The following is a 43,206-nucleotide window of genomic DNA, read 5'->3' as shown; positions in this document are numbered from 1 at the left end:
CTGCTCGGCGCGCCGCGCCTGGCCGCGCTGAGCGCCGGTCTGCGCCGGCTGTCCGGCGAGCGCCTGCCGCAGTGGACGGCCGCCATGCCGCAGCCGGTGCGCCTGCAGTTGCCGGCCGCGCCGCAACAGACGGAAAAGCCGCGGGTGGTGTATCTGGCCGCCTGCGTGTCGCGCGCCATGGGCCCGGCGGCCGGCGACGCCGAGCAGACGCCGCTGCTCGACAAGACCCGCGCCCTGCTGGAGAAGGCCGGCTTCGCCGTGGTGTTCCCGGACAACCTGGACAACCTGTGCTGCGGCCAGCCGTTCGCCTCCAAGGGCTATCCCGAGCAGGCCGAGGCCAAGCGCCGCGAGCTGCTCGACGCGCTGCTCGAGGCCAGTCGCGGCGGCCTCGACCCGATCTACTGCGACACCAGCCCGTGCACCCTGCGCCTGGTGCAGGATCTTGCCGACGAGCGCCTGCAGATCTTCGATCCGGTGAAGTTCATCCGCGAGCAGCTGCTCGACCGCCTGGAGTTCGTCCCGCAGGCCGAGCCGGTGGCGGTGCACGTCACCTGCAGCACCCAGCATCTGGGCGAGGCGCAGGGGCTGATCGACATCGTCGGCCGCTGCACCCGCCAGGTGGTGGTGCCGGAAGGCATCCACTGCTGCGGCTTCGCCGGCGACAAGGGCTTCAACCGGCCGGAGCTCAATGCCCACGCACTGCGCTCGCTGAAGGACGCCGTGCAGCAGTGCGGCGAAGGGGTGTCCACCAGCCGCACCTGCGAGATCGGCCTGTCGCAGCATTCCGGCATCGACTACCACGGCCTGGTCTATCTGGTGGACCGGGTCACCCGGGCCAGAGTCCCCGGACAGGCGGTCTGAGCCCGACACGCTTCAAGCTCGTACCATGGCACGTTCGACCCCGCTTCGGCGGGGTCTTTTTTTACCCTGCCTGCGACACCGGGTCGCATTATTGCCAGCCCCGCAAGAGACCCTTCCAAGGGATGAATTTACTTGTCCGGATAACCGGCATAGAATTGCAAAAATTTATTGCAAGCTGCGACACAGTGCCGCATTCTTCGCGCGCTTGTGGCGCGCCAGAGCGTCCCGCAGCCCGCCCAAAGCCCTCGAAGAGTCTCCGGCATGACCGAATCGACCGCTCTGCTCGCCCACAACTGGAGTTTCGCCGTCTTCCTGCTCGGCGTCTTCGGCCTGATCGCCTTCATGCTCGGCGTCTCCAGCCTGCTCGGCAGCCGCGCCTGGGGGCGCAGCAAGAACGAACCGTTCGAAGCCGGCGTGGTGCCCACCGGCAGCGCGCGCCTGCGCCTCTCCGCCAAATTCTATCTGGTCGCGATGCTGTTCGTGATCTTCGACGTCGAAGCCCTCTTCCTCTTTGCCTGGGCCGTCTCGGTGCGCGAAAGCGGCTGGGCGGGCCTCATCGAAGCTACCGTTTTCATAGCAATTCTGTTGGCGGGTCTTGTCTACCTTTGGCGTATCGGCGCGCTCGACTGGGCGCCCGAAGCACGCCGCAAGCGGCAGGCGAAGCTGAAACAATGAGGCTTTGGCAATGCGATATGAACTTACCCGGATCGATCCGGATGCGGTCAATGACCAGTATCCGATCGGCCAGCGGGAAACCGTTTCCGACTCCCAGCTAGAAGACCAGGTGCACAAGAGCGTCTTCATGGGCAAGCTGGAAGACGTCCTGCACAAGGCGGTCAACTGGGGGCGCAAGAACTCCCTGTGGCCGTACAACTTCGGCCTGTCCTGCTGCTACGTGGAGATGACCACGGCGTTCACCGCACCGCACGACATCGCCCGCTTCGGCGCCGAAGTGATCCGCGCCTCACCGCGCCAGGCCGACTTCATGGTCGTCGCCGGCACCTGCTTCGTGAAGATGGCGCCGGTCATCCAGCGCCTGTACGAACAGATGCTGGAGCCCAAGTGGGTCATCTCCATGGGTGCATGCGCCAACTCCGGCGGCATGTACGACATCTACTCGGTCGTCCAGGGGGTGGACAAGTTCCTCCCCGTCGACGTCTACGTTCCCGGCTGTCCGCCCCGCCCCGAGGCGTTCCTGCAGGCGCTGATGCTGCTGCAGGACTCCATCGGCGAGGAGCGCCGTCCGCTGTCCTGGGTGGTTGGCGACCAGGGCATCTACCGCGCCGAAATGCCGGCGCAGCGCGACGTGCGCCGTGAACAACGCATCCAGGTAACCAACCTGCGCAGCCCCGACGAAGTATGAGCCCCCGCCCGCCAGGTGCGGGCGTGCCCATCCGTTGACCGAGCGATCGAGAACCATGACAGCAGACACCCTGCTGGCCGTCCCGCCGTACAAGGCCGACGACCAGGATATCGTAATCGAACTGCAGGCGCGTTTCGGCGCCGACACCTTCACCCTCCAGCCCACCCGCACCGGCATGCCGGTACTCTGGGTGCCGCGCGCGCGCCTGATCGAGGTGCTGCGCTTCCTGCGTGACGTGAGCAAGCCCTACGTCATGCTCTACGACCTGCACGGCGTCGACGAGCGCCTGCGCACCCAGCGCCGCGGCCTGCCCGCCGCCGACTTCAGCGTGTTCTACCACCTGATCTCGATGGAGCGGAACAGCGACGTGATGATCAAGGTCGCCCTGAGCGAGGGCGACCTCAACGTGCCGACCGCCACCGGCATCTGGCCCAACGCCAACTGGTACGAGCGCGAGGTCTGGGACCTCTACGGCATCACCTTCAGCGGCCACCCGCACCTGACCCGCCTGCTGATGCCGCCGACCTGGGAAGGTCACCCGCTGCGCAAGGACTACCCGGCGCGCGCCACCGAGTTCGACCCGTTCAGCCTGTCCGCCGCCAAGCAGGACCTGGAGCAGGAAGCCCTGCGCTTCAGGCCCGAGGACTGGGGCATGAAGCGCGGCGGCGAGCACACCGACTTCATGTTCCTCAACCTGGGCCCCAACCACCCCTCGGCCCACGGCGCCTTCCGCATCATCCTGCAGCTGGACGGCGAGGAGATCGTCGACTGCGTGCCGGAGATCGGCTATCACCACCGCGGCGCCGAGAAGATGGCCGAGCGGCAGAGCTGGCACAGCTTCATCCCCTACACCGACCGCATCGACTACCTCGGCGGGGTGATGAACAACCTGCCCTACGTGCTGGCGGTGGAGAAGCTCGCCGGCATCAAGGTGCCGCAGCGCGTCGACGTGATCCGCATCATGATGGCGGAGTTCTTCCGCATCCTGAACCACCTGCTGTACCTGGGCACCTACATCCAGGACGTCGGTGCGATGACGCCGGTGTTCTTCACCTTCACCGACCGCCAGCGCGCCTACAAGGTGGTCGAGGCCATCACCGGCTTCCGCCTGCACCCGGCCTGGTACCGCATCGGCGGTGTCGCCCACGACCTGCCGCGCGGCTGGGATCGCCTGGTGCGCGAATTCCTCGACTGGATGCCCAAGCGCCTGGTCGAGTACGAGAAGGCCGCGCTGAAGAACAGCATCCTGATCGGCCGCACCAGGGGCGTCGCCCAGTACAACACCAAGGAAGCGCTGGAGTGGGGCGTCACCGGCGCCGGTCTGCGCGCCACCGGCTTCGACTTCGACCTGCGCAAGGCGCGCCCGTACTCCGGCTACGAGAACTTCGAATTCGAGGTGCCGCTGGCCCACGAAGGCGACGCCTATGCCCGTTGCATGGTCAAGATGGGCGAGATGCGCGAGAGCCTGCGGATCATCGAGCAGTGCCTGAACAACATGCCGGAAGGCCCGTACAAGGCGGACCACCCGCTGACCACGCCGCCGCCGAAGGAACGCACGCTGCAGCACATCGAGACCCTGATCACCCACTTCCTGCAGGTTTCCTGGGGTCCGGTGATGCCCGCCAACGAGGCCTTCCAGATGATCGAGGCGACCAAGGGCATCAACAGCTACTACCTGACCAGCGACGGCAGCACCATGAGCTACCGCACGCGGATCCGCACTCCCAGCTTCGCCCACCTGCAGCAGATCCCCGCGGTGATCCGCGGCAGCATGGTGCCGGACCTGATCGCCTATCTGGGCAGTATCGACTTCGTGATGGCTGACGTGGACCGCTGACAATGAGCCAGACCCCTGTTTCTTCGCAGAACCTGATCCAGACCGACCGTTTCGCCCTCAGCGAGACCGAGCGCTCGGCCATCGAGCACGAGATGCACCACTACGAGGACCCGCGCGCGGCGTCCATCGAGGCGCTGAAGATCGTCCAGAAGCAGCGCGGCTGGGTGCCGGACGGCGCCATCCACGCCATCGCCGCGGTGCTGGGCATCCCGGCCAGCGACGTCGAGGGCGTGGCCACCTTCTACAGCCAGATCTTCCGCCAGCCGGTCGGCCGCCACATCATCCGCGTGTGCGACAGCATGACCTGCTTCATCGGCGGGCATGAATCGGTGCTCGGCGCGATCCAGCAGCAGCTGGGCATCGCCCCCGGCCAGACCAGCGGCGACGGCCGCTTCACCCTGCTGCCGGTGTGCTGCCTGGGCAACTGCGACAAGGCCCCGGCGCTGATGATCGACGACGACACCTTCGGCAACGTGACTGCCGACAACGTCGCCAAGCTGCTGGAGGACTACGCATGAAGACCCTGACGTCCATCGGTCCGCTCAACACCGTCGCGCGCAGCCCGGAAACCCACCCGCTGACCTGGCGCCTGCGCGACGACGCCCAGCCGGTGTGGCTCGACGAGTACCAGCGCAAGGACGGCTACACGGCCGCGCGCAAGGCGCTCAGGGACATGGCCGAGGCGGACATCGTCAACGAGGTCAAGGAATCCGGCCTCAAGGGCCGCGGCGGCGCCGGCTTCCCCACCGGGGTGAAGTGGAGCCTGATGCCAGCCGACGAGTCCATCAAGACCCGCTACCTGCTGTGCAACGCGGACGAGATGGAGCCCAACACCTGGAAGGACCGTCTGCTGATGGAGCAACTGCCCCATCTGCTGATCGAGGGCATGCTGATCAGCGCGCGCGCGCTCAAGGCCTACCGTGGCTACATCTTCCTGCGCGGCGAATACGTCGACGCCGCCGCCAACCTCAACCGCGCCATCGAGGAAGCCAAGGCCGCCGGCCTGCTCGGCAGCAACATCCTCGGCTCAGGCTTCGACTTCGAGCTGTTCGTGCACACCGGCGCCGGCCGCTACATCTGCGGCGAGGAAACCGCGCTGATCAACTCGCTGGAAGGCCGCCGCGCCAACCCGCGCGCCAAGCCGCCGTTCCCCGCCGCGGTCGGCGTGTGGGGCAAGCCGACCTGCGTCAACAACGTCGAGTCGCTGTGCAACGTGCCGGCGATCATCGGCAACGGCGTCAAGTGGTACCACTCGCTGGCCAGGGCGGGCAGCACCGACCACGGCACCAAGCTGATGGGCTTCTCCGGCAAGGTGAAGAACCCCGGCATCTGGGAGCTGCCGTTCGGCATCACCGCCCAGGAGCTGTTCGAGGACTACGCCGGCGGCATGCGCGACGGCTACCGCCTGAAATGCTGGCAGCCCGGCGGCGCCGGTACCGGCTTCCTGCTGCCCGAGCACCTGTCCGCGCAGATGCACAGCGCCGGCATCGGCCAGGTCGGTACCCGCATGGGTACCGGCCTCGCCCTGGCCGTCGACCACACCGTCAGCATGGTGTCGCTGCTGCGCAACATGGAGGAGTTCTTCGCCCGCGAGTCGTGCGGCTGGTGCACTCCGTGCCGCGACGGCCTGCCGTGGAGCGTGAAGACCCTGCGCGCCCTGGAGCGCGGCCAGGGCAGCGCCGAGGACATCGAGATCCTCCTCGGCCTGGTCAACTTCCTCGGCCCGGGCAAGACCTTCTGCGCCCACGCACCCGGTGCGGTGGAGCCGCTGGGCAGCGCGATCAAGTACTTCCGCGAGGAGTTCGAGGCCGGCGTGGCCAAGGGCAGCGCGGCACGCGGCGAAGCGGTACAGATCGCCGGCGCCTGAAGCGTCGGCACAAGAGGATGCAAGCCGGGTGGCGGGACGTTGCGCATGGCGCATTTCCCCGCCCCCGGCGCTGCGTGCCCAGAGGGCGTGCGGCACCACGGAATTCCATTAGCCAGTCCGCGCGAGCGGGCAAAGAAGAAACCTGAACCATGGCCACCATCCACGTAGACGGCAATTCGTACGACGTCGACGGCGCAGACAACCTGTTGCAGGCCTGTCTGTCCCTCGGTCTCGACATTCCCTACTTCTGCTGGCACCCGGCGCTGGGCAGCGTCGGCGCCTGCCGCCAGTGCGCGGTGAAGCAGTACAACGACGAGAACGACAAGCGCGGGCGCATCGTCATGTCCTGCATGACCCCCGCCAGCGACAAGACCTGGATCTCCATCGACGACGAGGAAGCCAAGCGCTTCCGCGAAAGCGTCGTCGAATGGCTGATGACCAACCACCCGCACGACTGCCCGGTGTGCGAGGAAGGCGGTCACTGTCACCTGCAGGACATGACGGTGATGACCGGCCACAACAAGCGCCGCTACCGCTTCACCAAGCGCACCCACCAGAACCAGGACCTCGGCCCGTTCATCGCCCACGAGATGAACCGCTGCATCGCCTGCTACCGCTGCGTGCGCTACTACAAGGACTACGCCGGCGGCGAGGACCTGGGCGTCTACGGCGCCCACGACAACGTCTACTTCGGCCGCGTCGAGGACGGCGTGCTGGAGAGCGAGTTCTCCGGCAACCTGGTCGAGGTCTGCCCGACCGGGGTGTTCACCGACAAGACCCACTCCGAGCGCTACAACCGCAAGTGGGACATGCAGTTCGCGCCGAGCATCTGCCAGCAGTGCAGCGTCGGCTGCAACACCAGCCCCGGCGAGCGCTACGGCGAGATCCGTCGCATCGAGAACCGCTTCAACGGCTCGGTGAACCACTACTTCCTCTGCGACCGCGGCCGCTTCGGCTACGGCTACGTCAACCGCGAGGACCGTCCGCGCCAGCCCCTGTTGCAGAATGAAAAGCTGGGCAGCCAGAAGCTCGGCATCGACGCCGCGCTGGATAAGGCCGCCGAACTGCTCAAGGGCCGCAAGGTGATCGGCATCGGTTCGCCGCGCGCCAGCCTGGAAAGCAACTTCGCCCTGCGCGAGCTGGTCGGCGCCGGCAACTTCTACAGCGGCATCGCCGCCGCCGAGCTGGCCAACCTGCGCCTGATCCGCGAGCTGCTGGACAACGGCCCGCTGCCGACGCCGTCGCTGCGCGAGCTGGAAGAGTTCGACGCCGTGTTCGTGCTCGGCGAGGACCTCACCCAGACCGCGCCGCGCATCGCCCTGGCCCTGCGCCAGGCCGCCCGCGGCAAGGCCACCGAGATCGCCGCCGCGGCGAAGATCCCCGAGTGGCACCAGCTGGCGGTGCAGAACGTCGCCCAGCACGCGCTGAACCCGCTGTTTATCGCCAGCGTGACGAGCACGCGTCTGGACGACGTCGCCGAGGAGTGCGTGCACGCCGCGCCGGACGACCTGGCCCGCCTCGGCTTCGCCGTGGCCCACGCCATCGACCCGAGCGCCCCGGCCGTGACCGGCCTGGATGCCGAGGCCGCCGCCCTGGCCGCGCGCATCGCTGCCGCCCTGCTGGCCGGCCAGCGCCCGCTGATCGTCGCCGGCGCCTCGCTGGGCTCGACGGCGCTGCTCGAGGCCGCCGGCAACATCGCCCGGGCACTGAAGAACCGCGAGAAGCACGCCGGCATCAGCCTGGTCGCCGCCGAAGCCAACAGCCTGGGCGTCACCCTGCTGGGTGGCGAGTCGGTGGACGCCGCGCTGGACGCCCTGACCTGCGGCCAGGCCGACGCTGTGGTGGTGCTGGAGAACGACCTGTACCGCCGCGCCGCCGCCGACAAGGTGGACGCCGCGCTGGCCAAGGCCCGCGTGCTGATCGTCGCCGACCACCAGCACACCGCCACCGCCGCCCGCGCCGACCTGGTGCTGCCGGTAGCCAGCTTCGCCGAGGGCGACGGCACCCTGGTCAGCCAGGAAGGCCGCGCCCAGCGCTTCTTCCAGGTGTTCGAGCCGAGCTACTACGACAGCGCGATCCTGGTGCGCGAGGGCTGGCGCTGGCTGCACGCGCTGCACAGCACCGTGCAGGGCAAGGCCGTCGACTGGACCCAGCTGGACCAGGTCACCGCTGCCTGCGCCGCCGTGCAGCCGCAGCTGGCCGGCATCGTCGCTGCCGCGCCCAAGGCCGCGTTCCGCATCAAGGGCCTCAAGCTGGCCCGCGAGCCGCACCGCTACAGCGGCCGCACCTCGATGCGCGCCAATATCAGCGTGCACGAGCCGCGCCAGCCGCAGGATGCCGATTCGCCGTTCGCCTTCTCCATGGAAGGCTACGCCGGCAGCGCCGAGGCCCGCCAGCAGATCCCCTTCGCCTGGTCGCCGGGCTGGAACTCGCCGCAGGCCTGGAACAAGTTCCAGGACGAGGTCGGCGGCCACCTGCGCGCCGGTGATCCGGGCGTGCGCCTGTTCGACGCCCCGGCCAACCGTGTCGAGTGGTTCAGCGCGCCGGCCGCGCCGCTCAGCGCCGCCGGCCGCTGGCAGGTGGTCGCCCTGCACCACCTGTTCGGCAGCGACGAGACCTCCTCGCGCGCCGCGCCGGTGCAGGAACGCATCCAGGCCGCCTACGCCGCCCTCGGCAGCGACGCCGCCGCGCGTCTCGGCCTCAAGGACGGCGCCCTGCTCAGCCTGAAGGTCTCCGGCCGCGAGCTGCGCCTGCCGCTCAGGGTGATCGACGAGCTGGCCGACGGCCTGCTCGGCCTGCCCGCCGGCTTCGACGGCATCCCGCCGCTGGCCGGCACGCTGTTCGCCGAAGCCCTGCAGGAGGTGGCGCAATGAGCTGGCTCACTCCGGAAGTGCTCGCCGTGATCGTCGGCGTGCTCAAGGCCATCGTCATCCTGCTCGCCGTGGTGGTCTGCGGCGCCTTCCTCAGCTTCGTCGAGCGCCGCCTGCTCGGCCTCTGGCAGGACCGCCACGGTCCCAACCGGGTCGGCCCGTTCGGCCTGTTCCAGCTGGCCGCCGACATGCTGAAGATGTTCTTCAAGGAAGACTGGACGCCGCCGTTCGCCGACAAGCTGATCTTCACCCTGGCGCCGATCGTCGCCATGAGTGCGCTGCTGATCGCCTTCGCGGTGATCCCGGTGACCGCGACCTGGGGCGTGGCCGATCTGAACATCGGCCTGCTGTTCTTCTTCGCCATGGCCGGCCTGACCGTCTACGCGGTGCTGTTCGCCGGTTGGTCGAGCAACAACAAGTTCGCCCTGCTCGGCGCCCTGCGCGCCTCGGCGCAGACGCTGTCCTACGAGGTGTTCCTCGGCCTGTCGCTGATGGGCATCGTCGCCCAGGTCGGCTCGTTCAACATGCGCGACATCGTCGACTACCAGGCGCAGAACCTGTGGTTCGTCATCCCGCAGTTCCTCGGCTTCTGCACCTTCTTCATCGCCGGCGTGGCGGTGACCCACCGTCACCCGTTCGACCAGCCGGAGGCCGAGCAGGAACTGGCCGACGGCTACCACATCGAGTACGCGGGGATGAAGTGGGGCATGTTCTTCGTCGGCGAGTACATCGGCATCGTGCTGGTGTCGGCGCTCCTGGTGACCCTGTTCTTCGGCGGCTGGCACGGCCCGTTCGGCATCCTGCCGCAGCTGTCGTTCCTCTGGTTCGCCCTGAAGACCTGCTTCTTCATCATGCTGTTCATCCTGCTGCGCGCCTCCATCCCGCGCCCGCGCTATGACCAGATGATGGCCTTCGGCTGGAAGTTCTGCCTGCCGCTGACCCTGCTCAACCTGCTGGTGACCGGCGCCCTGGTGCTGGCTGCCCAGTAAGGAGAAACACGCATGTTCAAATACATCGGCGAGGTGCTGCACGGCACCTGGACCCAACTGCGCAGCCTGGTGATGGTGTTCTCCCACGCCTTCCGCAAGCGCGACACCCTGCAGTACCCCGAGGAGCCGGTGTACCTGCCGCCGCGCTACCGCGGGCGCATCGTGCTGACCCGCGACCCCGACGGCGACGAGCGCTGCGTGGCCTGCAACCTGTGCGCGGTGGCCTGCCCGGTGGGCTGCATCAGCCTGCAGAAGGCCGAGCGCGAGGACGGCCGCTGGTACCCCGAGTTCTTCCGCATCAACTTCTCACGCTGCATCTTCTGCGGCCTGTGCGAGGAGGCCTGCCCGACCACCGCGATCCAGCTCACCCCGGATTTCGAGATGGCCGAGTACAAGCGCCAGGACCTCGTCTACGAGAAGGAAGACCTGCTGATCTCGGGTCCGGGCAAGAACCCGGACTACAACTTCTACCGCGTCTCCGGCATGGCCACCGCGGGCAAGCCGAAAGGCTCGCACCAGAACGAGGCCGAGCCGATCAACGTGAAAGGCCTGCTGCCTTAAAGGACGGAAGAACGATGGAATTCGCCTTCTACTTCGCCGCCGGGGTGGCCGTGGCGGCCACCCTGCGGGTGATCACCCACACCAACCCGGTGCACGCGCTGCTCTACCTGGTGGTTTCGCTGCTCGCCGTGTCGATGACCTTCTTCGCCCTCGGCGCGCCCTTCGCCGGCGTGCTGGAGATCATCGTCTACGCCGGCGCCATCATGGTGCTGTTCGTCTTCGTGGTGATGATGCTCAACCTCGGCCCGGCCACCGCCGAGCAGGAGCGCGCGTGGCTGACGCCCGGCGCCTGGGTCGGCCCCGGCCTGCTCTCCGGCGCCCTGCTCGCCCTGCTGCTGTACGTGCTGCTGGGCGATGCCGGCGGCGCCGCCATCGGCACCGCGACCGTCGACGCCAAGGCGGTCGGCGTCCACCTGTACGGCCCCTACCTGCTGGCGGTAGAGCTGGCCTCCATGCTGCTGCTGGCAGCGCTGGTCGCCGCCTACCACCTCGGCCGCCCCGAAGCCAAGGAGCCCACCGCATGAATGCGATTCCCATGGAGCACGGCCTGGCCCTGGCCGCCGTGCTGTTCAGCCTGGGCCTGGTCGGCCTGATGGTGCGGCGCAACATCCTGTTCGTGCTGATGAGCCTGGAAGTGATGATGAACGCCTGCGCGCTGGCCTTCGTGGTCGCCGGCAGCCGCTGGATCCAGCCCGACGGGCAGATCCTGTTCATTCTGGTGATCACCCTGGCAGCCGCCGAGGCCAGCATCGGCCTGGCGATCCTGCTGCAGCTGCATCGCCGCTTCCATACCCTCGATATCGACGCTGCCAGCGAGATGCGCGGATGAACCTACTATTCCTCACCTGTCTGTTCCCGCTGCTCGGCTGGCTGCTGCTGGCCTTCTCCCGCGGCCGTCTGTCCGAGAACCTGGCCGCGCTGATCGGCGTCGGCTCGGTGGGCCTCTCGGCACTCACCGCCGCCTGGGTCATCTGGCAGTTCAACGTCGCGCCACCGGAAGGTGGCGTGTACACCCAGCTGCTGTGGCAGTGGATGAACGTCGCCGGCTTCGCGCCGAACTTCACCCTGTATCTGGACGGCCTGTCGGTGACCATGCTCGGCGTGGTCACCGGCGTCGGCTTCCTGATCCACCTGTTCGCCAGTTGGTACATGCGCGGCGAGGAGGGCTACTCGCGCTTCTTCGCCTACACCAACCTGTTCATCGCCAGCATGCTGTTCCTGGTGCTCGGCGACAACCTGCTGTTCCTCTACTTCGGCTGGGAAGGCGTGGGCCTGTGCTCGTACCTGCTGATCGGCTTCTACTTCAAGGAAGTGAAGAACGGCAACGCGGCGCTCAAGGCGTTCATCGTCACCCGCATCGGCGACGTGTTCATGGCCATCGGCCTGTTCATCCTGCTGCTCAACCTCGGCACCCTGAACATCCAGGAGCTGCTGGTGCTGGCGCCGCAGAAGTACGCGGCCGGTGACACCTGGCTGTGGCTGGCCACCCTGATGCTGCTCGGCGGCGCGGTCGGCAAGTCCGCCCAGCTGCCGCTGCAGACCTGGCTGGCCGACGCCATGGCCGGCCCGACCCCGGTCTCGGCGCTGATCCACGCGGCGACCATGGTCACCGCCGGCGTCTACCTGATCGCGCGCACCCACGGCCTGTTCCTGCTCACCCCGGAGATCCTCGAGCTGGTCGGCATCGTCGGCGGCGTGACCCTGGTGCTGGCCGGCTTCGCCGCCCTGGTGCAGACCGACATCAAGCGCATCCTCGCCTACTCGACCATGAGCCAGATCGGCTACATGTTCCTCGCCCTCGGCGTCGGCGCCTGGGACGCGGCGATCTTCCACCTGATGACCCACGCGTTCTTCAAGGCCCTGCTGTTCCTCGCCTCCGGTGCGGTGATCCACGCCTGCCACCACGAGCAGAACATCTTCCGGATGGGCGGCCTGTGGAAGAAGCTGCCGCTGGCCTATGCCAGCTTCATCGTCGGCGGCGCGGCGCTGGCCGCCCTGCCGCTCTTGACCGCCGGCTTCTACTCCAAGGACGAGATCCTCTGGGAAGCCTTCGCCAGCGGCCACAGCGGCCTGCTCTACGCGGGTCTCGCCGGTGCCTTCCTGACCTCGATCTACACCTTCCGCCTGATCTTCATCGCCTTCCACGGCGAGGCGAAGACCGAGGCGCACGCCGGCCATGGCATCGCCCACAACCTGCCGCTGGCGGCGCTGATCGTGCTGTCGACCTTCGTCGGCGCGTTGATCACCCCGCCGCTGGCCGGCGTGCTGCCGCAGAGCGTCGGCCATGCCGGCGGCGAGGCCAAGCACGGTCTGGAGCTGCTGTCCGGCGCCATCGCGGTGCTCGGCATCGGCATCGCCGCGCTGCTGTTCCTCGGCCAGCGCCGCCTGGTGACCAGCGTCGCGCAGAGCGCGCCGGGCCGCCTGCTCGGCGCCTGGTGGTATGCGGCCTGGGGCTTCGACTGGCTGTACGACAAGCTGTTCGTGCAGCCCTACCTGCTGCTCTGCCGCCTGCTCAATCGCGACCCGGTCGACCTCAGCATCGGCCTGCTGCCGCTGCTCGCCCGCGGCGGCCACTTCGCCCTGCGCCAGAGCCAGACCGGCAACCTGCGCTGGTACGCCACCTCCATCGTCGGCGGGGCCGTGTTCGTGCTCGCTGCCCTTCTGCTTCTGAATTAAGGAAAACGGCCCGTCATGATTCTGCCCTGGCTAATCCTGATTCCCTTCATCGGCGGCCTGCTGTGCTGGCAGGCCGAGCGCTTCGGCGCCGTCCTGCCGCGCTGGATCGCGCTGCTGAGCATGACCCTGCTGCTGGTCCTCGGCCTGTGGCTGTGGGGCAGCGCCGACTTCAGCCTGGCCCCGGCGCCCGGCGGCGAGCTGGCCTGGGCCAGCGAGTTCCAGATCCCGTGGATCGAGCGCTTCGGCATCTCCATCCACCTGGCGCTGGACGGCCTGTCGGTGCTGATGATCGTCCTCACCGGCCTGCTCGGCGTGCTCTCGGTACTCTGCTCGTGGAAGGAGATCACCAAGCGCGTCGGCTTCTTCCACCTCAACCTGCTGTGGATCCTCGGCGCGGTGGTCGGCGTGTTCCTCGCCATCGACCTGTTCCTGTTCTTCTTCTTCTGGGAAATGATGCTGGTGCCGATGTACTTCCTCATCGCGCTCTGGGGTCATAGCGGCAGCAGCGGCAAGAGCCGCATCACCGCCGCCACCAAGTTCTTCATCTACACCCAGGCCAGCGGCCTGATCATGCTGGTGGCGATCCTCGCCCTGGCCTTCGTCCACTACAGCCAGAGCGGCGTGCTGACCTTCAGCTACGGCGAACTGCTGCAGACCGAGCTGGCCCCGGGCACCGAGTACCTGCTGATGCTCGGCTTCTTCGCCGCCTTCGCGGTGAAGTTCCCGGTGGTGCCGGTGCACTCCTGGCTGCCGGACGCCCACGCCCAGGCGCCGACCGCAGGCTCCGTGGATCTGGCCGGCATCCTGCTGAAGACCGCCGCCTACGGCCTGATCCGCTTCTGCCTGCCGCTGTTCCCCAACGCCTCGGCGGAGTTCGCGCCGATCGCCATGGGCCTCGGCGTGTTCGCCATCGGCTACGGTGCGCTGCTGGCCTTCGGCCAGAGCGACATCAAGCGCCTGGTGGCCTACTCCAGCGTGTCGCACATGGGCTTCGTGCTGATCGCCATCTACTCCGGCAGCCAGCTGGCGCTGCAGGGCGCGGTGGTGCAGATGATCGCCCACGGCCTGTCCGCCGCGGCGCTGTTCATCCTCTGCGGCCAACTCTACGAGCGCCTGCACACCCGCGACTTCCGCGCCATGGGCGGCCTGTGGGGGCGCATGCCCTGGCTGCCGGCGATCAGCCTGTTCTTCGCCGCCGCGGCGCTGGGCCTGCCCGGCACCGGCAACTTCGTCGGCGAGATACTGATCCTGCTCGGCACCTTCCAGGTCCAGCCGTGGATCGCCGTGCTGGCCGCCACCGGCCTGGTGTTCGGCTCGGTCTACTCGCTGTGCATGATCCACCGCGCCTACTTCGGCCCGGCCAAGGCCGAGAGCGCCCTGCCCGGCCTGAACCTGCGCGAACTGGTCATGGTGCTGGGCCTGGCGGTGCTGCTGATCCTGCTCGGCGTCTACCCGCAGCCGGTGCTCGATACCTCGGCCGCCAGCATGCAGGGCGTGCAGCACTGGCTGGGCGCCGCCTCTTCCCAACTCGAATCGGCCCGGTAAGTCACGTCATGGAATTCACCACTCAACACCTGACCGCCCTGCTGCCGCTGCTGGTCACCGGCGCCACCGCCGTCATCGTCATGCTGGCGATCGCCTGGAAGCGCCACCACGGGCAGACCTTCCTGCTCTCGGTGGCCGGCCTCAACCTGGCCCTGCTGGCGATCCTCCCCGCCCTCGGCGTGACGCCGCTGGAAGTCACTCCGCTGCTGCGCATCGACAGCTTCGCCCTCTACTACAGCGCGCTGATCATCGCCGCCACCCTGGCCTGCCTGACCCTGACCCACGCCTACCTCGGCGGCGCGTCGGGCAAGGGCTACCCGGGCAACCGCGAGGAGCTGTACCTGCTGATGCTGCTGGCCTGCGCCGGCGGCATCGTGCTGGTCAGCTCTCAGCACCTGGCCGGCCTGTTCATCGGCCTGGAGCTGCTGTCGGTGCCGACCTACGGCCTGATCGCCTACGCCTTCTTCAACCGCCGCTCGCTGGAAGCCGGCATCAAGTACATGGTGCTGTCGGCCGCGGGCTCGGCCTTCCTGCTGTTCGGCATGGCCCTGCTGTACGCCGAGTCCGGCAGCCTGAGCTTCGCCGGCATCGGCGCCTCGCTGGCCGCCGACGGCCTCGGCCAGCTGGTGCAGATCGGCGTGGGCATGATGCTGATCGGCCTGGCGTTCAAGCTGTCGCTGGCACCCTTCCACCTGTGGACTCCGGACGTCTACGAGGGCGCCCCGGCGCCGGTGTCGGCATTCCTCGCCACCGCCAGCAAGGTCGCCGTGTTCGCCGTGCTGCTGCGCCTGTACCAGGTGTCGCCGGCCTTCGCCGACGGCTGGCTGGGCCAGCTGCTGAGCCTGCTGGCGATCGCCTCGATCCTGGTCGGCAACCTGCTGGCGCTGCTGCAGAGCAACCTCAAGCGCCTGCTCGGCTACTCGTCGATCGCCCACTTCGGCTACCTGCTGATCGCCCTGATCGCCAGCAAGGGCATCGCCAGCGAGGCCATCGGCGTCTACCTGCTCACCTACGTGCTGACCAGCCTGGGCGCCTTCGGGGTGATCACCCTGATGTCCACCCCCTACCAGGGCCGCGACACCGACGCGCTGTTCGAGTACCGCGGCCTGTTCTGGCGCCGCCCGTACCTGACCGCGGTGCTGGCGGTGATGATGCTGTCGCTGGCCGGCATCCCGCTGACCGCCGGCTTCATCGGCAAGTTCTACGTGGTCGCCGCCGGCGTCGAGAACCAGCTGTGGTGGCTGCTCGGCGCGCTGGTCCTCGGCAGCGCCATCGCCGTGTACTACTACCTGCGGGTGATGGTCAGCCTGTTCCTGGTCGAGCCCAGCCTGCAGCGCCGCGACGCGCCGCAGCACTGGGCCCAGCAGACCGGCGGCGTCATGCTGCTGGCGGTGGCCGGCCTGACCCTGCTGCTCGGCGTCTACCCGCAGCCGCTGCTGGCGCTGGTGCAGAACGTCGGCTTCTGACGGGAAACGCGCACGCGAAAAAGCCGGTCGGGGCAACCCGACCGGCTTTTTTGTTTCTGCGGCCTGCGTAGGGTGGGTTAGCCGCGCAGCGGCGTAACCCACCATCGATGCCGCCAGGCATCGCCATGGCCGGCCTCGCGACCGGCTCGGTGGGTTACGGCCTTCGGCCTAACCCACCCTACGCCAGCGCAATCAGTTCGCCGCCTTCGCCCACGGCAGGATCGGAATGGCGGTCACCGAGTTCTGCGGGCTGCCCTCGATCACCCGGTCGCTGTAGACCATGTACACCAGCGTGTTGCGCTTCTCGTCGAAGAAGCGCACCACCTGCATGGTCTTGAACACCAGCGAGGTGCGTTCCTGGAACACCTCCTCGCCCTCCTCCAGCGTGTCGCGGAAGCGGATCGGTCCGACCTGGCGGCAGGCGATCGACGCCTCGGCGCGGTCCTCGGCCAGGCCCAGGCCGCCCTTGATGCCGCCGGTCTTGGCCCGCGACAGGTAGCAGGTCACCCCCTCCACCTTGGGATCGTCGAACGCCTCGACGACGATCTTGTGGTTGGGGCCGAGCAGCTTGAACACCGTCGACACTTCACCGATGGTCTCGGCCTGCGCGCCAGCGGCGAGCAGTGCCAGCGCGGCGGCCAGCGGCCTGAGCAGCTTGCTAGCGGTCATCATCGTCCTCACACCAGTACCAGGTTGTCGCGGTGCACCAGCTCGGGCTCGTCGATGTAGCCGAGCGTCTGCTCGATGGCTTCGGTGCCCAGGCCGGCGATGCGCTGGGCATCGCTGGCGCTGTAGTTGACCAGCCCGCGGGCCACCTCGCGGCCGTCCGGGCCGAGGCAGGCGACCATCTCGCCGCGGCGGAAGTTGCCCTCCACCGCGGTGACGCCCACCGGCAGCAGGCTCTTGCGCTGCTCGACCAGCGCGCGCACCGCGCCGGCGTCGAGGGTCAGGGTCCCGCGCATCTGCAGGTGGCCGGCCAGCCACTGCTTGCGCGCGGCGTGGCGGCCGCGCTCGGGGGTCAGCAGGGTGCCGAGGCGCTCACCGCCCTTGAGGCGGTCGAGCACCCGCTCGATGCGCCCGCCGATGATGATGCTGTTGGCCCCGGAGCGCGCCGCCAGGCGCGCGGCGCGCAGCTTGGTCTGCATGCCGCCGCGGCCGAGGGCGCCGCCGGTGCCGCCGGCCACCGCGTCAAGACTGGGGTCGTCGGCGCGCGCCTCGAAAATCAGCTGGGCGTCGGGGTTGTGGCGCGGATCGGCGTCGAACATGCCGTCACGGTCGGTGAGGATCACCAGCAGGTCGGCCTCGACCAGGTTGGCGACCAGCGCGGCCAGGGTGTCGTTGTCGCCGAAGCGGATCTCGTCGGTGACCACGGTGTCGTTCTCGTTGATCACCGGGATCACGCCGAGGTCGACCAGGGTGCGCAGGGTGCTGCGCGCGTTGAGGTAGCGCTTGCGGTCGGAGAGGTCGTCGTGGGTCAGCAGCACCTGGGCGGTCTGCAGGCCGTGCTCGGCGAAGCTGGATTCCCAGGCCTGCACCAAGCCCATCTGGCCCACCGCGGCGGCGGCCTGCAGCTCGTGGATGGTGCTCGGCCGGGCATTCCAGCCCAGCCGGCTCATCCCCGCCGCCACCGCCCCGGAGGACACCAGCACCAGCTCCACGCCGGCGCGGCGCAGCGCCACCATCTGCTCGACCCACACCGCCATGGCGCCGCGGTCGAGGCCGCGGCCGTCGGCGGTCAGCAGCGCACTGCCGATCTTCACCACCCAGCGGCGGGCCTTGCTCACCTTCTCACGCATGTTCTGCAACCTTGCAATTCAGCTTGAGCGGAGCCGCAGGCGGCCCCGCGTCGGTCATGCGATCCCGGCGCCCGGGCGGCTGCGCCGGGCCGGGGATCGCGACAGGCTCTTAACGGACGTAGAAGATCTCCGGACCGTCCTCGTCGTCCTCGTCGTCGAAGTCGTCTTCCTCCTCGACCTCCTCGTCGGCACTGCGCACGCCGGCGCGGCGCAGGGCGCGGGCATCGTCGAGCGCCTGCAGGCGGGCGCGGGCCTCGTCCTCGATCTGCTGGTCCAGTGCGGCGATCGCCTCGGCGAACTCCGGCTCCTCGGCGATGCGCCGGGTGCGCTCGTCGATGTAGTTCATGATGTCGCCGCACAGCTTGTCGGTGCCCTCGCGCTCCAGCGCGGAGATCACGTAGACCGGGCCCTGCCAGTCGAGACGCGCGATCACCTCGCGCATGCGCTCCTCGCGCTCCTCGTCGAGCAACTGGTCGGCCTTGTTCAACACCAGCCAGCGGTCGCGCTGGGTCAGCGCCGGACTGAAGCGGCCCAGCTCGTTGATGATCGCCGCGGCGGCTTCGGCCGGATCGGAGTCGTCCAGCGGCGCCATGTCGACGAGATGCAGCAGCAGACGGGTGCGCGCCAGGTGCTTGAGGAAGCGGATGCCGAGACCGGCGCCTTCGGAAGCACCCTCGATCAGGCCGGGAATGTCGGCGATCACAAAGCTCTTCAGGCGGCCCACGCTGACCACGCCGAGGTTGGGCACCAGGGTGGTGAACGGGTAGTCGGCGACCTTGGGCTTGGCGGCGGACACCGCGCGGATCAGGGTGCTCTTGCCGGCATTGGGCATGCCGAGCAGGCCGACGTCGGCCAGCACCTTGAGTTCCAGCTTGAGGTCGCGCGCCTCGCCCGGCTTGCCATGGCTGGTCTGCCGCGGTGCCCGGTTGGTGCTCGACTTGAAGCGGGTGTTGCCCAGGCCATGCCAGCCACCCTTGGCCACCAGCAGACGCTGGCCGGGCTGGGTCAGGTCGCCGATGATCTCCTGGGTGGAGGCATCGATCACCGTGGTGCCGACCGGCACCGGCAGGACCAGGTCCTCGCCCTTGTGCCCGGTGCAGTCCTTGCTGCCGCCGTTCTTGCCGCGCTGGGCATCGAAGCGGCGGGTGTAGCGGTAATCGACCAGGGTATTGAGGTTGCTGTCGGCCTCGAGAAAGATCGAGCCGCCGTCACCGCCATCGCCGCCATCCGGACCACCAAATGGCACGAATTTTTCGCGGCGAAAACTCATGCAGCCGTTGCCACCGTCACCGGCCTGCACATGGATGGACACTTCATCGACGAATTTCATGGGTAACGCCTCCCACCATCGGCGGGTCATTAGAGCAAGGGAAGTACAAATAAAAAAGCCCTGTCGGCAGACAGGGCTTTTTCGGCAAGCGCGCGATCAGTTGGTCACGATGCTCACGTATTTGCGACCGAAGGCACCCTTGGTCTCGAACTTCACCACGCCGTTCACCTTGGCGAACAGGGTGTGGTCCTTGCCCATGCCGACGCCGACGCCGGCGTGGAACTTGGTGCCGCGCTGACGCACGAGGATGTTGCCGGCAACGACGGCCTGGCTGCCGTACATCTTCACGCCAAGGCGTTTACTTTCGGAATCGCGGCCGTTACGGGTAGAACCGCCAGCTTTTTTGTGTGCCATGAGTCAATACTCCGGAAAAAGAGGGGGATCAGGCCTGGATGCCGGTGATCTTGATTTCGGTGAACCACTGACGGTGGCCCTGACGCTTCATGTGGTGCTTGCGGCGACGGAACTTGATGATGCGCACCTTGTCGTGACGGCCCTGGGCGATCACTTCGGCGGTCACCTTGGCGCCTTCGACGACCGGAGCACCGATCTTGACGTCGTCACCGTTGCCGACCAGCAGGACCTGCTCGAAAGCCACGCTTTCGCCGGTCGCCACGTCGAGCTTTTCGATCTTGAGGAATTCGCCTTCAGCGACCTTGTACTGCTTGCCGCCGGTAACAATTACTGCGTACATGGGATGTCTCCGTTAGACCTGCTCACCTGGCGCTTTGGTGGAGGAGTTATTGGCCAGCATGGCTGCAGCGCGCCGGAAGGGTCGCCACTGCATTGCGTAAGGCAGGGAATGCCAGGGATGTTCGGGCCGGCGATTGTACGCAAGGCCGCGCGGCCTGGCAAGTGCGCCTCCGGCTCGCCTTGACAGTGCCGGACCCGACACCTAGCATGCCGCGCAATTAAAGAGGAGCCCTGTCAGCCGATGCAACCCCAGGCCTTTTACCGCGTGGTGGCGGACGATTTCACCGCCGTCGACGGCATCATCCGTCGCCAGCTCGCCTCGCGCGTGCCGCTGGTGGAGAAGATCGGCGACTACATCACCTCCGCCGGCGGCAAGCGCCTGCGTCCGCTGCTGGTGCTGCTGGCCGGCAACGCCCTCGGCGCCCGCGGCGAGCGCCTCGAGCTGCTGGCCGCCACCATCGAGTTCCTGCACACCGCCACCCTGCTGCACGACGACGTGGTCGACAAGTCCGGCATGCGCCGCGGCCGCTCCACCGCCAACGCGCTGTGGGGCAACGCGCCCAGCGTGCTGGTCGGCGACTTCCTCTACGCGCGCTCCTTCGAGATGCTGGTCGAGCTCGGCGAGCTGCCGGTGATGCAGGTGCTGGCCAACGCCACCCGGGTGATCGCCGAGGGCGAGGTGCTGCAGCTGTCGAAGATCCGCGACGCCAGCACCACCGAGGAGATCTACATGGAGGTCATCCGCGGCAAGACCGCGATGCTGTTCGAGGCCTCCACCCACAGCGCCGCGCTGCTGGCCGGCGCCAGCGCCGCGCAGGTCGATGCGCTGCGCACCTTCGGTGACGCCCTCGGCGTCGCCTTCCAGCTGGTCGACGACCTGCTCGACTACCGCGGCGACGCCGCCACCCTGGGCAAGAACGTCGGCGACGATCTGGCCGAGGGCAAGCCGACCCTGCCGCTGATCCACACCATGCGCGCAGGCAGCCCCGAGCAGGCCGCGCTGGTGCGCAAGGCCATCCAGCAGGGCGGCATCGAAGACCTGGAAAGCATCCGCGCCGCCGTGGAAGCCGCCGGCGCCCTCGACTACACCGCGCAGAAGGCCCGCGACTACGCCGCCCGGGCCATCGCCAGCCTCGACGTGCTGCCGGCCAGCGAGTACCGCGACGCCCTGGTGGAGCTGACCGAGTTCGCCGTCGCGCGCACCCACTGAGCTTCCCGCACACGACAGAACGCCCGTCCGGCCTGGCCGCGACGGGCGTTTTCGCTTTCCCAGCTAGGCGCGGGAAGCTCACGATCTCGCGAGCTAGAGCCAGGCAAGGCGCGAGCGGCTGAGGACGCGGAGTTTACGAGTTGTAAATGAGCAGTCCGAAGCCGATCGCAACGCAGTATGGCCGACGCGCAGCAGATCGTGAACGACCTTACAGGATGTCCAGCAGCTCGACGTCGAACACCAGCACGCTGTGCGGCGGGATGCTGCCGACCGCTTGGGCGCCGTAGGCCAGTTCGCTCGGCACGTGCAGGCGCCACTTGCTGCCGGCGTTCATCAGCTGCAGGGCCTCGACCCAGCCCGGGATCACGCCGCCGACCGGGAATTCCGCCGGCTGGCCGCGCTCGTAGGAGCTGTCGAACACGGTGCCGTCGATCAGGGTGCCGTGGTAGTGGGTGCGCACGTGATCGTCGGCGCCCGGCTTGGCGCCCTCGCCCTGCACCAGCACCTCGAACTGCAGGCCGGAGGCCAGCACGGTGACACCCTCGCGCTTGGCGTTCTCGGCCAGGTAGTCGCGACCGGCGGCGGCGGCAGCCTCGGCCTTGGCCGCCTGCTCGGCCTGCATGCGCTCGCGGATCACCTGGAAGCTGGCGGTCAGCGCGTCGTTGGCCACGCGGCTGTCGGCGCCGCTGAAGGCGTCGGCCAGGCCGGCGAGGATGGCGTCCAGGCTGACGCCGGGCGGCGGGTTGTCGCGCAGCTGGCCGCCGAGCTGACGGCCGATGCCGTAGCTGACCCGGGCTTCGTCGGTGGAAAGGTCGAGTTGGGACATGGGAACTCCACGCAAGGGGTGAAAAGGCCGGGCAGACTAGCACAGACGCCCGGCGCCCGGGCAGCGCAGGCTGGCGCCGGCTACCCCGTCCTGCCGCGCCCGCGCCGGCAGCGCTCCGAGCAGTAGCGCACCTCGTCCCAGCAGCGCGCCCACTTCCTGCGCCAGGCGAACGGCAGGCCGCACACCGCGCAGACCTTCACCGGCAGATCGGCCTTCTTCCTCACAGCGCCTCCCCGCCATCCAGCCGCGCCAGCAGCGCCTCGCCGCGCTGCCACAGTGCCTGGCGCCTGGCTTCGTCCATGCGCGCCAGGTTCCGGTAGACCATGCCCATCCGTGGATTGCCCTCCAGCCGGTCGCGGTGGCGGATCAGGAAGTGCCAGTACAGCGCGTTGAACGGGCAGGCGTCGTCCGTGGTGCTTTCGCTCACCTTGTAGGCGCAGCCCTGGCAGTAGTCGGACATGCGCCTGATGTACTGGCCGCTGGCGCAGTAGGGCTTGGAGCCCAGGTAGCCGCCGTCGGCGTGCAGCACCATGCCCAGCACGTTGGGCAGCTCCACCCAGTCGAAGGCATCCATGTACACCGCCAGGTACCAGCCGCACAGCGCCGGCGGCGCGATGCCGGCGAGCAGGGCGAAGTTGCCGGTGACCATCAGCCGCTGGATATGGTGGGCGTAGGCGTGCTCGAGGGTCTGGCCGATCACCTGGCGCAGGCAGTTCATCCGCGTCTGCCCGCTCCAGTAGAACTCCGGCAGCGCCCGCGTGCTGGCGAAGGCGTTGCGCTGCGCGTAGTCCGGCATCTGCAGCCAGTAGATGCCGCGCACGTACTCGCGCCAGCCGATCAGCTGGCGGATGAAGCCCTCGGCGGCGTTCAGCGCCACCCGCCCCTGCCGGTAGGCCGTTTCCACGTCGGCGCACAGCCGGCGCACGTCGAGCAGGCCGACGTTGAGCGCGGCGCCGATCCTGGCATGGAACAGAAATGGCTCGCCCTCGGCCATGGCGTCCTGGTAGTCGCCGAAGGCGGCCAGGCCGAAATCGAGGAAATGCGCCCAGAGCTGCTCGGCCTCGGCGTGGGTCACCGGATAGTCGAAGCCGTCGAGGCGTCCGTAGTGGTGGGCGAAGCGTTCGGCCACCAGCGCCAGCACCTCGCGGCTGATGGCGTCCGGCGCGCAGCGCAGCGGCAGGGGGCCGCGCAGGCCGCGGGGCAGCGCCTTGCGGTTGTCGGCGTCGAAGTTCCAGGCGCCGCCCTCGGGCGTGCCGTCCGGGTGCAGCAGCAGGCCGGTCCGCTTGCGCATCTCGCGATAGAAGAACTCCATGCGCAGCTGCTTCTTGCCCTGCGCCCAGCGGGCGAACTCGGCGCGCGCGCAAAGAAAGCGGGTGTCGGCATGCCAGACGATCGGCAGGCCGCTGGCCTTGAGCGCCTGCTCGACCCGCCAGTCGCCGGCCTCGGTGACGTGGATGCTCTGGGGCCGGTGCCGGGCCGCAAAGCGCGCCAGCTCGCCGGCCAGCGAGCCGCTGCTGGCCGGGTCGTCGAGGGTCACGTAGTCCACCGCCACGCCGCGCTCGCGCAGGCCTTCCGCGAAGTGGCGCATGGCGCTGAACAGGAAGGCGATCTTCTGCGGATGGTGCGGCACGTGGCCGGCTTCCTCGGCCACCTCGGCGAGCAGTACGCGGTCGCGCGCCGGATCGAGGCCGTCCAGCGCAGCCAGGTCGAAGGACAGCTGGTCGCCGAGGACCAGGCGCAGGGCGGCGATGCTCACGGTTCGGCGGCCAGGCGGTGCGGACAGCCGGGCAGGGCCGGGATGGGGAGGTGGTGCAGGTTCATGACGGTTACCTCACAGCATTACTGTACACAAAACATATGATGCACAGCATTTGTACAGAAAAACGCTTCTGCAAGGCAAAAACGCCACCGCCCGTCTGCCGGAGGCGAGACGGGCGGTGGCGGGAAGCACGCAAGGCCGGGTCAGTGCTTGGTCAGCTTGTCCACGTAGGCCATGGCGAAGGCCGAGACCACGAAGGTCATGTGGATGATCACGTACCACAGCAGCTTGTCGTTGGGGATCTTCTGCGCGTCCATGAACATGCGCAGCAGGTGGATCGAGGAGATCGCCACGATGGACGAGGCCACCTTGAGCTTGAGCGAGCCGGCGTCCATCTTGCCCAGCCACTCGAGCTTCTCCCTGCCGTCGGCGATGTCGAGCTGGGAAACGAAGTTCTCGTAGCCGGAGAACATCACCATCACCAGCAGGCCGCCGACCAGCGCCATGTCGATCAGCGACAGCAGCACCAGGATCAGCTCGGCCTCGGCCAGCTCGAACACGTGGGGCAGGACGTGGAAGATTTCCTGGAAGAACTTCAGGGCCAGGGCCAGCAGCGCCAGCGACAGGCCGAAATAGATCGGCGCCAGCAGCCAGCGCGCGGCGTACATGGTGTTTTCGATGAGTCGTTCCATGAAAGGGGCACGGCGGTGAACAAGGGAGCGGCGAGTATACCGTCCGTCCGCTCCTTCCTGCAGCCCGGGCAGCGCCGCAGGCTGTGGATAATTGTGTGGAAGGATTCTGGATGAATGGCGCACGGCGACCAACGGCAGGCCGTGCGTAGCTGGCCCGAGCGGCAGCTGCCGTCCTAGGGCACCAGGCGGAAGCCGCCGGCCGGATGGCCGCGCCCGGCATTCTGCCGGCGCAGTTCGGCCTGCAGGTGCAGGCACCAGATCGGCGGTTCGGCGACCGTCTGATAGCCCTGGTTGTGCAGATTCTCGACGATTTCGGCGAGCACCTCCTGCGCCTCGGCGAGGCCGTGGAACGGGCCTTGCGCCTTGACCGCCGAGGGCTGGCAGGCATTCAGGCCGGCAGCGCAGAGCAGCGTCCACAGGCCCTGGCCACCGGCCAGCGGGCGGATCGTGCATTCGATGCGCGTGACGATGCCCGGGCTGCGCCGGGTCAGACAGAAGTGACGCGACATGGCGACTCTCCTCGCAGGGTCCTGACTTGATCCTAGTCGCCCGGGGCCCTGCTGGAAAGTCGCCAGTTATCCCCGCGATCTGTGGATAACCTTGTGCATGAGACGGGGGCAGATGGGCGCAACCGGCCAGCCGCGGCAGCCCGCGGCCGGCTGTACAGAAAACCGCCAGAACGCGCCCGGGGCGTCTCAGTAGCGGCGACGACGGGCCTGGCGCGGCGGCTGCGCGGCGGCCGGGCTCCTGGCCTGGGGCTCGTCCCTGGCGGCGCTCTCGCCCTCCTCCGCTTCCGTTTCCTCCTCGATCTCGGCGATCTCGCGCAGGCGCTCGACCACCCGCGCGTTGACGCAGCCGGCGGGGAACATGCCGCACTCGTCGGCGCTGCCGGCCAGCTCGCCGACCAGCAGGCTCAGCGCCTCGTCCACCGTGCGCACGGCGTAGACGCTGAACTGCCCGGCGCGCACCGCCTGGATCACCCGCTCGTCGAGCATCAGGTTGCAGACGTTGGCGTGGGGAATGATCACCCCCTGCTCGCCGGTGAGGCCGCGCGCCTCGCACAGGCGGAAGAAGCCCTCGATCTTCTCGTTGACTCCGCCGACCGCCTGCACCTCGCCGAACTGGTTGATCGAGCCGGTGATGGCGAAGCACTGCTTGAGCGGCACCCGCGACAGGGCCGAGATCAGCGTGCACACCTCGCCGAGCGAGGCGCTGTCGCCGTCGACGTAGCCATAGGACTGCTCGAGGGCGATGCTCGCCGAGATCTCCAGGGGGAACTCCTGGGCGTAGCGGCTGCCGAGATAGCCGGTGAGGATCATCACCCCCTTGGAGTGGATCGGCTGGCCGAGGCTGACCTCGCGCTCGATGTCGACGATGCCCGAGCTGCCGGGATAGACGGTGGCGGAGATGCGCGCCGGCACGCCGAACGCCGAGTCGCCGACTTCCAGCACGGTCAGGCCGTTACACTTGCCCATGGCGGCGCCGGCGGTGTCGATCAGGATAACCCCGGCAAGCATGTCGTCGAGGATGCGCGCCGATACCCGGCCGGTGCGGGTGGCCTTGGCCTTGAGCGCGCGCTCGATGTGGCCGACGTCGGTGAGCGCCTCGCCGGCCAGTTGGCGGATGAAGTCGGCCTCGCTGACCAGCTGGAACAGGTCGCCGATGCGCGCCGACAGCCGCCCCTGGTGCTCGGCCAGGCGCGCGCTGTAGGTCGCCAGGCGCGCCACGGCATCGTTGGTCAGCGGCGCCAGGCCCTCCTCGGAGGTGCGCGTCTTCAGCAGCTGGGCGAACTGCTCGAGGCTGTCCTCGAGCAGCGGGATGTCCTCGTCGAAGTCGGCGAGCACGCGGAACAGTTCCTGGAAGTCCGGGTCGAGGTCCTGCAGGGCGTAGTAGACCTCGCGCGAGCCGACGATCACCACCTTGACCTGCAGCGGGATCACCTGCGGGGTGAGGGTGACGGTGGCGATGCGGCCGAGTTCGGCCAGCGGCGACTCCATCTTCAGCTGGCGCGAGTGCAAGGCGCGCTTGAGCGCGTCCCAGACGAACGGCTCGGAGAGCAGCCGCTCGGCCTCGAGGATCAGGAAGCCGCCGTTGGCGCGGTGCAGCGCACCGGGGCGCAGCTGGCGATAGCTGGTGTACAGCGCGCCCTGGTCGGAGCTGTACTCGATGCGGCCGAACAGGTTGTCGTAGGTCGGGTGCGGCTCGAACACCACCGGTGCGCCGCCGTTGTGGACATGGCCGACCACCAGGCTGGGCGCATAGAACTCCACCAGCCCCTGGCGCTTCTGCGCATCCGGACGGTTGTCCTCGACCAGCTGGTCGACCACGGTCTTCAGCAGGTTGAGCTGCAGGGCCTGCAGCCAGGTGCAGACGCCGACGTTCTCCGCATACTTGGCCGACAGCGGCGCCAGCAGCGGCTGCAGGGCCAGGGTGATGGTCTCCTCGTTGAGCTGGCGCAGCTGGTTGCTCGACTCGCGCTTCCATTGCGGCAGGCCGACCAGCTCCTCGTTGAGGCGCTCCTCCAGCTCGGCGATGTCGTCGTGGAAGCGCTCGCGCTCGGCTTCCGGCAGCTGGGCGAACTCGGCCTCGTCCAGCGCCTTGCCGTCCTGCATCGGGGTGAAGGCGATGTTGGCGCTGTCGCGGTACAGGGCGATGCCGCGCTCCAGGGCCTGCTTCTCGATGATATCCAGGGCGCGGTCGTAGCGCTGGTTGAAGGCGCGGTCGATGGCGCTCTTCTTCTGCTGGTAGGTGGGCGTCTCGAATACCGCCGGGAAGGTGGCCAGCAGATTGTCGATCAGCTGGTCGATGTCGGCCATCAGCCCCTGCGCGCTGCCCTGGTCGAGGCGCAGCGCACGCGGCTCGCGCGGCTCGTCGAAGTTGTTGACGTAGACCCAGTCGCACGGGGTGACCTGGCGCTTGGCCTCGGCCTTGAGGTAGCGGCGCACGAAGGAGAAGCGCCCGGTGCCCGGCTCGCCCATGACGAACACGTTGTAGCCGGGGCGCGGCATGGCCACGCCGAACTGCAGGGCGGCCACCGCGCGCTCCTGGCCGAGCACGCCGCGGAACGGCTCGAGTTCGTCGGTACTGTTGAAGTTGAGCAGCTCGGCGCTGAACTGGCTGCCCAGCTGCTCGGGCAGCAGGCGCAGGGATTGCTGGAAATCGGCCATCGAGGGGGTTCCACACAGGTGACGGGCAGGCGCGGCGAGCGGCCGCGCCGGGCGACCCGGCCGGGCGGCGGGCAAGCGCAGCGCGACGACGGGCGGACTGCCGCCGATTGTTGACCCGCAGCCAGGGAATGACAAGAACGGCTGCAACCGGCGGCCGGGGCCAGTCTCGAGCGGCTCAGCCCTGCGCCGCTCGGAGGCCAGGGCATCGAGGGCGGCATGGGGGGCGGCAATGGCGGCCATCCCGGCTGCTCCGCAGGATCGGCATCGTCTTCAATTGGACGGCCCGCCGCCGGTTTGCACTGACGCCGATCAACGGCAGCGCCGCCACCACAAGGCACCATCGGAATGCGACAATCGACGCATTCCGGCAACACTGCGAGGTTATACTGAGCCGTTCAAAGGACCGGTGACCGCAGTCAGCGGAAACCCTGCACGCCGACACTCAGCCACGGAACCCGGCAGCATGAACGAGCACGAAGAGCACAGCAGCGATCGCCTCAAGCAGCACTTCGCCCAGCGGGTGATCCACCAGGCGCGCGAAGTGCTCGAGCTGTGGCTGAGCCTGCAGCGCAGCGAGTGGAACACCACCTACATGGCCCAGCTGAGCGCCGCCACCCGGCGCCTCGGCCATTTCGCCGAGCGCTTCCAGCAGCCGCGCCACGTCCAGCTGGCCGCCGCCATCGAGCAGTGCCTGCAGGCCGTCGACGCCAACCGCGGCCGCCTGAGCAGCCACCTGATCAGCGAGCTCGACAGCCTGATGCAGCGCCTGGCGCGCACCGGCCTGCGCCAGGGCGACGACTGCGACGCGGGCATCCTCAGCCGCCTGCGCAAGCCGATCTACCTGGGGCTGTGCGACGCCGAGCGCAGCGAGCGCCTGGCCCGCCAGCTGGAGTTCTTCGGCTTCACCGCGCTGCCGCTGGACGGCGCCGACGACTTCCGCCTGACCATGCGCCAGCGCCACCCGGCGGCCATCGTCATGGAGATCGACTTCGCCGGAGCCGGCGGCGGCCTGCTGCTGATCGAGGAAGCCCAGCAGGGCCTGGGCGAAAAGCTGCCGGTGCTGTTCTTCAGCGAGCACGAGGCCGACACCCGCACCCGCCTGGCGGCGGTGCGCGCCGGCGGCGAGGACTTCTTCTGCGGCAGCCTGGATGCCTCGGCCCTGCTCGAACGCCTCGAGGACCTGACCCGGCTGACCCAGCACGAACCCTACAAGGTGCTGATCGTCGACGACTCGCGGGCGCAGACCATCTTCACCGAGCGCATGCTCAACAGCGCCGGGATCATCACCCGCAGCCTGACCGACCCGATCCGCGTGATGGCCGAACTCGGCGAGTTCCAGCCCGACCTGATCATCCTCGACATGTACATGCCCGAGTGCCTGGGAACCGAGCTGGCCAAGGTGATCCGCCACCACGAGCGCTACGTCAGCGTGCCGATCATCTACCTGTCGGCCGAGGGCGACATCGACAAGCAGCTCGACGCCATGAGCGAGGGCGGCGACGACTTCCTGACCAAGCCGATCAAGGCCCGCCACCTGATCGCCACCGTGCGCAACCGCGCCGCCCGTGCGCGCAACCTCAAGGCGCGCATGGTGCGCGACAGCCTGACCGGGCTGTACAACCACACCCACATCCTCCAGCTGCTCGAGGACGCCCGGGTGCGCGCCCGCCGCGAGCAGCGGCCGCTGGCCTTCGCCATGCTCGACATCGACCACTTCAAGCAGGTCAACGACCGCTACGGCCACCCGATGGGCGACCGGGTGATCAAGAGCCTGGCGCTGTTCCTCAAGCAGCGCCTGCGCAAGACCGACCACATCGGCCGCTACGGCGGCGAGGAGTTCGCCGTGGTGCTGCCGGACACCGACGCGGCCACCGCGGCGCGGGTGCTCGACGAGATCCGCCGGCGCTTCGCCGAGATCAAGTTCCCCACCCAGGCGCAGGATCTGAGCTGCAGCTTCAGCTGCGGCATCGCCGAGCTGCACGGCGAACAGGAGGCCAAGGCGCTGGCCAGCGACGCCGACGCCGCGCTGTACCGCGCCAAGCACGCCGGGCGCAACCGGGTGATGCTGCACGATGGCGCCGGGGAACAGCCCAAGGCGGCCACGACGCCGGAGCTGGAGATGCTCGGCTGACAGGCTCGGCTGGCGTGCAGCCAGAGGCCGGCAAGAAAAAACGGAGCCCTGAGGCTCCGTTTCTTCATCCGGCGGCCGTTCAGGCCAGCTTCTTGTAGCGCACCCGGTGCGGCTGGGCCGCCGCGTCGCCGAGGCGCTTCTTGCGGTCGGCCTCGAACTCGGTGTAGTTGCCTTCGAAGAAGTACACCTGGGCATCGTCCTCGTAGGAGAGGATGTGGGTGGCGATGCGGTCGAGGAACCAGCGGTCGTGGGAGATCACGATGGCCGCGCCGGGGAAGTCGAGCAGCGCCTCTTCCAGGGCGCGCAGGGTTTCCACGTCGAGGTCGTTGGACGGTTCGTCGAGCAGCAGCACGTTGCCGCCCTGCTTGAGGGTCAGCGCCAGGTGCAGGCGCCCGCGCTCACCGCCGGAGAGGTCCTTGACGAACTTCTGCTGGTCGGCGCCCTTGAAGTTGAAGCGACCGACGTAGCCGCGCGAGGGCACCTCGTAGTTGCCCACCTTGATCATGTCGAAGCCGTCGGAGACCTGCTCCCACACGGTCTTGCTGCCGTCGAGGTGCTCGCGGCTCTGGTCGACGCTGGCGATCTGCACGGTCTCGCCGATGTCGATGCTGCCGGCGTCCGGCTGCTCCTTGCCGAGGATCATGCGGAACAGGGTCGACTTGCCCGCGCCGTTGCCGCCGATCACCCCGACGATGGCGCCCTTGGGCACGCTGAAGGTCAGGTTGTCGATCAGCTGGCGATCGCCGTAGCCCTTGCTCACGCCGTTGAACTCGATGACCTTGTCGCCCAGGCGCGGACCGGCCGGAATGTAGATCTCGTTGGTCTCGCTGCGCTTCTGGAATTCCTGCGACTGCATCTCCTCGAAACGCTGCAGGCGCGCCTTGGACTTGGCCTGGCGGGCCTTGGCCCCCTGGCGCACCCACTCCAGCTCGGCCTTCATCGCCTTGGCATGGGCGGCTTCCTGCTTGGCCTCCTGGGCCAGACGGGCGGCCTTGGATTCCAGCCACTGCGAGTAGTTGCCCTCGAAGGGGATGCCCTCGCCACGGTCCAGTTCGAGGATCCAGCCGGCGACGTTGTCGAGGAAGTAGCGGTCGTGGGTGATCGCCACCACGGTGCCGGGGAAGTCGTGGAGGAAGCGCTCCAGCCAGGCCACCGAGTCGGCGTCCAGGTGGTTGGTCGGTTCGTCCAGCAGCAGCATGTCGGGAGCCGACAGCAGCAGGCGGCACAGCGCCACGCGGCGCTTCTCGCCACCGGAGAGGTGCTCGATCCTGGCGTCCCAGGCCGGCAGGCGCAGGGCGTCGGCGGCGACTTCCAGCTGGCGCTCGAGGTTGTGGCCGTCGGCGGCCTGCAGGATGGCTTCCAGCTTGGCCTGCTCGGCGGCCAGCGCGTCGAAGTCGGCGTCCGGCTCGGCGTAGGCGGCGTACACCTCGTCGAGGCGGGCCTGGGCCTGCTTGATCTCGCCCACCGCCTCCTCGACGATCTCGCGCACGCTCTTCTCCGGATCGAGCTGCGGCTCCTGTGGCAGGTAGCCGATCTTGATCCCGGGCATCGGCCGGGCCTCGCCTTCGAACTCGGTATCGACGCCGGCCATGATGCGCAGCAGGGTCGACTTGCCCGCGCCGTTCAGGCCGAGCACGCCGATCTTGGCGCCGGGGAAGAACGACAGGGAGATGTCCTTGAGAATCTGACGCTTCGGCGGCACGACCTTGCCGAGCCGATGCATGGTGAAAACGTATTGAGCCATGACGGACCTGAATGGTTGACGACGGTGGGGGCAAGGCCGGCGGCGAACTCCGCGCCGCAGGGGCCTCGCACGCGTGGCGCAAAGCTACCCGAATGCGCCGGACAGGGCAAACCAGCGGGACTGGCGGGCCGCGGCGGGCGCATGAGGGCCGCTTGTCTGACGCGTGACGCCCATTCATGTGCCAGCCCGGCGGCATTCGGGTAGAATACCGCTCTTATCTCCCTATTCGCCCCGATCCCCAGAGGACCGCCATGTTCAGCCGTGATTTGACCCTCGCCCGCTATGACGCCGACCTGTTTGCCGCCATGGAGCAAGAAGCCCAGCGCCAGGAAGAGCACATCGAGCTGATCGCCTCTGAAAACTACACCAGCCCGGCGGTGATGGAAGCCCAGGGCAGCGTGCTGACCAACAAGTACGCCGAAGGCTACCCGCACAAGCGCTACTACGGCGGTTGCGAATACGTCGACATCGTCGAGCAGCTGGCCATCGACCGCGCCAAAGAGCTGTTCGGCGCCGACTACGCCAACGTCCAGCCGCACGCCGGCTCCCAGGCCAACGCCGCGGTGTTCCAGGCGCTGGTCAAGCCGGGCGACACCGTGCTGGGCATGAGCCTGGCCCACGGCGGCCACCTGACCCACGGCGCCAGCGTCAACTTCTCCGGCAAGATCTACAACGCCGTGCAGTACGGCCTGAACCCGGAAACCGGCCTGATCGACTACGACGAGGTCGAGCGCCTGGCCGTCGAGCACCAGCCGAAGATGATCATCGCCGGCTTCTCCGCCTACTCGCAGGTGCTGGACTTCGCCCGCTTCCGCGAGATCGCCGACAAGGTCGGTGCCTACCTGTTCGTCGACATGGCCCACGTGGCCGGTCTGGTCGCCGCCGGCGTGTACCCGAACCCGGTGCCGTTCGCCGACGTGGTCACCACCACCACCCACAAGACCCTGCGCGGCCCGCGCGGCGGCCTGATCCTCGCCAAGGCCAACGAGGAGATCGAGAAGAAGCTGAACTCCGCCGTGTTCCCGGGCGGCCAGGGCGGCCCGCTGATGCACGTGATCGCCGCCAAGGCGGTGTGCTTCAAGGAAGCGCTGAGCCCCGAGTTCAAGGCCTACCAGCAGCAGGTGGTGAAGAACGCCCAGGCCATGGCCGAGGTGTTCGTCGAGCGCGGCTTCGACGTGGTTTCCGGCGGCACCCAGAACCACCTGTTCCTGCTCAGCCTGATCAAGCAGGACATCACCGGCAAGGACGCGGACGCCGCCCTGGGTCGCGCCTTCATCACCGTCAACAAGAACGCCGTGCCGAACGACCCGCGTTCGCCCTTCGTCACCTCCGGCCTGCGCATCGGCACCCCGGCGGTGACCACCCGCGGTTTCGGCGAAGCCGAGTGCCGCGAGCTGGCCGGCTGGATCTGCGACATCCTGCAGAACATGGGCGACGAGTCGGTGATCGACGCCGTGCGCGAGAAGGTCAAGGCCGTCTGCGCCCGCCTGCCGGTGTACGGCAAGTAAGGCTCACGCTGCGCACTGAAGAAACCCGGCCCCGGCCGGGTTTCTTTTTGCCCGCACCCCAGCCGCACCGACCCGACATGGCTTATAGTGCCGCCGCAAACCATCGAGGAGCCCCGTCATGCCCGAGCAGTCCCACGAGCGTCGCCGTTTCCAGCGCATCCCCTTCGAGGCCGACGCCGAACTGCGGCACGGCGCGCAGCGCTGGACCGTGCAGCTGCATGACCTGTCCCTGAAGGGCCTGCTGGTCAGCCGCCCGGCCGGCTGGGCAATGCAGCCCGACACCGCGATCCACGCCAGCCTCCAGCTCGCCCCGCAGGTCGAGGTGCGCATGACGGTGAGCCTGGCCCACCAGAGCGACGACCTGCTCGGCTTCTACTGCCGGGAGATCGACCTCGACTCGATCACCCACCTGCGCCGCCTCATCGAGCTCAACCTGGGCAGCCGAGAGCTGCTCGAGCGCGAGCTGAGCGCCCTGCTGCGCGGCTAGCCGGCGCTACTCGAACAGCGCATCCAGCGCCTGCTCCAGGCGCGTCACCGCCACCACCTCCAGCCCCGCCGGCGACTCCTTGGGCGCGTTGCCCCTGGGCACGATGGCGCGCTTGAAGCCGTGCTTGGCGGCTTCCTTCAAGCGCTCCTGGCCGCTGGGCACCGGGCGGATCTCGCCGGACAGGCCGATCTCGCCGAACACCAGCAGGTCGTGCGGCAGCGGCTTGTTGCGCAGGCTGGAGATCACCGCGGCGAGCAGCGCCAGGTCCGAGGCGGTCTCCAGCACCTTGACCCCGCCGACCACGTTGAGGAACACGTCCTGGTCGTAGGTGGGAATGCTGCCGTGGCGGTGCAGCACGGCCAGCAGCATGGCCAGGCGGTTGGGGTCGAGGCCGAGGGTCACCCGGCGCGGGTTGGCCATGTGGCTGGTGTCGACCAGCGCCTGCACCTCCACCAGCATCGGCCGCGAGCCCTCCCAGGTGGCCATCACCACGCTGCCCGGCACCTCCTCCTGGGCGCGGGTGAGGAAGATCGCCGAGGGGTTGCTGACCTCCTTGAGGCCGCGGTCGGTCATGGCGAACACGCCCAGCTCGTTGACCGCGCCGAAGCGGTTCTTCACCGCGCGCAGCAGGCGCAGGCGGCCGTCCGACTCGCCCTCGAAGTACAGCACGGTGTCGACCATGTGCTCGAGCACCCGCGGGCCGGCCAGCGCACCTTCCTTGGTGACGTGGCCGACCAGGAACACCGCGGTGCCGCTCTGCTTGGCGAAGCGCACCAAGAGCGCCGCGCTCTCGCGCACCTGGGCGACGCCGCCCGGCGCCGACTGCAGCTGCTCGGTGAAGATGGTCTGGATCGAGTCGATCACCATCACCCGCGGCTTCTCCTGGCGCGCGGTGGCGATGATGGTCTCGATGTTGGTCTCGGTCATCACCTTGAGCTTGTCCTCGGGCAGGCCGAGACGCCGCGCGCGCATCGCCACCTGCTGCTGCGACTCCTCGCCGGTGACGTACAGCGCCGGCATGCGCTCGGCGATGCGGCACAGGGTCTGCAGCAGGATGGTCGACTTGCCGATGCCCGGGTCGCCGCCGATCAGCACCACCGAGCCGTCGACCAGGCCGCCGCCGAGCACGCGGTCCAGCTCGCTGGAGGCGGTGGAGAAGCGCGGCGTCTCCTCGACGCTGACCTCGGCGAGGGTCCTGACGTTGGCCTGCTGGCCGGCCCAGCCGCCGCGGCCACTGGGCGTCGCCGTCCCCTCCAGCACGGTCTCGATCAGGGTGTTCCACGCCCCGCACTCGCCGCACTGCCCGGCCCACTTGGGGAAGGTGGCGCCGCACTCGCTGCAGCCGTACATGCGCTTGGCCTTGGCCATGGCGGTCTCCGTCCGGAAAAGCGCGATAATAGCGCTCCGTCCGCGCCCGAGTCGCCCCGCCATGCAGATCCAGCTCGTCCCCGCCAGCGCCGCGCAACTGCCGCTGATCCGCAACCTCTACCAGTTCTACGCCTACGACTCGTCGGACTGGGAAGGCGAGGACGTCGAGACCGACGGGCGCTTCTACATCCACGAGGAGCACCTGGCGCGCTACTGGCAGGAGCCGGGCTGGAGCGCCCGGCTGATCCTCGCCGACGGCTTCATCGCTGGCTTCCTGCTGATCGAGCGCTGCGAGCTGCCGGGCATCGACGCGGCCGAGTTCGCCGACCTGTTCATCCTGCGCCGCTACCGCCGCCACGGCATCGGCCGCGCCCTGGTCGCCCAGCTGATGGGCGACGGCACGCCCTGGGTGGTGCGCTTCTACCGCCAGGACGCCCAGGCCTGCGCGTTCTGGCAGGCCCTGCTGGCGCAGCTGCCGCTGCGCGCCGTGCCGATCTTCCCGGCCGATGGCGAGGACGAGCTGCTGAGCTACCTGATCAACCCGCCGACCCACTGAGCCGATGCCATGACGCCGGCGGCCGATGAGCTAGGCTCAAGGGACCTCATCCAGCCGGGAGTGATCGTCATGCCCCACGCACGTCATCCACTGCACCGCGAATTCCCCGAGCATCAGGAGCAGTTGCGCGCGCTGCTGGCCAGCGACAGCCATTTCGGCCAGCTGGCCGAACGCTACGAGGCGCTGGACAAGCGCATCTACGCCGTCGAGGACGGCCGCGAGCCGCTCGACGACGTGGCCCTGCAGACCCTGAAGAACCAGCGGGTGACCCTCACCGAGCAGATCGCCGAGCGCCTGCGCCAGGCCACCAGCGGCGGCTGAACCACCCAGCGCAGCGCATGTCCAACCGCCACGCTCGGACTATACTAGCCGCAATCCAAACCTCAGGGAGTGAACCATGAGCCTGCTGCAAGAATTCAAGGCCTTCGCCGTCAAGGGCAACATGATCGACATGGCGGTCGGCATCATCATCGGCGCCGCCTTCGGCAAGATCGTCTCGTCGCTGGTCGGCGACGTGATCATGCCGCCGCTGGGCATGATCATCGGCGGGGTCGACTTCAGCGATCTGGCGATCACCCTCAAGGCCGCCGAGGGCGAGACGCCGGCGGTGCTGCTGGCCTACGGCAAGTTCATCCAGACCATCATCGACTTCACCATCATCGCCTTCGCCATCTTCATCGGCATCAAGGCGATCAACAAGCTCAAGCGCGAGGAGGAGGCCGCCCCCGCCGCGCCGCCGGCACCGACCAAGGACCAGGAGCTGCTCTGCGAGATCCGCGACCTGCTCAAGGCGCAGCAGAACAAATAGCCCTTCCGCACAACGCACAACGGCGCCCGATGGGCGCCGTTGTCGTTTCTGGCCTTGTTGAGCCATACCCCCAGATGGTGTGAAAGCGTCGCGAGCGCAGGTCAGGCAAGGCGAAATCGGCTGAGGAAGCGGAGTTTGCTGGTTGCAAATGAGCATGACTCGCTGCGCTCGCCCCTTCGGGGCCGCCCTTGCGGGCGTTCAGTGGCAAGCCACTGTCCGAAGCCGATTTCAACGCAGCATGAGCAAGCGCAGCAGCTTTCACGCCATCTGGGCCGGCGGCTTGAGCAGCAGGCGACTGACCCTTCGCTCCCGCACCTCGATCACCCGCAGCTGCCAGCCGGCGAACTCCAGCGCGTCGCCGATCGCCGGCAGGCGGTCGAGCAGGCTCAGCGCCAGGCCGGCGAGGGTCTGGTAGTCCTCGGTCGGCCGCGCCTGGAAGCCCAGGCGCTCGCGCAGCAGGCTGAGGTTGATGGCGCCGCTGACCCGGTAGCCCTCGGCGCACGGCTCGATGTCCGGGCCCGCCACCTCGCTGGCATCCGGCAGCTCGCCGGCGATCGCCTCGAGGATGTCGGTGAGAGTCAACAGGCCCTGGAACTCGCCGAACTCGTTGACCACGAAGGCCACGTGGGCCTGGGCCTCGCGCATCTGCTCCAGCGCGCCGAGCACCGTGCAGCTGTCCGGCAGGTTGAGCGGCGCGCGCAGCAGGCCTTCGATGTCCGGCTGCGCACCGCGCAGCAGCTCCCTGAGCAGTTCCTTCTTGTGCACGTAGCCGAGCGGCTCGTCCACCGCACCACCACGCAGCACCAGCAGGCGCGAGTGCGGCGATTCGAGCAGGGCCTGCTGGATCTGCGCCGCGCCGGCTTCCAGGTCGATGTGGTCGACCGCGTGGCGCTCGGTCATCGCCGTGCGGATCGAACGCTCGGCCAGGTGCAGCACGCCGCTGATCATCACCCGCTCGCGGCGGTCGAACGGCTCGGCCGCGCCGGCATCGCTGCCCTCCAGCAGGTCGGCGATCTCCTCGCCGACCTCGTCGGCGGCCACCGGCTTGCCGCCGAGCAGGCGCAGCACGGCATGGGCGGTGCGCTCGCGGTGGCTGCGCGCGCCCTCCTGCAGGCTGCGCTTGCGGCGGTGGCGGGCCAGCTGGTTGAACACCTCGATGAGGATCGAGAAGCCGATCGCCGCGTACAGGTAGCCCTTGGGAATGTGGAAACCGAAGCCCTCGGCGGTCAGGCTGAAGCCGATCATCATCAAGAAGCCCAGGCACAGCATGATCACCGTCGGGCGAGCGTTGACGAAGGCGGTCAGCGGCTTGCTGGCCACCATCATCAGGCCGATGGAGATGATCACCGCGACCATCATCACCGACAGCTGCTCGACCATGCCCACCGCGGTGATCACCGCATCCAGGGAGAACACCGCATCGAGCACCACGATCTGCGCGACGATCGGCCAGAACTGCGCATAGGTCCGACTGCCGGTGCTGTGCTGGGCATGCCCCTCGAGACGCTCGTGCAGCTCCATGGTGGCCTTGAACAGCAGGAACACGCCGCCGAACAGCATGATCAGGTCGCGCCCGGAGAAGCTCTGGCCCAGCACCTCGAACAGCGGCGCGGTGAGGGTGACCAGCCAGGCCATGCTGGCCAGCAGGCCCAGGCGCATCAGCAGCGCCAGCGACAGGCCGATCAGCCGCGCCCGGTCGCGCTGCTGCGGCGGCAGCTTGTCGGCGAGGATGGCGATGAACACCAGGTTGTCGATGCCCAGCACGATTTCCAGGACGATCAGGGTCAGCAGGCCCATCCAGGCCGTCGGATCGGCGATCCATTCCATAGCGGTCAGACTCTCTCGGCAGAACGAAGGCAGCCCGCGCTACCGGGGGCAGGCGGGCATACGCAATACGGGATGACGGCGATGCAGGAAGCACGCCAGGAGACGGGGTAGAGCGGAGGGAAGGCCACCCGCGGTGCGGATGCCACGGGCGGCCTGCAACTACTGTCGCTGTCCATCGGAACCATTCGGTCGGAAACAAGGCCGCCATCATAAGGCCAGCGTGTGACAGTCCGGCGAGAAAAACGTAACCAGCCTTTTACCAGTAGTTCTTTACCAATAGTTCTCCAGCGCCAGCTGCCCCGGCCGCCGGCTGAGGCTGAGCTGCAGGCCGCGCGCCTTGAGCCGCGCATGCAGCTCCTCGACCATCGCCGGGTTGCCGCACAGCATCAGCCGCGAATCCCCGGGGGTGATGGGCAGCCCCGCGGCACGCTCCAGCTCGCCGCTGTCGAGCAGTGCGGTGAGGCGGGCCTGCAGGCAGCCGGGCACGGCTTCGCGGGTCACCACCGGCAGGAAGACCAGCTTGTGCGCCACGCCCTCCAGCCACTCGCGGCGTGCCAGGTCGGCGATCAGCGCCTGGTAGGCCAGCTCGGCGGCGCTGCGCACGCTGTAGGCCAGCACGATGCGCTCGAAGCGCTGCCATACCTCGGGGTCCTGGAGGATCGACAGGAAGGGCGCCACGCCGGTGCCGCTGGCCAGCAGCCAGAGGTCGCGACCGTCGACGAAGCGGTCGAGGGTGAGATAGCCGTAGGCCTGGCGCTCGATGAGCAGCTCGGCGCCGACCGCCAGCTGCTTCAGCTCGCCGGTGAACTCGCCGTCCGGCACCTCGATGGAGAAGAACTCGAGGAACTCGTCGTGCGGCGCCGAGACCATCGAGTAGGCACGCCAGACGATGCCGCCGTCGGCCTTGCGCACGCCGAGGCGGGCGAACTGGCCGGCGCGGAAGCGGAAGCCCGGATCGCGCGTGCAGCGCAGGCTGAACAGGCTCGGCGACCAGCGCCACACCTCGAGCAGGTGCTGGCGGGTGAACTTCTCTGCGCTGGCCGTCATACTTGCCTCCCTCCGCTGCCGCCGGCGCGGCGGCTTCCTTCATATAGCGCAAATCCCCCGCCCATGCCCCTGTTCGTCTCCCCCTTCGCCCAACTCGACCTGCTGCGCCAGCCCGAGCAGCGCCACGACCCGCTGCAGGCCTTCGACGCCGCCGACGAGTACCTGCTGGCGCACCTGCACGCGCAGGGCCTGGCCCAAGGCAGCCGCGTGCTGCTGCTCAACGACGGCTTCGGCGCGCTGGCCTGCGCCCTGGCGCCGCACGCCCGGGTGGTCAGCAGCGGCGACTCCTTCCTCGGCGCCCTGGCGCTGCAGAAGAACCTGGCGCGCAACGGCCTGGCGGCGGAGGCGGTGCAGTTCGTGCCGGCCAGCCAGACACCGCAGGGTCCGTTCGACTGGGTACTGCTGCGCGTGCCGAAGACCCTGGCGCTGCTCGAGGAGCAGCTGATCCGCCTGCACGGCCAGCTCGCCGCGGGCGCGCGGGTGGTGGCCGCCGGCATGCTCAAGCACCTGCCGCGCGCCGCCGGCGACCTGCTGGAGCAGTACCTCGGCCCGGTGCAGGCCTCGCTGGCGGTGAAGAAGGCGCGCCTGCTGCTGTGCACGCCCGAAGCCCGGCCGGCGCCGCTGTCGCCCTACCCGACCCGCTACCGCCTGGACGAGCCGCGGCTGGAGCTGGTCAACCACGCCAACGTGTTCTGCCGCGAGGGCCTGGACATCGGCACCCGCGCCTTCCTGCCCTTGCTGCCCAGCGGCCTCGGCCGCGCGCGGGTCGCCGATCTCGGCTGCGGCAACGGCGTGCTGGCCATCGCCAGCGCGCTGGCCAACCCCGAGGCCGAGTACACCCTGGTCGACGAGTCGTTCATGGCCATCCAATCCGCAGAAGAGAACTGGCGCGCCGCGCTGGGCGGGCGCCCCGTCACCATCCGCGCCGCCGACGGCCTGGCCGGCCAGCCGCCGGCGTCGCTGGACCTGGTGCTGTGCAACCCGCCGTTCCACCAGCAGCAGGTGGTCGGCGACTTCCTCGCCTGGCGCATGTTCCAGCAGGCCCACGCCGCGCTGGGGCGCGGCGGCGAGCTGTGGATCGTCGGCAACCGCCACCTCGGCTACCACGCCAAGCTCAAGCGCCTGTTCCGCGAGGTCAGCCAGGTCGGCGCCACGCCCAAGTTCGTCATCCTGCGCGCGCGCAAGGGCTGAGCTGGGCAGAATTTCACCAGGCGCCGCGGCGCTGGTATGATGCGCGCCTTTTTTCCCGCCCCTGCCGCCCACAAGGCAGCGGGGGCGCCGTTGGCGCCGACCCCGGCGTTCCGCTCGCGCAGGCCGAGCACCGGAGAACCCCATGCTGGAAAGACTGTTCCACCTCAAGGCCCACCAGACCACGGTGCGCACCGAGATCCTCGCCGGGATCACCACCTTCCTGACCATGGCCTACGTGCTGTTCGTCAACCCGAGCATCCTCGCCAAGACCGGCATGGACCAGGGCGCGGTGTTCGTCGCCACCTGCCTGGCCGCCGCGATCGGCTCGCTGGTCATGGGCCTCTTGGCCAACTACCCGATCGCCCTCGCCCCCGGCATGGGCCTCAACGCCTTCTTCACCTACACCGTGGTGCTGACCATGGGCTACACGTGGCAGGTGGCGCTCGGCGCGGTGTTCCTCTCCGGCGTGCTGTTCTTCGCCCTGTCGATCTTCCGCATCCGCGAGTGGATCATCCACAGCATCCCGCTGCCGCTGCGCACGGCGATCAGCGCCGGCATCGGCCTGTTCCTCGCGCTGATCGCCCTGAAGAACACCGGCATCGTCGTCGACCACCCGGCCACCCTGGTCGCCCTCGGCGACCTCGGCCAGCCCGGCCCGCTGCTCGCCGGCCTCGGCTTCCTGCTCACCGTCGCGCTGGTCCACCACCGCGTCACCGGGGCGGTGATGATCGGCATCCTCGCCGTCACCGCCGCGGCGCTGGCCCTCGGCCTGACCGAGCTGGACCGCGTGGTGGCGCCGCCGCCGAGCCTGATGCCGACCCTGCTGCAACTGGACATCGCCGGCGCGCTGGACGTCGGCCTGGTCAGCGTGATCTTCGCCTTCCTGTTCGTCGACCTGTTCGACACCTCCGGCACCCTGATCGGCGTGGCGCAGAAGGCCGGCCTGGTCGGCCCGGACGGCAGGCTGCCGCGCCTGGGCCGCGCCCTGCTGGCCGACAGCACGGCGACCATGGCCGGCGCCGCGCTGGGCACCTCGACCACCACCAGCTTCATCGAGTCGGCCGCCGGCATCAGCGCCGGCGGGCGCACCGGGCTGACCGCCTGTGTGGTCGCCGCGCTGTTCCTGCTCAGCCTGTTCTTCTCGCCGCTGGCCGCCGCGGTGCCCGACTACGCCACCGCCCCGGCGCTGTTCTTCGTCGCCGTGCTGATGGCCGGCGGCCTGGCCGACATCGCCTGGGACGACCTCAGCGAGGCCGCGCCGGTGCTGATCGCCGCGCTGGCCATGCCGCTGACCTTCTCCATCGCCAACGGCATCGCCCTCGGCTTCATCAGCTGGACGGCGATCAAGCTGTGCTGCGGGCGCGCCCGCGAGCTGAACAGCGCCATGTGGGTGCTGTCGATCCTGTTCGTGGTCAAGCTGGGCTTCTTCGCCTGACCGGTTTCCCCTTTCGCACACGAGTCCGCCATGCACAGTCCCTCCCTCGACCCGACCCACTACGCCGCCCAGCTCGCCGCGAAGAAGGCCCGCCTGCAGGAGCTGCTGGCGCCGTTCGATGCCCCCGAGCCCGAGGTGTTCGACTCGCCGGCCGAGCACTACCGCCTGCGCGCCGAGTTCCGCCTGTGGCGCGAGGCCGACGGCCGCCACTACGCGATGTTCGAGGGCGACAAGCACACCCCGGTGCTGATCGAGCAGTTCCCGGTGGCCAGCCAGCGCATCAATGAACTGATGCCGCAGCTGAAGGCCGCCTGGCAGGCCAGCGAGGTGCTGTCGCACAAGCTGTTCCAGGTCGAGTTCCTCACCACCCTGGCGGGCGACGCGCTGATCACCCTGTGCTACCACCGCCCGCTGGACGCGGTCTGGCAGGCCGAGGCCGAGCAGGTCGCCGCGCAGCTCGGCGTCAGCCTGATCGGCCGCTCGCGCGGCAAGCGCATCGTCATCGGCAAGGACTACGTGGAAGAGGAGCTGAGCGTGGCCGGGCGGAGCTTCCGCTATCGCCAGCCGGAAGGCGCCTTCACCCAGCCCAACGGCGTGGTCTGCCAGAAGATGCTCAACTGGGCCTACGACGCCCTCGGCGAGCGCAGCGACGATCTGCTCGAGCTGTACTGCGGCAACGGCAACTTCACCCTGCCGCTGGCCACCCGGGTGCGCCGCGTGCTGGCCACCGAGATCAGCAAGACCTCGGTCAACGCCGCGCTGGCCAACATCGAAGGCAACGGCATCGGCAACATCGAGCTGGTGCGCCTGTCCGCCGAGGAGCTGACCCAGGCGCTCAACGAGGTGCGCCCGTTCCGCCGCCTGGCCGGCATCGACCTCAAGGGCTATGAGTTCGGCAGCGTGTTCGTCGATCCGCCGCGCGCCGGCATGGACCCGGACACCTGCGAGCTGACCCGGCGCTTCGACAGCATCCTGTACATCTCCTGCAACCCCGAGACCCTGGCCGCCAACCTCGCCCAGCTCGACGACACCCACCGCATCGTGCGCTGCGCGCTGTTCGACCAGTTCCCCTGGACCCACCACATGGAAAGCGGCGTGCTGCTGCAGCGGCGCTGAGGCGCCCCGGCAACGCGCGCAGAAAACCGCAGCAGGCCGCCCGGGCGCCCCATGGCGACGGCGCCGGCCGCTGTGCTAGCTTGATCCGCACAACGACATCAGGAATCCCCCCATGGCCGCAGCCACTCCGGCACTGGAAATCCGCAACCTGCACAAACGCTACGGCGACCTCGAGGTGCTCAAGGGCATCTCGCTGACCGCGCGCGACGGCGACGTCATTTCCATCCTCGGCTCCTCCGGTTCCGGCAAGTCCACCTTCCTGCGCTGCATCAACCTGCTGGAAAGCCCGCACGCGGGGCAGATCTTCGTCGCCGGCGAGGAACTCAGGCTCAAGCCGGGCAAGGACGGCGCGCTGGTCGCCGCCGACAGCCGGCAGATCAACCGTCTGCGCAGCCAGCTCGGCTTCGTGTTCCAGAACTTCAACCTGTGGCCGCACATGACCATCCTCGACAACGTGATCGAGGCGCCGCGCCGCGTGCT

40 protein-coding genes are annotated in these 43,206 nt (G+C 68.6%); 25 read left to right on the top strand and 15 right to left on the bottom strand.

Annotation, left to right across the window (positions count from 1 at the left end):
- The 14 genes from E5198_RS10595 to nuoN all read left to right on the top strand — a co-directional run.
- Positions 1–861, top strand: an 861-nt coding sequence (locus tag E5198_RS10595; protein WP_136489965.1) for a (Fe-S)-binding protein, incomplete at its 5' end; no start/stop codon positions are given.
- A 261-nt stretch (positions 862–1,122) separates the two neighbouring features.
- Complete coding sequence (locus tag E5198_RS10590; RefSeq protein WP_090351603.1) at positions 1,123–1,536, top strand: NADH-quinone oxidoreductase subunit A; 414 nt, start codon at positions 1,123–1,125, stop codon at positions 1,534–1,536.
- A 10-nt stretch (positions 1,537–1,546) separates the two neighbouring features.
- On the top strand, positions 1,547–2,224 hold the full coding sequence (locus E5198_RS10585; RefSeq protein WP_090351601.1) for an NADH-quinone oxidoreductase subunit B: 678 nt from the start codon (positions 1,547–1,549) through the stop codon (positions 2,222–2,224).
- Between the two features lie 55 nt (positions 2,225–2,279).
- The gene (gene nuoC, locus E5198_RS10580; RefSeq protein WP_136489964.1) at positions 2,280–4,061 is read left to right on the top strand and encodes an NADH-quinone oxidoreductase subunit C/D; all 1,782 of its coding nucleotides are present in this window, start codon (positions 2,280–2,282) and stop codon (positions 4,059–4,061) included.
- 2 nt (positions 4,062–4,063) lie between these two features.
- Positions 4,064–4,579, top strand: a complete 516-nt coding sequence (nuoE, locus tag E5198_RS10575; protein ID WP_136489963.1) for an NADH-quinone oxidoreductase subunit NuoE — start codon at positions 4,064–4,066, stop codon at positions 4,577–4,579.
- A complete protein-coding gene (nuoF, locus tag E5198_RS10570; RefSeq protein ID WP_136489962.1) occupies positions 4,576–5,928 on the top strand; it encodes an NADH-quinone oxidoreductase subunit NuoF in 1,353 nt (450 codons plus the stop codon). Before nuoE ends, nuoF begins: the two co-directional genes overlap by 4 nt.
- Before the next feature lie 149 nt (positions 5,929–6,077).
- Positions 6,078–8,801: an NADH-quinone oxidoreductase subunit NuoG gene (gene nuoG, locus E5198_RS10565; protein ID WP_136489961.1), complete on the top strand. Its 2,724-nt coding sequence runs from the start codon at positions 6,078–6,080 to the stop codon at positions 8,799–8,801.
- Positions 8,798–9,787: an NADH-quinone oxidoreductase subunit NuoH gene (nuoH, locus tag E5198_RS10560; protein WP_136489960.1), complete on the top strand. Its 990-nt coding sequence runs from the start codon at positions 8,798–8,800 to the stop codon at positions 9,785–9,787. The genes nuoG and nuoH overlap by 4 nt, the downstream gene beginning before the upstream one ends.
- A gap of 12 nt (positions 9,788–9,799) precedes the next feature.
- Positions 9,800–10,348, top strand: a complete 549-nt coding sequence (gene nuoI, locus E5198_RS10555; protein WP_090351592.1) for an NADH-quinone oxidoreductase subunit NuoI — start codon at positions 9,800–9,802, stop codon at positions 10,346–10,348.
- Between the two features lie 14 nt (positions 10,349–10,362).
- Positions 10,363–10,872, top strand: coding sequence for an NADH-quinone oxidoreductase subunit J (gene nuoJ / locus E5198_RS10550; protein WP_136489959.1), 510 nt, complete (start codon positions 10,363–10,365; stop codon positions 10,870–10,872).
- Positions 10,869–11,177 (top strand): NADH-quinone oxidoreductase subunit NuoK, encoded by a 309-nt coding sequence (nuoK, locus tag E5198_RS10545; protein WP_136489958.1) that lies wholly within the window; start codon positions 10,869–10,871, stop codon positions 11,175–11,177. Before nuoJ ends, nuoK begins: the two co-directional genes overlap by 4 nt.
- Positions 11,174–13,024: an NADH-quinone oxidoreductase subunit L gene (gene nuoL, locus E5198_RS10540; RefSeq protein WP_136489957.1), complete on the top strand. Its 1,851-nt coding sequence runs from the start codon at positions 11,174–11,176 to the stop codon at positions 13,022–13,024. Before nuoK ends, nuoL begins: the two co-directional genes overlap by 4 nt.
- Before the next feature lie 15 nt (positions 13,025–13,039).
- Positions 13,040–14,569, top strand: a complete 1,530-nt coding sequence (gene nuoM / locus E5198_RS10535; RefSeq protein ID WP_136489956.1) for an NADH-quinone oxidoreductase subunit M — start codon at positions 13,040–13,042, stop codon at positions 14,567–14,569.
- 8 nt (positions 14,570–14,577) lie between these two features.
- A complete protein-coding gene (gene nuoN, locus E5198_RS10530) occupies positions 14,578–16,035 on the top strand; it encodes an NADH-quinone oxidoreductase subunit NuoN (RefSeq protein WP_136489955.1) in 1,458 nt (485 codons plus the stop codon).
- A 192-nt stretch (positions 16,036–16,227) separates the two neighbouring features.
- Here the strand turns inward: nuoN and E5198_RS10525 are convergent, their stop codons facing one another.
- The 5 genes from E5198_RS10525 to rplU all read right to left on the bottom strand — a co-directional run bounded on the left by E5198_RS10525 (position 16,228) and on the right by rplU (position 19,855).
- Entirely contained in the window at positions 16,228–16,704 is a 477-nt protein-coding gene (locus E5198_RS10525; protein WP_136489954.1) for a CreA family protein, read from the bottom strand.
- An 8-nt stretch (positions 16,705–16,712) separates the two neighbouring features.
- Entirely contained in the window at positions 16,713–17,831 is a 1,119-nt protein-coding gene (gene proB / locus E5198_RS10520) for a glutamate 5-kinase (protein WP_136489953.1), read from the bottom strand.
- A 109-nt stretch (positions 17,832–17,940) separates the two neighbouring features.
- On the bottom strand, positions 17,941–19,161 hold the full coding sequence (cgtA, locus tag E5198_RS10515) for an Obg family GTPase CgtA (RefSeq protein WP_136489952.1): 1,221 nt from the start codon (positions 19,159–19,161) through the stop codon (positions 17,941–17,943).
- Positions 19,162–19,257: 96 nt separating this feature from the next.
- A complete protein-coding gene (gene rpmA / locus E5198_RS10510; protein WP_136489951.1) occupies positions 19,258–19,515 on the bottom strand; it encodes a 50S ribosomal protein L27 in 258 nt (85 codons plus the stop codon).
- 28 nt (positions 19,516–19,543) lie between these two features.
- Positions 19,544–19,855, bottom strand: a complete 312-nt coding sequence (gene rplU, locus E5198_RS10505; RefSeq protein ID WP_136489950.1) for a 50S ribosomal protein L21 — start codon at positions 19,853–19,855, stop codon at positions 19,544–19,546.
- Positions 19,856–20,095: 240 nt separating this feature from the next.
- Between rplU and E5198_RS10495 the strand changes: the two genes are divergently transcribed.
- The gene (locus tag E5198_RS10495; RefSeq protein WP_136489948.1) at positions 20,096–21,064 is read left to right on the top strand and encodes a polyprenyl synthetase family protein; all 969 of its coding nucleotides are present in this window, start codon (positions 20,096–20,098) and stop codon (positions 21,062–21,064) included.
- A gap of 208 nt (positions 21,065–21,272) precedes the next feature.
- On the opposite strand, the gene E5198_RS10490 is transcribed toward E5198_RS10495, so the two are convergent.
- From E5198_RS10490 to E5198_RS10465, 6 genes are all read right to left on the bottom strand, one after another.
- The gene (locus E5198_RS10490; RefSeq protein WP_136489947.1) at positions 21,273–21,890 is read right to left on the bottom strand and encodes an FKBP-type peptidyl-prolyl cis-trans isomerase; all 618 of its coding nucleotides are present in this window, start codon (positions 21,888–21,890) and stop codon (positions 21,273–21,275) included.
- An 80-nt stretch (positions 21,891–21,970) separates the two neighbouring features.
- Complete coding sequence (locus E5198_RS10485) at positions 21,971–22,114, bottom strand: DUF2256 domain-containing protein (RefSeq protein WP_136489946.1); 144 nt, start codon at positions 22,112–22,114, stop codon at positions 21,971–21,973.
- Positions 22,111–23,646: a cryptochrome/photolyase family protein gene (locus E5198_RS10480; RefSeq protein ID WP_136489945.1), complete on the bottom strand. Its 1,536-nt coding sequence runs from the start codon at positions 23,644–23,646 to the stop codon at positions 22,111–22,113. Before E5198_RS10480 ends, E5198_RS10485 begins: the two co-directional genes overlap by 4 nt.
- Positions 23,647–23,852: 206 nt before the next feature.
- Complete coding sequence (locus E5198_RS10475; RefSeq protein ID WP_136489944.1) at positions 23,853–24,341, bottom strand: TIGR00645 family protein; 489 nt, start codon at positions 24,339–24,341, stop codon at positions 23,853–23,855.
- Positions 24,342–24,514: 173 nt separating this feature from the next.
- On the bottom strand, positions 24,515–24,850 hold the full coding sequence (locus tag E5198_RS10470; protein WP_136489943.1) for a hypothetical protein: 336 nt from the start codon (positions 24,848–24,850) through the stop codon (positions 24,515–24,517).
- Positions 24,851–25,036: 186 nt separating this feature from the next.
- Positions 25,037–27,508 (bottom strand): Lon protease family protein, encoded by a 2,472-nt coding sequence (locus tag E5198_RS10465; RefSeq protein WP_136489942.1) that lies wholly within the window; start codon positions 27,506–27,508, stop codon positions 25,037–25,039.
- Between the two features lie 463 nt (positions 27,509–27,971).
- Between E5198_RS10465 and E5198_RS10460 the strand changes: the two genes are divergently transcribed.
- Positions 27,972–29,639, top strand: a complete 1,668-nt coding sequence (locus E5198_RS10460) for a diguanylate cyclase (protein ID WP_136489941.1) — start codon at positions 27,972–27,974, stop codon at positions 29,637–29,639.
- A gap of 79 nt (positions 29,640–29,718) precedes the next feature.
- On the opposite strand, the gene ettA is transcribed toward E5198_RS10460, so the two are convergent.
- Positions 29,719–31,383, bottom strand: a complete 1,665-nt coding sequence (gene ettA, locus E5198_RS10455; protein WP_136489940.1) for an energy-dependent translational throttle protein EttA — start codon at positions 31,381–31,383, stop codon at positions 29,719–29,721.
- 251 nt (positions 31,384–31,634) lie between these two features.
- Here ettA and glyA point away from each other — a divergent pair, with 251 nt between their 5' ends.
- Positions 31,635–32,891 carry a serine hydroxymethyltransferase gene (gene glyA / locus E5198_RS10450; protein ID WP_136489939.1) on the top strand — a complete coding sequence of 419 codons (1,257 nt, stop codon included), beginning with the start codon at positions 31,635–31,637 and terminating at the stop codon, positions 32,889–32,891.
- A gap of 118 nt (positions 32,892–33,009) precedes the next feature.
- A complete protein-coding gene (locus tag E5198_RS10445; RefSeq protein ID WP_136489938.1) occupies positions 33,010–33,378 on the top strand; it encodes a PilZ domain-containing protein in 369 nt (122 codons plus the stop codon).
- Positions 33,379–33,384: 6 nt separating this feature from the next.
- On the opposite strand, the gene radA is transcribed toward E5198_RS10445, so the two are convergent.
- Positions 33,385–34,746, bottom strand: coding sequence for a DNA repair protein RadA (gene radA / locus E5198_RS10440; RefSeq protein WP_136489937.1), 1,362 nt, complete (start codon positions 34,744–34,746; stop codon positions 33,385–33,387).
- 61 nt (positions 34,747–34,807) lie between these two features.
- Between radA and E5198_RS10435 the strand changes: the two genes are divergently transcribed.
- The 3 genes from E5198_RS10435 (at position 34,808) to mscL (ending at position 36,110) form a co-directional block, all read left to right on the top strand.
- Complete coding sequence (locus E5198_RS10435; RefSeq protein WP_136489936.1) at positions 34,808–35,302, top strand: GNAT family N-acetyltransferase; 495 nt, start codon at positions 34,808–34,810, stop codon at positions 35,300–35,302.
- A gap of 69 nt (positions 35,303–35,371) precedes the next feature.
- Positions 35,372–35,623: a YdcH family protein gene (locus E5198_RS10430; RefSeq protein ID WP_136489935.1), complete on the top strand. Its 252-nt coding sequence runs from the start codon at positions 35,372–35,374 to the stop codon at positions 35,621–35,623.
- 76 nt (positions 35,624–35,699) lie between these two features.
- Positions 35,700–36,110 (top strand): large-conductance mechanosensitive channel protein MscL, encoded by a 411-nt coding sequence (gene mscL / locus E5198_RS10425; protein ID WP_136489934.1) that lies wholly within the window; start codon positions 35,700–35,702, stop codon positions 36,108–36,110.
- 258 nt (positions 36,111–36,368) lie between these two features.
- Here the strand turns inward: mscL and E5198_RS10420 are convergent, their stop codons facing one another.
- Complete coding sequence (locus E5198_RS10420) at positions 36,369–37,937, bottom strand: TerC family protein (protein ID WP_136489933.1); 1,569 nt, start codon at positions 37,935–37,937, stop codon at positions 36,369–36,371.
- Positions 37,938–38,207: 270 nt separating this feature from the next.
- Positions 38,208–38,984, bottom strand: coding sequence for a ferredoxin--NADP reductase (locus E5198_RS10415; protein ID WP_136489932.1), 777 nt, complete (start codon positions 38,982–38,984; stop codon positions 38,208–38,210).
- 63 nt (positions 38,985–39,047) lie between these two features.
- On the opposite strand from E5198_RS10415, the gene E5198_RS10410 reads away from it, so the two are divergent.
- The 4 genes from E5198_RS10410 to E5198_RS10395 all read left to right on the top strand — a co-directional run.
- Entirely contained in the window at positions 39,048–40,175 is a 1,128-nt protein-coding gene (locus tag E5198_RS10410; protein ID WP_136489931.1) for a methyltransferase, read from the top strand.
- 142 nt (positions 40,176–40,317) lie between these two features.
- On the top strand, positions 40,318–41,610 hold the full coding sequence (locus E5198_RS10405) for an NCS2 family permease (RefSeq protein ID WP_136489930.1): 1,293 nt from the start codon (positions 40,318–40,320) through the stop codon (positions 41,608–41,610).
- A 30-nt stretch (positions 41,611–41,640) separates the two neighbouring features.
- The gene (trmA, locus tag E5198_RS10400) at positions 41,641–42,726 is read left to right on the top strand and encodes a tRNA (uridine(54)-C5)-methyltransferase TrmA (protein WP_136489929.1); all 1,086 of its coding nucleotides are present in this window, start codon (positions 41,641–41,643) and stop codon (positions 42,724–42,726) included.
- Positions 42,727–42,838: 112 nt separating this feature from the next.
- Positions 42,839–43,206 (top strand): ATP-binding cassette domain-containing protein (locus E5198_RS10395; RefSeq protein ID WP_136489928.1); only part of this gene is annotated, 368 nt, incomplete at its 3' end.

The organism is Pseudomonas sp. A-1 (genome assembly GCF_004801855.1).
Classification (GTDB): domain Bacteria; phylum Pseudomonadota; class Gammaproteobacteria; order Pseudomonadales; family Pseudomonadaceae; genus Geopseudomonas.
Note: the sequence above shows the minus strand (reverse complement) of the source record. Positions and strands in the feature narration are given on the sequence as shown.

Coding starts and splice junctions, on each gene's coding strand:
- E5198_RS10590 (WP_090351603.1), top strand. CDS start 1,123: ATGACCGAATCGACCGCTCTGCTCGCCCACAACTGGAGTTTCGCCGTC.
- E5198_RS10585 (WP_090351601.1), top strand. CDS start 1,547: ATGCGATATGAACTTACCCGGATCGATCCGGATGCGGTCAATGACCAG.
- nuoC (WP_136489964.1), top strand. CDS start 2,280: ATGACAGCAGACACCCTGCTGGCCGTCCCGCCGTACAAGGCCGACGAC.
- nuoE (WP_136489963.1), top strand. CDS start 4,064: ATGAGCCAGACCCCTGTTTCTTCGCAGAACCTGATCCAGACCGACCGT.
- nuoF (WP_136489962.1), top strand. CDS start 4,576: ATGAAGACCCTGACGTCCATCGGTCCGCTCAACACCGTCGCGCGCAGC.
- nuoG (WP_136489961.1), top strand. CDS start 6,078: ATGGCCACCATCCACGTAGACGGCAATTCGTACGACGTCGACGGCGCA.
- nuoH (WP_136489960.1), top strand. CDS start 8,798: ATGAGCTGGCTCACTCCGGAAGTGCTCGCCGTGATCGTCGGCGTGCTC.
- nuoI (WP_090351592.1), top strand. CDS start 9,800: ATGTTCAAATACATCGGCGAGGTGCTGCACGGCACCTGGACCCAACTG.
- nuoJ (WP_136489959.1), top strand. CDS start 10,363: ATGGAATTCGCCTTCTACTTCGCCGCCGGGGTGGCCGTGGCGGCCACC.
- nuoK (WP_136489958.1), top strand. CDS start 10,869: ATGAATGCGATTCCCATGGAGCACGGCCTGGCCCTGGCCGCCGTGCTG.
- nuoL (WP_136489957.1), top strand. CDS start 11,174: ATGAACCTACTATTCCTCACCTGTCTGTTCCCGCTGCTCGGCTGGCTG.
- nuoM (WP_136489956.1), top strand. CDS start 13,040: ATGATTCTGCCCTGGCTAATCCTGATTCCCTTCATCGGCGGCCTGCTG.
- nuoN (WP_136489955.1), top strand. CDS start 14,578: ATGGAATTCACCACTCAACACCTGACCGCCCTGCTGCCGCTGCTGGTC.
- E5198_RS10525 (WP_136489954.1), bottom strand. CDS start 16,704: ATGACCGCTAGCAAGCTGCTCAGGCCGCTGGCCGCCGCGCTGGCACTG.
- proB (WP_136489953.1), bottom strand. CDS start 17,831: ATGCGTGAGAAGGTGAGCAAGGCCCGCCGCTGGGTGGTGAAGATCGGC.
- cgtA (WP_136489952.1), bottom strand. CDS start 19,161: ATGAAATTCGTCGATGAAGTGTCCATCCATGTGCAGGCCGGTGACGGT.
- rpmA (WP_136489951.1), bottom strand. CDS start 19,515: ATGGCACACAAAAAAGCTGGCGGTTCTACCCGTAACGGCCGCGATTCC.
- rplU (WP_136489950.1), bottom strand. CDS start 19,855: ATGTACGCAGTAATTGTTACCGGCGGCAAGCAGTACAAGGTCGCTGAA.
- E5198_RS10495 (WP_136489948.1), top strand. CDS start 20,096: ATGCAACCCCAGGCCTTTTACCGCGTGGTGGCGGACGATTTCACCGCC.
- E5198_RS10490 (WP_136489947.1), bottom strand. CDS start 21,890: ATGTCCCAACTCGACCTTTCCACCGACGAAGCCCGGGTCAGCTACGGC.
- E5198_RS10475 (WP_136489944.1), bottom strand. CDS start 24,341: ATGGAACGACTCATCGAAAACACCATGTACGCCGCGCGCTGGCTGCTG.
- E5198_RS10470 (WP_136489943.1), bottom strand. CDS start 24,850: ATGTCGCGTCACTTCTGTCTGACCCGGCGCAGCCCGGGCATCGTCACG.
- E5198_RS10465 (WP_136489942.1), bottom strand. CDS start 27,508: ATGGCCGATTTCCAGCAATCCCTGCGCCTGCTGCCCGAGCAGCTGGGC.
- E5198_RS10460 (WP_136489941.1), top strand. CDS start 27,972: ATGAACGAGCACGAAGAGCACAGCAGCGATCGCCTCAAGCAGCACTTC.
- ettA (WP_136489940.1), bottom strand. CDS start 31,383: ATGGCTCAATACGTTTTCACCATGCATCGGCTCGGCAAGGTCGTGCCG.
- glyA (WP_136489939.1), top strand. CDS start 31,635: ATGTTCAGCCGTGATTTGACCCTCGCCCGCTATGACGCCGACCTGTTT.
- E5198_RS10445 (WP_136489938.1), top strand. CDS start 33,010: ATGCCCGAGCAGTCCCACGAGCGTCGCCGTTTCCAGCGCATCCCCTTC.
- radA (WP_136489937.1), bottom strand. CDS start 34,746: ATGGCCAAGGCCAAGCGCATGTACGGCTGCAGCGAGTGCGGCGCCACC.
- E5198_RS10435 (WP_136489936.1), top strand. CDS start 34,808: ATGCAGATCCAGCTCGTCCCCGCCAGCGCCGCGCAACTGCCGCTGATC.
- E5198_RS10430 (WP_136489935.1), top strand. CDS start 35,372: ATGCCCCACGCACGTCATCCACTGCACCGCGAATTCCCCGAGCATCAG.
- mscL (WP_136489934.1), top strand. CDS start 35,700: ATGAGCCTGCTGCAAGAATTCAAGGCCTTCGCCGTCAAGGGCAACATG.
- E5198_RS10420 (WP_136489933.1), bottom strand. CDS start 37,937: ATGGAATGGATCGCCGATCCGACGGCCTGGATGGGCCTGCTGACCCTG.
- E5198_RS10415 (WP_136489932.1), bottom strand. CDS start 38,984: ATGACGGCCAGCGCAGAGAAGTTCACCCGCCAGCACCTGCTCGAGGTG.
- E5198_RS10410 (WP_136489931.1), top strand. CDS start 39,048: ATGCCCCTGTTCGTCTCCCCCTTCGCCCAACTCGACCTGCTGCGCCAG.
- E5198_RS10405 (WP_136489930.1), top strand. CDS start 40,318: ATGCTGGAAAGACTGTTCCACCTCAAGGCCCACCAGACCACGGTGCGC.
- trmA (WP_136489929.1), top strand. CDS start 41,641: ATGCACAGTCCCTCCCTCGACCCGACCCACTACGCCGCCCAGCTCGCC.